Source organism: Blautia sp. BCRC 81119 (genome assembly GCF_003184505.1).
Lineage (GTDB): Bacteria > Bacillota > Clostridia > Lachnospirales > Lachnospiraceae > Blautia_A > Blautia_A fusiformis.
This window is the reverse complement of the sequence record NZ_QJHD01000016.1, coordinates 1-57671: the sequence shown is the minus strand read 5'-3', so window position 1 is coordinate 57671 and position 57671 is coordinate 1. Positions and strand designations below refer to the sequence as shown.

The window sequence follows — 57671 nt, the reverse complement described above, 5'->3', positions numbered from 1 at the left end:
TATTGTGATCGTGAGAATGGTTTATGGAAATTCCATGAATGGTCTCCTTCCGCTTCTTACCCTTTATGCAGCATTGGGATGTATCCTCGGCCACAATTTTCCGATTTCTATGGAATTTCGCGGTGGAAAGGGAATTGCTGCTTCTGTAGGCATGATCATTGCTTTTGACTGGCGGATATTTATTGTATGTGCAGTTGTCTTTTTTGCACTGTTCTTTACAACTCATTATGTATCGCTTTGCTCTCTCAGTGCATATGCGGTGGCTTTTATCCTGGTCCTGGTTTTTGGACATATGGGAAAATATGGGATGGATCAGGCGCATACTGTTGAGCTTTATATCGTGATGGCAGTTCTTACAGCAATGGCGTTCTACAGACACAGGGCAAACATTGTAAGACTGTTTCATGGAACAGAGAATAAGGTGTTTTTAAGCAGTAAGAATAAAAAATAAGAGGTAAGATTTATGGCAAAAATCAGCGTACTGGGTTCGGGGAGCTGGGGATTAGCCCTGGCACTCCTGTTGCATAATAATGGCCATGAAGTCCTTCTTTGGTCAGCAAGACCGGAGAATGCCCGAAAACTCCGGGAAAAAAGAGAAAATCCTGACAGGCTTCCGGGGGTACGGCTTCCGGATGAAATCGATGTCCTGACAGATTTGGAGCGTGCGCTTAAGGATGTGGATGTAACAGTTCTGGCAGTAGCTTCCCCGTATATCCGGAGTACTGCACACAAGATGGCATCGTTTGTGTGCAGGGACCAGAAGATCGTCAATGTTGCTAAAGGTATTGAGGAAAAGACACTGAAAACACTCAGCGAGGTGATTGAAGAAGAAATCCCGCAGGGTAATGTAGCTGTACTTTCCGGTCCAAGCCATGCGGAAGAAGTAGGACGCGGACTTCCTACAACCTGTGTGATCAGCGCACATACACAGGAAACTGCGGAATACCTTCAGAGCATTTTTATGAGCCCTGTGTTCCGCGTGTATACAACACCGGATATCCTTGGGGTGGAACTTGGCGGAGCACTGAAAAATGTAATCGCACTGGCAGCAGGTACTGCCGACGGCCTTGGATATGGAGATAATACCAAGGCGGCACTGATTACCAGGGGAATCACGGAAATAGGAAGACTTGGTAAAAAAATGGGGGCGCAGATGGAAACCTTTTACGGCCTGTCCGGGATCGGCGACCTGATCGTGACTTGTGCAAGTAAGCATAGCCGTAATCGAAAGGCTGGATATCTGATCGGCCAGGGATATACGATGGAAGAAGCTATGAAAGAAGTGCAGATGGTTGTGGAAGGTGTTTATTCTGCAAGAGCTGCAAGAGAACTTGCGGAGAAATATGAGGTGGAGATGCCTATCATAACGGAAGTGAACCGCGTACTGTTTGAAGGAAAATCAGCAGCGGAAGCAGTAATGGACCTGATGCTGCGTGATAAAAAAGTGGAAACGCCCATGCTCCCGTGGGAGAATGCGTGAGCGGATCAGTTAAATATTTCCGGGTTTCAGATATGTGAAATGCTAAGCAGGGAATAACAGGATCGCCGTATCAACTGAAAAGAAAAAATAAAAAGATATCTGCCAGAAGATCACTTATGCTCTGACAGATATCTTTTTTGCATTATTATGGAAATTAAAACTGAATATCACGGAGATCTTCTGGAACATGAGAAGTATGCAGATCTTCGTTCAGTGTATCAATGATCGCCATATCTTCATCCTCGATGTTGAAGTCAAAGATGTTTCCATTACTGCGGATTCGTTCCGGGTTGATGGATTTCGGAATGACAGAAATTCCCTTCTGTATTGCCCAGCGAAGCCCGATCTGTGCAGGAGTCCTGGCATATTTGGTCCCCAGAACACACATTACATCATTATCAAAATATGCACCTCTTGCCAGAGGAGCATAAGCCTGTACCTGAATACCGAAAGCCTTGCAGTATTCGATCAGTTCAGCAGGGTAACACAAAGGATGGCACTCGATCTGGTTTACAGCAGGAATAACCCCGGATATTTTACGAAGCTCTTCCAGATGCCGGATATCAAAATTACTGACGCCGATACTTAAAGCACGTCCAGATTCCAGAATGGATTCCAGCTCTTTCCAGGTGCTCAAATAGCAGCCGGGAACCGGCCAGTGTATCAGATAGAGATCTACATAACTGACTTTCAGACGGTCGAGACTACGGGAAAAAGCTCCCTGGACATCGCCGAGACGCTGCGCATTGTTCCAGATTTTGCTGGTGATGAAAAGATCCTTTCTGGGAACTCCGCATTTGGCAATGGCACGTCCAACGCTTTCTTCATTTTTATAAACAGAAGCGGTATCGATCATGCGGTAGCCGGCGGAAATAGCAGAAGTGACTGCTGCTTCGGCCTGTACATCATCGGGCAACTTGTATACGCCAAGCCCCAGAAGAGGCATTTCTCTGTCGTTGTTCAGAAAAACAGTTTCTTTCAAAATAATTCCTCCTTGTATGTTCTGCTTTCCATGCTTTTGCTATTATAGCACAAAAATATGAAAGAATCACATCAATTATATTACAAAAGTGATAAAGCTTAGAGTTGGACAGACGTGCAGACTGGGTAATAAGTTGTGGTTTGAAAAGACTAACTTCGTTAAAAATGAAACAATCGAGTTAATTTACTGTCAAAGTTTTTGGAAAAATAGGAAAAACAGCATATAATTTTGGCTATATTTTATAATTATTTTCTTGATAATAACAGTGAAAAGATGTATAATGAATTTAATTGATAAATTCTTGTCATGAGAGTGTCCGCCCAGCGGATACAGGAAAGGGGTATTTATGCATTTAATCAAAGATGAGAATGGCAATCTTGTTCAGCATGGACATGCAGACAGCCATGAACATACACATGAGCACACCCATGAGGACGGTGTGACTCACAGCCATACACACAGCCATGCGGAAGGAGATAACCATTGTCATACACACGGTGATGGACACTGCGGTTCCTGCGAGAACGGTGACTGCAAGAATGAGACTGTAGCACTTCTTACCTACATGCTGCAGCATAACGAGCATCATGCCGCAGAACTTGATCAGATGGCTGACAATCTTAAGAAGCTTAACATGGATGCAGCTGCGAAGACGATCAAAGAGGCAGTTGCAGATTTTCAGAAAGGCAATATGAGACTTGGACTTGCTCTTACACTTGTTAAGGAAGAGTTGAAATAAAAACCGACAGAATAGTTTTGACAGCATAGTGGTTAAATGATGCCACTTATTTGGAGGAATGATTATGTGTCTTGCAACAGTATATAAGGAAGAAGATAATTCTGTGATCTTTAAGAATGTAAGCCGGATCGATGTGGACGGAAATAAATTGATCCTTCGAGATATCATGGGAGATGAGCGCGTGGTAGAAGGCAGTATCCTTATGGTGGATCTTGCAAACAGCATCGTGAAACTGCAGTGTGACTGATACAAATACGTGGAGGACGATCAATGAAATTATCTGAAGCAATGAGAGAAAAAATGCTGCTTTCCTTTGAACTTTTTCCGCCAAAGACAGAAAAAGGTATGGCAAACCTGCCGGGAACCATTGAACATCTCATGAAGTATAGACCGGAGTATATTTCCTGTACATACGGTGCCGGCGGCGGAAATGTCGGTGCCAACAGGGAAGTATGCCAGATGATCAGGAATGCAGGAACTGTTCCTGTAACACACTTCACAGTGATCAAGAACACAAAAGAAGGAATCAGACAGCAGTTGGAACAGTATCTGGCAGATGGCGTTGACCATATGCTGGCACTTCGCGGAGATATTCCACTTGGTGAGACAACAACCTGCGGAGACTTCAATTATGCGACAGACCTTGTTAAATTTGTCCGTGATGAATTTGGCGATAAGTTCGAGATCGCAGTAGCCGGTTCACCGGAAGGCCATATCGCATGCAGAAGCTTGGATGCTGATATTGCTGTTTTGAGACAGAAACAGGACAATGGTGCTGATTATATCATGACCCAGCTCTGCTGGGATATGGAACAGTTTAAATACTGGCTGGACGCTATCCGCGAGGCTGGAGTGACAATGCCTGTAGATGTTGGTGTAATGCCGATCCTGGATCAGGCAGCTACCATTAATATGGCTCTTTCACGTAACGGCTGTGTAATGGACAGTGAGCTTTGTAGGCTGATCTCCAGAAACTGGCTGTTCCCGAATCCGTTTAACGCTAAAGATGCTGATGGTAAACCATTTGACATGTTCTATGAGGACAAGGTTAAACGATTCAAAGAAGAAGGAATCGAATACACAATCAGACAGATCGATGAGTATCGCGCTCTTGGTGTTGACGGTATCCATCTTTATGCATTAAACAAATGGAAAGACGTATCCGAGATCATTGACAGATCCGGACTTCGTACACTTATCTAATCATCAACGAAATAAATAAGAATTCCGGCACGATGCGGAGGTGCCAGAACAGTATCAGGCACCTCCCTTATGCGCCGGCATAACAGATATAAAATCAGGAGGTGCCCGTTTTATGGCACATGTTATTGCAGTCGCCGGAAAAGGCGGCGTTGGAAAAACTACATTATGCGGAATGCTGATCCAGTATCTCTGCGAAAAGAAAAAAGGACCTGTACTGGCGGTAGATGCAGATGCCAATTCAAATCTGAACGAGGTTCTTGGCGTAGAAGTAGATACAACTCTTGGCGATGTACGTGAGGAGATCGCACATGCTGAGATGACAGAGAAAAGCCCGATCCCCAAAGGAATGTCCAAGGCAGATTATGCAGAGGTACGTTTCGAGGATGCTCTTGCTGAGGAAGATGATTACGATCTTCTTGTAATGGGAAGAACCCAGGGAAAAGGATGCTATTGCTTTGTAAACGGTCTGCTTCAGGCACAGCTTGCCAAATACCAGAAGAATTATCCATATATTGTTGTGGACAATGAAGCAGGAATGGAACATATCAGCAGAGGAATCCTTCCAAGTATGGAGACAGCAATCCTTGTAAGTGACTGTTCCAGAAGAGGAGTACAGGCAGTTGGAAGAATAGCAGAACTTATTAAGGAATGTGATATGAAGCCTTCCAGAGTGGGTCTTATTATCAATCGCGCACCAAAAGCAGAACTGAATTCCGGAATTCTTGAGGAAATCCGGAATCAGGGACTCGATCTGATCGGTGTGGTACCACAGGATGAAGCAGTTTATGAATATGACTGTGACGGGAAACCGACTGTTACTCTTCCTGAGGATAATCCGATGAGAAAAGCAGCTTTTGAAATTTTTGATAAATTAGGTTTATAATTAATATAAACCTTTTTTTAAAAAAGAGAATAACCCATGGGTGGGGATGGGTTCCTGCTCTGGGCTTATTATAAAAAGAAAAATAAAAATAGATGTGCTATTAAAGGAGGTCTATAATGAGTGAATTCAAATTAACTACAGTGGAGGAATTTGAAGCCGCTACAGCCCGTCTTCTCGAGACAGGTGCAAAGGTAGGAGCAGATGCATGGCAGATCCGTGCAAAGAACCAGACTCCGCACTGTAAATTCGGTGAGCAGGGTATTTGCTGCCGTATCTGTGCAATGGGACCGTGTCGTATTACACCGAAGGCTCCAAGAGGAATCTGCGGATGTGATGCTCATGGTATCGTAGGAAGAAACTTCCTTAAATTTACAGCCGGTGGTGCAGCTACTCACTCCGATCATGGTCGTGAGATCTGCCATACACTGTACTGTGCAAAAGAGGGCGGAAATTATCAGGTAAAAGATCCTGAGAAACTGCTTCGCATCGCTAAAGAGTGGGGCGTGGAAACAGAAGGCAAGGATATCTATGATCTGGCTCATGAGATGGCTGAGATCGGTCTTATGGAATATGGTAAACCGTTCGGATATCAGAGATTCCTTGACAGAATGCCTGCAGGACAGAAAGAAAAACTGATCGAGAACGAAATTGCACCACGTGCTATCGACCGTGAGGTTGCAAGCTCCCTGCATATGTCTCATATGGGATGTTCATCTCTTCCGGAAGCACTTGTAAAACAGTCTATTCGCTGCGGTCTGGCTGATGGATGGGGCGGTTCCATGATGGGAACAGAGTTCTCTGATGTATTATTCGGAACTCCGAAGCCACTTGATACAGAGGCTAACCTTGGAGTAATGGTTGAAGAGAACGTAAACATTGTTGTACACGGACATGATCCGAGTCTTTCTGAGATGATCTGTGAGTATGCAGACAGCAAAGAAATGATCGATTATGCAAAATCTGTAGGAGCAAAAGGAATCACCGTTTCCGGTGTGTGCTGTACTTCTAACGAGGTAGCTATGCGTCGTGGTGTTCCGATGGCTGGTAACTTCCTGCAGCAGGAGAACGTAGTACTGACAGGTGCCTGCGAGGCGATCGTAGTTGATGTTCAGTGTATCTTCCCTGCATTAGGACCTCTGAGCAAATGTTTCCATACTAAATTTGTTACAACTTCTCCGATCGCTCAGATGCCGGATTCTGAATTTATCAGATTCAACGCTGAGACAGCAGGAGAAAATGCAAAAGCAATCGTTAAGATGGCTATCGATAACTTCAAGAACAGAAAACCTGAGCTTGTACATATCCCGCAGCTGAAACAGAAAGCTACTGTTGGTTACTCAGTAGAAGCAATCGTCAAAGTTCTTGATGGTGTTACAAACTCTCAGGTTGACGTAACAGGAACAACCAAACCATTACTTGAGTGCATCACTTCCGGTGTTATCCGTGGTGCTGTTGCTATGGTTGGATGTAACAATCCTAAGATCCGTCCTGACTATGCACATATCGAACTGATGAAGAAGTGTATTGCAAATGATATCATTATCATCGCTTCCGGATGTTCCGCACAGGCAGCTGCTAAAGCTGGTCTGATGGACAAATCCGCAAGAGATCTCTGCGGTGCAGGTCTGAAACGTGTCTGTGAGCTGGCTGATATCCCACCAGTACTTCATATGGGATCCTGCGTAGATATCTCCCGTATGATGATCCTGGCTGCTGAACTTGCAAAAGATGCAGGACTTCAGATCAATCAGCTTCCTGTAGTAGGATGTGCTCCTGAGTGGATGTCTGAAAAAGCTGTATCCATCGGTAACTACGTAGTTGGTACTGGTATTGATACATTCCTTGGCGTTGATCCATATGTTTCCGGTTCTTCAGAAATGTGCGAACTTCTTACAGAGGGAACAAGAAAATGGACAGGTGCTGCTTACACAGTAGAGACAGACATCGAGAAATTAGTTGATCTTATGATCGAGAGAATTGAAGAGAAGAGAACAGCATTAGGAATCTAATCCGTTGCGATCTTTAAAATGTTATAAAAGGTGGAAGACGTAAAATGAAAATAGCAGTAACCGGTAAAGGCGGAGTAGGAAAGACAACTTTCGCAGCAACACTTGCAAGACTATACGCAGATGAGGGAAAAAAAGTCCTTGCGGCGGATGTGGATCCGGATGCGAACCTGGGTCTTGCCCTTGGATTTGACGAGGAAACCTTGGATTCTATTGTTCCAATCTCAAAAATGCGTAAGCTCATAGAAGAACGCACCGGAGCCAACAGCCAGAATCAGTTTTATAAACTGAACCCAAAGGTAGACGATATTCCGGATACTTATGGAAAAACCTGTAATGGCGTAAAGCTGCTTGTCCTTGGAACTGTGGAAACAGGTGGAGGCGGATGCGTCTGTCCTGAACATGTGATGCTTAAAAGAGTGATCAATAACCTTGTGATCCACAGAGATGATGTGGTGATCATGGATATGGAGGCCGGCCTGGAACATCTGGGCCGGGGCACCACGGAGAGCATGGATGAATTTATTGTAGTGATCGAACCAGGGGCAAGAAGTGTACAGACATATAAGAATGTCAAACGTCTTGCAAAGGATCTGGGAGTTTCTCAGGTTAAGGTCGTGGCCAATAAGGTAAGAAATCCGGAGGATGAGGAATTTATCCGGAGTAAGATCCCGGCAGAGGATCTGCTTGGAATGATCCACTACAATACAGAAGTTATAGATGCTGATCGTCAGGGAAAATCTCCCTACGATTTCAGTGAAACTGTAACAGCTGAAATCAGAAAAATCAAAGACAAAATTGATCAGAATTCAATTCTGTAAAAATAGGAGGTATTACAGTGACTTTATTTGATAGAGTATTCGGCGGAAACGATGCTGTATATGGTTTAACAGAGGGTGCTATTGACGGCGCGATCGCTCAGTATGGCGAAGACAAAGCTGTCAGCTTCCCGAATACCGCTTACAGCCTTCCTTGCTACTATGCTGTAACAGGAACAAAAGTTACAACATTAAAAGAATTAAAAGAAGCTCTTGGCGTTGTAAAAACACTTATGACAAGAGAGAAAAGACTGAACGATGCATTCATGTCCGGTGTTGCTACAGCACTCTGCGCAGAGTTCATCGAGGTTCTGAAATATATCGACGGAGCAACTCCTTACGAAGAGCCATGCTATGGACATCTTGGTGATGCTGTTATCCGTGAGCTCGGTGTACCGCTTGTAACAGGTGATATCCCAGGCGTTGCTGTTATCCTTGGTGCTGCTCCTACTACAGAAGAGGGTGTTGCTCTTGTAAAGAGCTATCAGGCACAGGGTATCCTGGTAACACTTGTTGGCGGAATCATTGATCAGGTTGCAGAAGCCGGAATGAAGACAGGTGCCAACGTTCGTGTTATTCCTCTTGGAAAAGATGTTACATCTGTTGTTCATGTAGTTTCCGTTGCGATCCGTGCAGCTCTGATCTTCGGTAACGTAACACCTGGAGATGCAGGAACACTTATGAAATACACAATGGATCGTGTACCGGCATTTGTTAACGCATTCAAACCTCTGGATGATGTGATCGTAGCATGCGGTGCAGGCGCTATCGCACTTGGATTCCCGGTTGTTACAAATGAGACAGAGAATATCTTCCGTGTACCGAAGAGCCTTATCGTTCAGGAGGACGTAAGCAAATTCAACGCTACTTCCCTTGAGGCACGTGACATTAAGATCAAAATTACAAATATCGATATTCCGGTTGCTTTCGCATCTGCATTCGAGGGTGAGATCATCCGTCGTAAAGATATGCAGGTTGAGTTCGATGGTTCCCGTGTAGACTGTGCAGAGCTTGTACAGACCTGCGATGCTTCTGAGATCGAGGATCACAAGATCACAGTAATCGGACCTGAAGTAGATGAGATGGAATTCGGCAGCAAGAACAGCATTGCATATGTTGTTAAAGTTGCAGGTAAGAATATGCAGTCTGACTTTGAGCCGGTTATCGAGCGTAAATTCCACAACTACATCAACTGTATCGAGGGTGTATACCATACAGGACAGCGTGATATGCAGCGTATCCGTATCAGCATTGAGGCATTTAATGCAGGCTTCAGAATCAAACATATCGGTGAGGTTCTTTATGCATCTGTTAAGAATGAGTTCGATGCGGTTGTTGATAAATGTGAGGTTGTTATCTATACAGATCCTGCTGAGTGTACAAGAATCCGTCATGAGGTTGCAATTCCGATCTTTGACAAACGTGATGAGCGTCTTGATACTCTGACAGATGAGTCTGTTGACGTATATTACAGCTGTATCCTTTGCCAGGCATTCGCACCAAGCCACGTATGTGTAGTAACACCTGAGAGACTTGGTCTTTGCGGTGCGGTTTCATGGCTGGATGCAAAAGCTACACATCAGCTTGACCCAGCTGGTCCTTGCCAGATCATCACAAAAGAGCGTCCGATCGATGAGAATCTTGGTTCTTATGAGGACGTTGATGAGGCAGTTCAGAAATTCTCCCAGGGTGCTCTGGAGCACGTTACACTGTACTCCATCATGCAGGATCCGATGACTTCCTGCGGATGCTTCGAGTGTATCTGTGGTATCGAGCCATTCTCCAACGGTGTTGTTATTGCTAACCGTGAGTATGCAGGCATGACACCACTTGGAATGACATTCCCTGAGATGGCATCCATGACAGGTGGTGGAGTTCAGACACCTGGATTCATGGGACATGGTAAACATTTCATTTCCTCCAAGAAGTTCATGAAGGCTGAGGGCGGTATCGAGCGTATCGTATGGATGCCGAAAGAACTGAAAGAATTCGTAGCTGACAGACTTAATAAGACTGCAAAAGAGCTTTACGGAATCGATAACTTTACAGACATGATCGGTGATGAGACGATCGCAGAAGATCCAGAGACACTGGTTGCATTCCTTACAGAAAAAGGACATCCGGCTCTCGGACTTGATCCGATGATGTAATTTATCCGGGAGAAAGGATGTGCGGACATCCTTTCTCCTGTAAACTGTTAAAAAGTTTGTTGATTTTTTAACAGAAATATAGTGCTGCATCTTGCCAATAACTGGTGCTATGTAGTATAATATAAGAAGCTCTGTAGTTTTTAATTATTATTTTTAAGGAGGCTAACGAAAAATGCCGTTTAATCAGAAACCACAAAAGTTCAATGCAAAGATTAATGCTGTCACAATCGGAAGCGGAGATAAGACTGTGACAATTGGTGGGGATTGTACATTCCCATTTTATTCCTTTGACGCAGAGTCAGAGAACTGCCCGAAGATCGGTGTAGAGATCTCTGATATGGGTCTTGAGGGCGTATCTGAAGGTATCAAAGCTTACTATGAAGGCGCTACTACAATGGCTGACATTGCTAAGAAAGCTGCAGCTATGGAGGGTGCTGACTTTGTTGCACTTATTCTTGAGGGCGGTGACCCGAACGGTGTTAACAAATCTATCGATGAGCTGATCGCAGTTGTTAAAGAAGTTGCAGATGCAGTTGACTGTCCACTGGTTGTAGAGGGCTGCAAGAATGTTGAGAAGGATGCAGAGCTCCTTCCGAAGGTTGCAGAGGCTCTTCAGGGCAGAAATGCACTGATCCTTTCCGAGAAAGAGGAGAACTACAAAGCAATCGGTGCAGCAGCAGGTCTTGCTTACAATCAGATCGTAGGCGCTGAGTCTGCCGTTGATATCAACCTTGCTAAACAGCTTAACGTTGTTACTACACAGCTTGGTGTAGATGCTAAGAAGATCGTTATGAATATCGGTAGTGCAGCAGTTGGTTATGGATATGAGTACGTAGTATCTACTATGGACCGTATCAAAGGTGCCGCTTTAGGGCAGAATGATAACATGCTGCAGATGCCTATTATTACACCTGTATCCGCTGAGACATGGAATGTTAAAGAGGCAATGGCTTCTGAAGCAGACATGCCGGCATGGGGACCACAGGACGAGCGTGGAATCGACATGGAAGTTGAGACAGCAGCAGCTGATCTTGCAGCTGGTTCTGATGCAGTTATCTTAAGACATCCGGAATCTGTTAAGACAATTTCCAAGCTGATCAAAGCACTTGCGTAATAAATAGGAGGATAAAGAGCTATGGCACTGAATGGTATTCAGATCTTTAAATTAACACCAAAGAAAAACTGTAAGGAATGTGGATGCCCTACATGTATGGCTTTCTCTATGAAAGTTGCACAGGGCGCTATGAAAATTGAGCAGTGTCCTCATATGTCCGAGGATGCATTAGCATCTCTTTCTGAGGCAACTGCACCGCCAATGAAAACTATCAAGATCGGAACAGGCGATGGAGAGTTTACACTTGGTGGAGAGACTGTTCTTTTCAGACATGAGAAGACATTTGTAAGCAAAACAAGATATGCCGTATCACTTTGCACATGCATGAGTGATGAAGAAGTAGAAGCAAAACTTGCAGAGATCCCACACGTTGACTATGATCGTATCGGTGAGAGAATGCATGTAGAGCTTGTGTATGTAAACTGCGATGGGAATGCAGATGCTGCAAAATTTACAGCACTTGTAGAGAAGGCTAAAGGTCTTGGAAGAACACTGATCCTTGGCTGTACAGATCCTGAGATCGCAAAAGCTGCCCTTGAAGTATGTAAGGACGGCAAACCGGTTCTTAACGGAGCAAACGCTTCCAACTACGAGGCAATGAGCAAGGTTGCTACAGATGCAGGCGTAGTTCTCGGTGTATCCGGTAAGGACATCAATGAGTTATATGATACTACAGCAGCTATTGAGAAACTTGGCAACAAGAATCTTGTACTTGATACAACAGGAGCTGACATCAAAGAGACCTTTGCAAATACTGTACAGGTTCGTCGTGCAGCTCTTAAGAATCAGGACAGAACATTTGGTTATCCTTCTATCGTTAACCTTGTTAAACTTGCGAAGGGTGACAAACATTTACAGGCAGCACTTGCTTCCATGTTTACTATGAAATATGGTTCTATCATCGTTATGGAGCAGATGACATATGCAGAGGCACTTCCGCTGTTCGGTCTTCGTCAGAACGTATTTACAGACCCGCAGAAGCCAATGAAGGTAGAACCGGGCATTTATCCTCTGAACGGAGCAGACGAGAATTCTCTCGTTGTAACAACAGTAGACTTTGCTCTTACATATTTCGTAGTATCTGGCGAGCTGGAGCGTTCCGGTGTTCCGCTTAACCTGGTGATCAATGATGCAGGCGGACTTTCCGTACTTACATCCTGGGCAGCAGGTAAATTCTCCGGAAACAGCATCTCCGAGTATATCAAAGAGAATGTTGAGCCGAAGGTTAAATGCAGAAGACTGGTTATTCCTGGTAAAGTAGCAGTTCTTAAGGGCGATCTTGAGGCTAAGCTTCCTGGATGGGAGATCATCGTAGGACCAAGAGAAGCAGTACAGCTTGTGAAATTCTTAAAAGACCTTGATGCATAAACTTAAGGTTTAAGAAATCAGCTGTCCGGCAATATCGCCGGCAGTTATAAACGGCTGTGCAGGTTTGCTGCACAGCCATATCCTACTAATATGTAAAGGAGAACACGAGTATGGCAAAATTTGTAACAATTGGGGAGAGACTTTCAACAACAGCACCGGCAGTAAATAAAGCATTTACTGAGAGAGATCCTGAGCCGATCATCAAAAGAGCAAAACAGCAGCTTGATGCGGGCGCTACATATCTTGATGTAAACATCGGACCGGCTGAGAACGATGGCGAGGACCTTATGAAATGGGCAGTACAGCTCCTTCAGTCTGAGTTTGACAATGTTCCGCTTGCTCTGGATACTACAAATCAGAAAGCTATTGAGGCTGGTATTTCCGTATACAACAGAAGCAAAGGTAAACCGATCGTAAACTCTGCAGATGCTGGAGACAGAATTTCCAATATCGACCTTGCAGCAGCTAACGATGCGATCTGTATCGCACTTTGCTCTTCCGGTATGGTTGCATCAGACAATGACGAGCGTATGATGCATTGCCAGAACATGCTTGAGAGAGGTCTTGGCCTTGGTATGGAAGCAGAGGATCTCTGGTTTGATCCGCTTTTCCTTGTTGTAAAAGGAATGCAGGACAAACAGATGGAAGTTCTTGAGGCAATCAAGATGTTCTCCGAGATGGGTCTGAACTCCACTGGCGGTCTTTCCAACAACAGTAACGGTATGCCAAAACATATCCGTCCGATCATGGACTCTGCTCTTGTAGCTATGGCTATGATGAATGGTCTTACATCTGCAATCGTTAACCCTAACGACCTTCGTCTTATGGAGACAATCAAATCCTGTGACGTATTCAAGGGTAACACACTTTACGCAGATTCTTACCTTGAGATCTAATTTGGCGTGTGAACAAAACAGGAGCGCTGTTTCAGAGGCTGGGGGCTTCGGCCTTCAGCCTCTTTTTTACTAATATAGTTTAGTCTAACTCCCAACGCCACAGGTGGAAGACGAATAACTTTTACGAGGCGAGAAAGGTGGTTGCCGAATGTTTAAGGTGACTTTTGCTTTTGAAAATGGCAGTACGGTAGAAGCATTTGCCAATGCGGGGGATAATTTACTGGAGGTTGCTCGTAGTGCCAATGTGGCTATCGATGCACCATGTTCCGGAAACGGAGCCTGTGGAAAATGTCGGGTACAGTTAAAAAGCGGAGAACTGGACTCAAAGAAAACTCTTCATATTTCGGATGAAGAATATGGCGCAGGCTGGCGTCTGGCCTGTATGAGCAAGATCAGTGCAGATGTGGAGGTTCTTGTTCCGGATATTGCATCCGCATATAAGAGCCGAATGAAAGTGGCTGATTTGAGCTCAAAAGAAGAAATCGCTATTTTTGAAAATGCCAAGCATGAAGTTGAGATGGCTGGCATAGAACTTACAAACAGTCTTGATGTTGTGGAACTTCAGATGGATATTCCATCACTGGATGATACCATGCCGGATAATGAAAGGCTGACCCGTGCACTTCAGAAGTTTATGAACCTGAAGCGTGTCAGAATTCCGTATGCGGTGCTTAAGAAGCTTCCAGATGTACTTCGTGAGAGTAAATTCTCTGTGAAGTGCGTGGTTCGTACAGCACCAAATGACATGTATGTTTATGATATTTTTGACAGTAAGAAAGATGTTGTGATCGGTGGTCTTGCTGTAGATATCGGTACCACAACCGTTTCGGCAGTCCTGATCAATATGGAAACAGGAGAGATCCTGGCCAAGAGTTCTTCCGGAAACGGACAGATCCGTTTTGGTGCGGATGTTATCAACCGTATCATCGAATCTCAGAAACCTGGCGGAAAAAAGAAACTTCAGGACGCGGTGATCAAAGAGACCATTAACCCGATGATCCATGAGATGTGCAGAAGCATTCATTTCCCGGAGAAACAGATCTACCGGATGTGTGTTGCTTCTAATACAACCATGAATCATCTGTTTGCAGGGATCAATGCGGATCCGCTTCGTATGGAACCGTATATTCCTACGTTTTTCAAAACAAATTCCTTGTTTGCATCGGATGTGGGAATTGAGATCAATCCGGATGCACATATTATCATGGCTCCGAATATCGGAAGCTATGTAGGTGGAGATATCACTGCCGGTACACTGGTAAGTATGATCTGGAACAGACCGGAATTTTCTCTGTTTATCGACCTTGGTACTAACGGAGAGCTTGTGTTCGGTAATTCCGATTTCATGATGAGCTGTGCATGTTCCGCTGGTCCTGCCTTTGAGGGTGGAGATATCAGCTGCGGTATGCGTGCTACAGACGGTGCTATTGAGGCATGTACCATTGATAAAGAAACTATGGAGCCGACATATAAGGTTGTAGGTGAACCTGGAACCAAACCGGTAGGACTTTGCGGTTCCGGTATCATTGATGTGATCAGTGAACTCTTTATGACAGGAATCATCAATCCGAAAGGCAAATTTGTCCGCGAGGGCAAGAGAGTCCGTCACGATCAGTATGGCATGGGAAGCTATGTGATCGCATTTGAGGATGAAGCAGGCTCTGTTAAGGATGTAGAGATCACAGAGGTAGATATTGATAACTTTATCCGTGCAAAAGGTGCTATTTTTTCAGCAATCCGTACCATGTTGAATTCTCTTGACTTCGATGTTTCCATGATCGACGATGTATACGTTGCCGGTGGAATCGGAAGTGGAATCAATATGGCTAATGCAGTGCATATCGGAATGTTCCCGGATATTCCTCTTGAGAAGTTCCATTACATTGGAAACTCTTCTCTTACAGGTGCTTATCTGATGCTTCATTCCACATCAGCAGAGAAGAAAACTTATGAGCTGGCTTCCAATATGACTTATCTGGAACTTTCCACAGTTCCTACGTATATGGACGAGTTTGTAGGTGCATGCTTTATTCCGCATACGGACACAAATCTGTTTCCGTCTGTTATGGAAGAACAGCAGAAGAGATAAAGCAGACTAAAACAGCAGAGGTAAAACATGGCTTTTAGTATAAATGACTTGAATTATGAAAAAGACAGCAAAGAAAGAATGCCCTGGGAGCATTATACAGAGGAGTTCGCTAAGGCAGACCCGGCAGAAATTGCCGGACGTCTTTCACTTCCTTATGACGAAGAGAAGAAAGAACTGACTCTGAAATTCCTGGGAAGCGTTTATTATATTTCCTGGCCGGATTTTCAGGTAACTCATGAGGAAGATGATGCGGGATTTTATCCTCTTGAGGAAATGCATTATGCAAAGATCCTTGCTATCCGTTTTCTGCTGAACGGGAATGTATCTCAGGGAAGCGGAAGGTTTAAAACATACAGGGAAATGCCCTGGGGAGAGGTTTATCTCCGTCAGTTTGATGGCAGGTGCATCAAACGCCTGGCTTTCACATACGGAAACAGACTTAAGGATTTCAAGGAAATCATGGAACACATCCATGCGGTTCCCGTGGATCATGGAGATATTGCATACCAGGTGGAGATCTTTCCGGGATATGTAGTTCAGATGATCCTCTGGGAGGGGGATGATGAATTTCCGCCGTCCTCACAGATCTTGTTTTCCGATAATTTTCCGGTTTCCTTTGCGGCTGAGGATATGGCCGTTATGGGAGACGTTATCATTGGGTCTTTAAAGGCATTTCTGAAATGTCTTTAAAAATGAAAAATAGTTAAGAACAGGATGGGACCTGTTTTTATAGAGATGCAGTTTTAAGGGATTAAAAACTGTAAAAATACCTAAAGGGAGGTAACATTATGGGATTTAAAAGTGACATCGAAATTGCACAGGAGTGCGAAATGCTTCCAATTACACAGATTGCAGAGAAGGCAGGTATTGACGACAAATATTTGGAGCAGTACGGTAAGTACAAAGCAAAAATTGATTACAATCTGTTAAAAGAGAGTGACAAGAAAGATGGTAAGCTGATCCTCGTAACAGCTATCAACCCGACACCTGCAGGAGAGGGAAAAACAACAACAACCGTTGGTCTTGCAGATGCAATGCAGAAAATGGGCAAAAAAGTAATGGTAGCTCTTCGTGAGCCATCCCTCGGACCGGTATTCGGTGTAAAAGGTGGTGCAGCAGGCGGCGGTTATGCACAGGTAGTTCCGATGGAGGATATCAACCTTCACTTTACCGGTGACTTCCATGCGATCGGTGCGGCAAACAACCTTCTTGCAGCAATGATCGACAACCATATCTTCCAGGGTAATGACCTGAACATTGACCCGAGAAAGATCACATGGAGACGTTGCGTGGACATGAACGACCGTCAGCTTCGTAATGTAGTAGATGGTCTTGGCGGAAGAACAAACGGTATGCCGCGTGAGGATGGATATGATATCACAGTTGCATCCGAGATCATGGCAGTTCTCTGTCTTGCAAGCGACATCAAAGACCTGAAAGAGAGACTTTCCAGAATCATCATCGGATATACCTATGGTAAAGTTTCCGAGCAGAAACCGGTAACAGCTGGTGATCTTCATGCAGAGGGTGCTATGACAGCACTTCTGAAAGATGCCCTGAAACCAAACCTTGTACAGACACTGGAGCATGTTCCTGCAATCGTACACGGCGGACCATTCGCAAACATCGCTCATGGATGTAACTCCGTAACAGCTACAAAGATGGCTATGAAACTTGCAGATTATGCTATCACAGAGGCTGGATTCGGTGCTGACCTTGGTGCAGAGAAATTCCTTGACATCAAGTGTCGTATGGCAGGCCTTCATCCAAGCGCAGTTGTTATCGTAGCTACTGTTCGTGCACTGAAATACAACGGTGGTGTTCCGAAGGCAGATCTGAACAACGAGAACCTTGAGGCTCTTGAGAAAGGTCTTCCAAACCTTCTGAAACATGTAAGCAATATCAAGAATGTATACAAACTTCCATGTGTAGTTGCTATCAATGCATTCCCGACCGATACCAAGGCAGAGCTTGACCTGGTTGAGGCAAAATGTAAAGAGCTTGGCGTTAACGTTGCACTTTCCGAGGTATGGGCAAAAGGCGGCGAAGGCGGCATGAAGCTTGCTGAGGAAGTAATCCGTCTTGTTGAGGAGCCGAATGACTTCACATATGCTTATGAGCTTGAGGGATCCATCGAGGATAAACTGAATAACATCGTACAGAAAGTTTACGGTGGTAAGAAAGTTGTTCTTACAGCAAATGCTCAGAAACAGGCAAAACAGCTGGAAGCACTTGGATTTGGCAACTGCCCGATCTGTGTTGCTAAGACACAGTACAGTCTGACTGATGATCAGACAAAACTTGGTGCACCGACAGACTTTGAGGTAACAGTACGTAACCTGAAGATTTCCGCAGGTGCAGGATTCATCGTTGCTCTGACAGGTGAGATCATGACTATGCCAGGTCTCCCGAAAGTTCCGGCAGCAACCAAGATCGATGTAGATGAGACAGGTAAGATCACAGGTCTCTTCTAATCGGAACATAAGATCAAAAACAACCGGAGGGGGCTTTTTATAAAGCCCCCAATGGGCTCTAAAGAGTGCTAAAATAAGAATATAAGGAGGAGAGTCCTATGGGATTTTCTACAAGTACTTGTACTGAATTTGTCGAGGTATTAAGCTCCAAGGCACCGGTTCCAGGCGGCGGCGGCGCTTCGGCTCTTGTAGGTGCGGTTGGTACAGCTCTTGGAAACATGGTTGGAAGCCTTACTGTCGGTAAGAAAAAATATGCAGATGTAGAAGATGAAATGTGGGAGCTGAAAAAGAAATGTGATCAGCTTCAGAAAGATTTCCTTCATCTGATCGAGAGAGATGCGGAAGTTTTTGAGCCTCTTTCCAAGGCTTACGGAATGCCGAGAGAGACAGAAGAAGAGAAGGCTGAGAAGGCTCGAGTAATGGAAGCTGCCCTCAAGGAAGCATGCTCTGTTCCTATGGAGATCATGGAGAAATGCTGCGAGGCTATTGAACTTATCGTTGAGTTCGGAGCAAAAGGTTCTAAGCTTGCAATCAGTGATGCTGGTGTAGGTGCTGCATTCTGCAAAGCAGCTCTTAAGGGAGCAAGCCTGAATGTGTACATTAACACAAAATCTATGGCTGACCGTGCATATGCAGAGGAATTAAACAAAAAAGCAGACGCTATGCTTGAGAAATATACGAAGATCGCAGACGAGACATTTGACAGTGTTCTCGGAAGACTGAAATAGGAGGAACCAGACAAATGGCAAAGCAGTTATTAGGTAAAGAAGTAACAGCGGCTCTCAATGAAAAGATCAAAGCGAACGTTGCAGAGCTTCAGGCAAAAGGTGTAGATCCTACACTTTGCATTATCCGTGTTGGTGAGAATCCAAGCGATATTTCCTATGAGAGAGGTGCTACAAAGCGCTGTGAGACTCTTGGTGTTGCATGTGAGAAAATCCTTCTTCCGGAGGATGTTTCCCAGGATGAGCTTCTTGCAACCATCGATAAAGTAAACAAAGATGACAAGATCCATGGAGTTCTTCTGTTCCGTCCGCTGCCAAAACATCTGGATCAGGCAGTGATCGAGAATGCACTTGCAGCAGAGAAGGATGTTGACTGTATGACAGATCTTTCCATGTCTGGTGTATTTACAGGCAAGAAGATCGGATTCCCGCCATGTACACCGCAGGCATGCATGGAGATCCTTGATCACTATGGAATCGACTGCACAGGCAAAAAAGCGGTTGTTATCGGAAGAAGTCTTGTAGTTGGTAAACCGGCTGCCATGATGCTTGTTAAGAAAAATGCGACAGTAACGATCTGCCATACAAGAACCGTTGATATGCCGTCTGTTGCAAAAGAGGCGGATATCGTCATCGTTGCAGCTGGTCGTGCTGGTGTTGTCGGCGCTGATTATGTCAGAGAGGGACAGACTATTATCGATGTTGGTATCAATGTCAATGCAGAGGGCAAGCTTTGTGGTGATGTTGATTATGCGGCAGTTGAGCCAATCGTTGATGCGATCACACCGGTTCCTGGCGGAGTAGGAAGTGTTACAACTTCTGTTCTTGTAGGTCATGTGGTTGAAGCTGCGATGAGAAAAGCGCAGTAATAAAGGATTGATTATTGATATATGTACAGATTCCGAAATAGTTTTTGTTTACGGATGATGATGCTTGCAGGCGTTCTGGTGATCGGAACGCCTGTGGGTGTTTTTGCAGAAGAAGTGGATCATTCCATGGAGGGACAGATCTCCAAGCCGCAGTCATCCGGAGAGAGTGATATAGATAGTTTTGTGGATGATTCCACAGATAATACTTACGGATATTATACGATCATGGGGTGTACCACAGTGGATGTGGAGGATATGGTGGCGCAGTATGAGGCGCAGAATGTGGAGTATCCTTCCGGTATCCTGACAGAGGGCGGTGCACCGGACATTGATACGTTTTGCACAATTGTGATAGAGGAAGCGGATACGGAGGGTGTCCGTGGTGAAGTTGTTTATGAACAGGCGATGCTTGAGACCGGATGGCTTCAGTTTGGTGGGGATGCCAGTGCAGGGCAGTTTAATTTTTCGGGGCTGGGGACTACCGGTGGTGGTGTTGCCGGTAATTCTTTTCCGGATGTAAGGACGGGGATCCGGGCGCAGGTGCAGCATCTGAAGGCTTATGCTTCTTCGGAGGAGTTGAACCAGGCTTGTGTGGATAACCGTTTTCAGTATGTGACCCGGGAGAGTGCACCTTATGTGGAGTGGCTTGGGATCCAGGAGAATCCTTATGGGGGCGGATGGGCCGCCGGGAGAAGTTATGGATATAAGCTTAGGAGTCTTCTGGCGGAGTTGAAGGGGGAGGAGTATACCTGGCCGGAGAGTACGGAGACGGTGGAGAAGTAGTGGTGGTGGCGAACGGGACGGTAGTGGCGAACGGGACGGCCCGGAAGGGAGTGCGGTTCTGTCTGCGGCCGGGCTTCGTCGGCGGCTGGATCTAAGGCGCCGGGATTCTGCTAAAACCATTTTCCAAAAGCCAGAACTCGCGGCTTTTTGCCGCTCAGACAGCTGGCTTTTGAAAAATAACGCAGAAGTCCCGCCGCCTAAGATCCAGCACACCTCCTGCAGAGTCGTCCGCAGACAGTACCGCACTCCCTTCCGGGCCTGTGCGTTGGCGGTGTTAGGTTGTCTGGCTATGGGGAAGGATGTGGATGAGGGATGGAGGCGGGCTTTGCCCTGTCCTGGTTGATAAAATAATGGAGATGCAACCTTGAAGATTAAAGATCTAGGTTGCATCTCCGTTTTTTATTCAATCAAATTGAAATATTTGGGGAATTATATAGTGGAATATTTTGAGGTAGTTAGTTCAACTCCAGGTTTTCCAGTTCCTGTGAGGGGAGTTTTGGTTCTGAGCTGTCTACGTATTTTTTGAGGGCCTTGGAGGTTTTTGCGAAGCCGGCGTTGGTTCCGGCGCCTCCGATGCAGCCTCCGGGGCAGGCCATTCCTTCGATCATGCAGTTTTTGATCTTGCCGGCTTTTGCCAGAGTGAGGACTTTTTTGCATTCGGCAAGGCTTTCTGCGTGTTCGATGTGGACTGGTACATCGGGATAGTATTCCTTCAGACAGTTTTCGATGGCTCCGGCTACGCCGCCTGCAATGGCGTAGCCTCGTCCTGCTGCGGTTGCGGCCTGGGTTTCTTCCGGGAGCTCTTCGCAGGTGGATGGGGTGATGCTTTTGGCGTCGAACAGGCCCCAGAGTTCCTCGAAGGTGATCACGAAGTCTACATCACTTCTTACGGAATGACGCATGGCTTCCAGTTTCTTGGAGGCGCATGGTCCGATGAAGACTACTTTCGCATGGGGGTGCTCTTTTTTTACGATCCGGGCAGTTGCCACCATCGGGGTCAGCTCCTGGGAGATGTTGTCGATCATAGCCGGGAAGTATTTTTTTGCCATGACTGACCAGGATGGGCAGCAGGAGGTGAGGAGGAACGGGAGGTGGCCGGTTGCTACTTCTTTGGCGTAGTGGTGTGCTTCAGAGATGCAGCCGATGTCTGCGCCCAGTGCTACCTCATAAATGTTTGAGAAGCCCAGCTGTTTGAGAGCGGAGCGGAATTGGCCCGGGGTGACGTATTCGCCGAACTGATTGATGTAGGCGGGGGCGATTTCTGCAATGATCTCAGTTCCTTCTCGGAGGGCATGTGCCAGCTGGAAAATCTGGGATTTGTCGGAGATAGCTCCGAATGGACAGCTGACCATGCACATGCCGCAGGATACGCATTTATCCTGGTTGATGGAGGCGCGTCCCTGTTCATCGCTCTCGATGGCTTTTACACCGCAGGCACGTTCGCAGGGGCGTTCTTTATGGGCGATGGCATCGTAAGGACAGACAGCTTTGCATCTTCCGCAATGGATACATTTGTCCTGGTCGATGAAGGATTTTCCGTTTACCATGGAAATGGCGCCTTTGGGGCAGGTGAGTAAACAGGGATGTGCGACACAGCCGCGGCACATGTTGCTGACTTCGTATTTGTTGGATTCGCATGCGGAACATGCGGAAGGGATCACCTGCATAAGAGGTGGTTCATAATATTTCTCGTCAATGTTGCTGGCCTTCACGCCATCGGTAAGGTGGACGGAACGATTTTCCGGGCGGAGGGAAAGTCCCATGGCCAGACGGACACGTTCGCTTGCAACAGCTCTTTCACGATAGATGCTTTCGCGGTATTTCGCGCGTTCCTCTACAATATTGTAGGGAATGGATTCGATATCATGGATCATTGATTCGTCCGTGGATTCAAATCCGATCTTAGCAATTTCGGTAAAAATCTTTCGCCGGATCTGTTTTACTGGTGTGTCAAGATTTCGCATAGATGTTCTCCTTTACAAAATAAATTAATTAAATGTTTTCCACGCACTTTTTATCTATCTTAAAGTAATTGAGAAATAAAATCAATAACCGGCTTTAATGTTTTGGGGCAGAAACAAAGAGCAGATTTGTATCTTTATTATCAAGGTTGTTAAAAATTGAACATATTTTATGGAAAATAGATACAAAATCAGTAAGTCACTGTAAACATTTCGATATATTCTGAAAAAAGCAAAAAAATCGCTTGTGAAAAATGACCATATAAGTTATAATTAAAGGCATGAAATAGTGCAAAATAATGATTTGCATAAATGCGCGGCACTGACAGAGTGTTAAAGCATTAACCTGTAGTGGAACAGGTTGATCAAGTGGAAAATCTATGAGAAACAAGGAGGGAACCGAATGTTAGACCAGACGTATTACAGAAAAACGGACGAGATCATCGAGCACTACGGCCGGAAAGCTGCATCACTGATTCCAATCATGCAGGATATTCAGGCTGAGTACCGTTATCTTCCGGGAGAGCTTCTTACTTATGTTGCGGAACAGATTGGTGTAAAAGAAGCGAAGGCGTACAGTGTAGCTACTTTCTATGAAAACTTTTCCTTTGAGCCGAAAGGCAAGTACATCATCAAGGTATGTGACGGTACTGCCTGTCATGTACGTAAGTCCATGCCTGTAAAGGAAGCAATGCTGAAGGAACTTGGACTGAGTCATAAGAAGCATACTACAGATGATATGATGTTTACCGTTGAGACAGTTTCCTGTCTTGGTGCCTGCGGACTTGCACCGACACTGACTGTAAATGATGAAGTTCACCCGAAGATGACTCCTGAGAAGGCTGTTGAGCTTTTAAATGAATTGAGAGGTGAGAGCGTATGAGTATAACCAGTATGGAAGATCTGAAAAACAAACAGGCTGAGGTTAAGAAGAATCTTGATGGCTATACCTGCCGTGTTCTCGTCTGTTCCGGTACCGGATGTATTGCTTCCGGTGCTCAGAAGATTTATGAAGAAATGTCAAGACTCTGTGAGGGAATCGAGGGTGTTGCGGTTGAGATGCAGAAGGATGTTCCTCATGTAGGAATCGTTAAGACCGGATGCCAGGGCTTATGTGAACTTGGTCCTCTTATGAGAATTGAGCCCTATGATTATCAGTATGTACATGTTCAGGTAGACGACTGTCGCGAGATCGTAGAGAAGACCGTGATCTGCGGACTGCCTGTTGAGCGTCTGTTTTATCGTCATAATGATGAGGCCTGTCCACATCCCAGTGACATTCCGTTCCTGAACCAGCAGACAAGGATCGTTCTTGAGAACTGTGGCAAGATCGATGCAGAGTCCATTGATGAATATATTTCCGTAGGCGGATTTTCCGCTATGGCGAAGGCTTTCTTTGAGATGACCCCACAGGGTGTTATCGACGAGATCTCGAAGTCTGGTCTCCGCGGCCGTGGCGGTGCAGGCTTCCCTGCAGGCAAGAAATGGTCACAGGTTGCACGCCAGCCGGAAAAAGTCCGTTATGTAGTATGTAACGGTGATGAGGGTGACCCGGGAGCATTTATGGATGGTTCCGTAATGGAAGGTGATCCTTACAAGATGATCGAGGGTATGGTGATCGCTGCCTATGCAGTAGGTGCAGAAGATGGTTATATTTATGTGCGTGCCGAGTATCCTCTTTCTGTACAGAGACTTCGAATGGCTATTGAGCAGGCAGAGTCCTATGGCCTTCTTGGTGATAATATCCTTGGTTCCGGTATTAATTTCCACTTACATATCAATCGCGGTGCCGGAGCGTTCGTATGTGGTGAAGGTTCTGCCCTGACTGCTTCTATCGAAGGCAACAGAGGTATGCCTCGAGTAAAACCTCCGAGAACGGTTGAGCAGGGCCTGTGGGGTAAACCTACGGTTCTGAATAACGTAGAGACTTATGCCAACGTACCGAAGATTATCCTTCAGGGAGCAGACTGGTTCCACACCATCGGTACAGAGGGAAGCCCTGGAACCAAGACTTTCTCACTTACCGGTTCCATTGAGAACACCGGTCTTATCGAGGTTCCAATGGGAACAAGCCTCCGTCATATCATTTATGACATTGGCGGCGGTCTTAAGAGCGGTGCTGCATTTAAGGGTGTACAGATCGGCGGTCCTTCCGGTGGATGTCTGATCGACGATCAGATCGATCATCCGCTTGATTTTGATTCTGTTAAGAAGCTGGATGCCATCATGGGCTCCGGCGGACTGGTTGTTATGGATGAGAATACCTGTATGGTAGAGGTTGCGCGTTTCTTCATGAGCTTTACACAGCGTGAGAGCTGTGGTAAATGTGTTCCTTGCCGTGAGGGTACCAAACGTATGCTTGAGATCCTGGAGAGAATCGTCGCAGGTAAGGGTGAGCTTTCCGATCTGGATGAGCTGGAAGAGCTTGCAAACATGGTTCAGAGCATGGCCCTGTGCGGACTCGGTAAGAGTGCACCGCTTCCGGTCATCAGTACTCTGAAGCGTTTCCGTGACGAATATGTAGAGCATATCGTAGATAAAAAATGTCGTGCGAAGGTCTGCACGGCGCTCCGTCAATTCCATATCAATCCTGAGTTCTGTATCGGCTGCGGCAAGTGTGCAAAGAACTGTCCGGCTGGTGCGATTTCAGGAAAGATCAAGCATCCACATGTAATCAACAACGACGTATGTATCAAATGCGGATCCTGTAAGGATAACTGTAACTTTGATGCGATTTATGTGGAAGCATAGAAGGGAGGATATCTTATGGGTACAATGACAATTGACGGAAGAAAAGTAGAATTCACCGACGAAAAAAATGTCCTGACAGTCATCAGGAATGCCGGTATCAATATCCCCACACTGTGCTATCATTCAGAGGTTTCCACCTTTGGTGCCTGTCGTCTCTGTACAGTTGAGGATGACAGAGGCAAAACATTTGCCTCCTGTTCCGAGCAGCCGAGAGACGGAATGGTTATCTATACCAACTCCGGTCGTATTAAGAAATATCGTAAACTGATCGTGGAGCTGCTTCTTGCAGCACATTGCCGTGACTGTACAACCTGTGTAAAGAGCGGCGAATGTATCCTGCAGGAGCTGGCACATCGCCTTGGCGTGCGGGATATCCGTTTTGAAAATACAAGAGAACAGCACGAGATCGATGACAGTTCACCGTCCATCATCCGTGATCCGAACAAATGTATCCTCTGCGGCAACTGTGTACGTGCCTGCGAGGAACTTCAGGGAATCGGAGCTCTTGGATTCGCATTCCGTGGAACAGAGGCCATGGTCATGCCTGCATTCAATAAAAAGATTGCTGAGACACAGTGTGTAAACTGTGGTCAGTGCCGTGTTTACTGTCCGACAGGTGCGATCTCCATCCGTACACATATGGATGAAGTATGGGATGCACTGGCTGATAAGAATACTCGTGTTGTTGCACAGGTTGCACCGGCAGTTCGTGTTGCAGTTGGTGATCATTACGGACTTGCCAAAGGCAGAAGTGTTATGGGTAAAATCGTTAACGCGCTTCACAGAATGGGCTTTGACGAAGTATACGATACCACATTCAGTGCCGACCTTACCATCATGGAAGAGACCAAGGAGTTCCTAAACAGAGTGGAGAAGGGTGAGAATCTTCCGCTTCTGACTTCCTGCTGTCCTGCATGGGTGAAGTTCATCACAGATCAGTATAAGGAATATGTTCCGAACATTTCTACCTGCCGTTCCCCACAGGGAATGATGTCTGCGGTTATCAAGGAATACTTCCGTGATCCGGAGCATGCAGCAGGCAAGAAGACCGTTATGGTTTCCATTATGCCATGTACAGCCAAGAAGGCAGAGGCAATCCGCCCCAACAGTTTTACCGATGGCGAGCAGGATACCGATATCGTTATCACAACCACAGAGCTTCTCCGCATGATCGATAACTTTGGTCTTGATTTTGCAACACTGGATCCGGAAGCATGCGATATGCCGTTTGGATTTGGTTCCGGCGGTGGCGTTATCTTCGGTGTTACCGGTGGTGTTACCGAGGCAGTTCTTCGAAGACTGAGCCCGGATCACAGCAAGGAAGCCATGCATGAGATTGCAGAGTGCGGTGTTCGTGGTGAAGAGGGAATCAAGGAATTTACCGTACCGTACAAGGGAATGGATATCAATGTATGCGTAGCCAGTGGCCTTGCAAATGCAAGAACCGTTATGGAACGTGTAAAGAACGGCGAGGCAAACTATCATCTGATCGAGGTTATGGCATGCCGCCGTGGATGTATCATGGGTGGAGGTCAGCCGACCAGATCCGGTGACAGAACCAAGGCAGCCAGAGCAAGAGGTTTGTACAATGCAGACAATACCATGATCATCAAGAAATCCGATGAGAACCCACTGGTTCTGGAGCTTTATGAGGGACTCCTCAAAGGCAAAGAGCATCATCTGCTTCACAATGAGTTCTATATCAAAGACTGATATGAGGAATACAAAGGGCTGCTGTTCCCGGTGAACAGCAGCATATAAGAAGCCTTCCGGGCATATACTGTGGTATGCGGGAACTGTCTTTTTTAAGACGTTTCCCGGAACTTACAGGCCAGTATATGCAGGGAGGCTTTTTTATATGGAAAACTTTCAGGTTTACCGTGATATCCAGGCGCGGACGGGCGGGGATATCTACATAGGGGTTGTGGGACCGGTCCGTACAGGAAAATCCACATTCATCCGGAGATTTATGGAGCTGATAGCACTGCCATCGATCAGCGAGGGAAAAAGAGCAGAACTTCAGGATGAACTGCCATTAAGCGGTGCCGGAAAAATGATCACCACCGTAGAACCCAAATTTATTCCAAAAGAAGCAGTGGAAGTATCCATAGGGGAAAACCAGAAAATCCGGGTAAAACTCATTGACTGTGTAGGCTTTCTGGTAAAAGATGCATCCGGAAATGTGGAAGAAGGCAGGGAGCGGATGGTCAAAACTCCCTGGCAGGAAAAAGCAATCCCGTTCCATGATGCAGCCCGCATTGGAACGGAAAAAGTGATCAGCCAGCATTCCACCATTGGGATTGTAGTCACAACAGACGGAAGTTTCGGGGAGATTCCCAGAGAAAATTTTATCCCGGCAGAGGAACAGACCATAAAAGAACTGAAAGTCCAGGGAAAACCCTTTCTGATCCTGGTAAACTCCCAGACTCCCTACAGTGAGGAAACCGGAAAAACTGTAAAACATCTGGAAGAGAAATTTGGAGTATCCGTTCTGGCAGTCAACTGTGAACAGCTTCGAAAAGAGGATGTGACCAGAATCCTGGAGAAGATCCTTTATGAATTCCCGGTCAGTGAGATAGAGCTTTTTGTTCCCAGATGGGTGGAGATGCTTTCTCCGGAACATGAGGTAAAGGCGGCTCTGTTAAATGAGATTCGGGAAAAGATGACCAGACTTACTCATGTGCGTGATGTAAGCAGAGAATCAGTATATCTGGAAAGTCCATATGTGGAAGATACATTGCTTGAGCAGGTCAGTCTTTCCGATGGAAAAGTCCGTATCCGGATCGCAGTAAAAGACATTTATTATTATCAGATGCTCAGTGAAATGAGCGGGATATCCATGGAAAGCGAATATGAACTGATCCAGACCATAAAAGAGCTTGCCGGTATGAAAGAACAATTTGTAAAAGTCCAGGCTGCCCTGGAAGCGGTAAAAGGAACAGGGTATGGGGTTGTGGTGCCTGAGCTTTCCGAGATCACTATTGAGGAACCTGAGGTGATCCGTCAGGGAAATAAATTCGGAGTAAAGATCCGGTCAAAAAGTCCGTCCATTCATATGATCCGGGCGGGAATCGAAACGGAGATCGCTCCGATCGTTGGTACAGAACAGCAGGCGGAGGACCTGATAAAGTATATCAGAGAAAGCCCGGAGCGAGGGGAAAGTATCTGGGAGACCAATATTTTCGGAAAATCCATCCAGCAGCTGGTGGAAGACGGAATCCGGAACAAGCTGGCCATGATCAGCGAAGAAAGTCAGGTGAAGCTTCAGGATACTATGAAGAAGATCGTAAATGACAGCAAAGGCGGACTGGTGTGTATCATCATATGAATGGAGAATAGAATTGCAAAGCAAAAAGGACGTTCTTCAGCAGACGTCCTTTTTTTGATGTTGTTTTTTCCATTCTGCGATAAACTGAAGCTGTTCCTGGTCAGATAGTTCCTGGGAAGCGGCGTCATTTCCTGCAGCGGCACAGCAGAAAAGAACAAAGATCTGGAGTCCGAAGAATACAAGAAAAAAGAGAAGCATAGAAAAACCTCCTTTATTTTTCAGATATGTTAAGTATTGGAGGAGATAATGTATTTTATACATTATATTGCAAGAAAATCAGAGCAATGCTATAATTATCACCGGGTATGAAGATTTTTAAAACAGGAGGAAAAGAAACCATGAAAAAGAGAAGATTCGCACAGCTTGTTCTCATGATCACAATGCTGTTTTGCCTGACATTTGGCACAGTGTGTGCGCAGGCGGCAACAACAGCAACCACAACAACCGCAAAAGCAGCTGTTAAAAATGGCTGGAAAAAAGAGGGCGGTCAGTATTATTACTACATCAAAGGTAAAAAAGTTACTAACAAATTAAAAAAGATCAATGGTGCGATATATTATTTAGGCTCGAATGGTGCAAGAAAGACCGGATGGTATACAGTAAAATCCGGAAATACCTACAAAACCATGCAGTTTGCTTCCAACGGAAAATACACTGGGAAATCCAAAAAAGCAAATGCAGAACTGATCAAGATGACAGATTCAGTGCTTCGCAGCCAGAAGATTTCTGCAAGTCTGACTACAACTGCGCAGAAAAAAACGGCTCTTCAGAAATTGTTTAACTGTTCCAAAAAATACGGATATATGAGAATGAAGGGCTTTGACGGAAAACCTTTGCAGTTTACAAAAGGTAAAAGCCAGATGTTTGCATATCTGACCATGGGAATGAAAAAAGGAAACTGCTACGGTGTTGCATCAGCCTTTGCAGTACAGGCTAAACGTGCAACAGGACTTCCGGTCCGTGTATGCTGGGGAAAAAGTAATGTATTTAATAAAAATAAATGGCAGCCACATGGATGGACAGAGATCAAGATCGGAAATACCTGGTATACATTTGATGCAAATGCAGCAGGAAACAAATCCAGAAAAGATGTTAAATATTATATGCAGAAATCTTCATCCATGAAAAAATACTATAAAACTGAAGGAAGAGAAGATATCGTTCTCTAAAGAATAGGAGCAGATCATGAAAAAGTGGACAAAGAAGATCCTGGTAGCAGTACTTTGTCTGATGATGCTCCAGATGCCGGCAGCTGAACCACTTATTGCGGTTCAGACTGTACAGGCAGCATCTACAGCCAAGGCAGCCAAGGTAAAAAACGGTCTCAAAAAAGAGGGCGGACAATACTACTATTATGTGAAGGGAAAAAAAGTAAAGAATACATGGAAAACCGTGACTGTCGCTAATAAGACTACCGGCAAAAAAATGACATACAGATACTATTTTTCCAACACCGGAAAGGCTTATAAAGGTGGAACATTCTTCGGGGAGAACTATCTCCTTGTAAAAAAGATCGGCGGGAAATACTATGGATTTAACCGGTATGCACAGATGGTAAAAGGCGTTTATTATTCCGCATATGGACAGTCCAGAGCCGGATTTTATGCTTTTAATACAAAAACCGGTGTATACGATGCCAGAACATCTTCAAGATTAAGGAAAGCATTTGTAAGAGAAAAGAGTTCTGCAGCACTGCGGAAAGCCCTTGGCAGACCTCTTCGTACCAGAAAGACAGATGGCTGTTATGGTGACGGACAGGAATATCTGTTGGAATACACAAGATTCTGGGTCAATACATACAAAGACAAAAAAGGGAAGGAAATCGTACTGGACGTGATCAGCAAATAAGATTCGCCAGACCGATAAATAAATATAATTATGGTTTTCAGTTCAATGGTATTTCTGTGTGTATTTCTTCCGGCTGCTTTTTGTCTGCATCTCCTTTTACCTGGGATGCGGGCCAAAAATTTTTTGCTTGTAGTGGCAAGTCTGGTCTTTTATGCATACGGAGAACCGATTTATGTAATATTACTGGTTGCTTCATCGGCGGGCAACTATATTTTAGCGCGCCTGACAGGGGAATGTCCGAAGATCCGTAAGCTCACAATGACATTGGCTGTGGTGATAAATCTCGGTCTTCTTGTGATCTTTAAATATTCCGGATTTCTGGTGGATACATTTAATTCTGTTACCGGTGCCGGAATTCCGGTTCCGCAGGTCCGGATGCCGATCGGAATATCGTTTTTTACTTTTCAGGCACTTTCCTACGTGATCGATGTTTATCGGGGAGATGCTTCGGTTCAGAAGAATTTCGGAAAGGTGCTTCTGTATATCTCATTTTTCCCACAGCTGATCGCGGGACCTATCGTCAAGTATCATGATGTGGAGGCGGAGATCAATAATCGTAAGCAGACGCCGGAGGAAATCGGAAAAGGAATCCGGCGTTTCATTGCAGGTTTGAGCAAAAAGGTTCTTATCGCCAATACAATGGGACTTGTGGCGGATAATCTCTTTGGTGCGGCAGCAACCGGAATCACCGGTCCGGGTGCTTGGCTGGGCGCAGTTTCCTATATGCTGCAGATCTATTTTGATTTCAGCGGCTACAGTGATATGGCGCTGGGACTCGGAATGATGTTTGGATTTCATTTCCATGAGAATTTTGATTATCCTTATATTTCTGCCAGTATCCGTGAATTCTGGAGAAGATGGCATATGTCTCTTTCAGGATGGTTTAAGGAATATCTGTATATTCCGTTAGGGGGAAACCGCAGAGGGAAATTCCGTACAGTGGTCAATAAAATGATCGTTTTTGTGTGTACAGGTATCTGGCATGGTGCCTCCTTTAATTTTCTGTTCTGGGGAATTTATCATGGCTTTTTCCTGATGCTGGAAGAGTATATCCCATTTATCGGGAAAAAGGGCGGAAAACTCAAGAGCTTTTTTCAGCATGTCTATGCACTTCTGGTAGTTTGTGTTGGCTTTGTATTTTTCCGTGCGGACACTATGAAGCAGGGATGTTTCTGGATCAGAGAAATGTTTACGGATTTTGGATGGAAGGCTTCTGCAATGAGCCTTACACTGCAGCAGCTGACACCGGTATATCTTGTAACGCTGGCAGCAGCACTGGTCGCAGCAGTTCCGGTAAACAGCATGCTGAAAAAGTATAAATGGTATGAAGGCTTTACCTATGTATTAAGTCTGGCTGGTTTTGCGCTTTGTGTATTGAGCCTTGCCGGCGGAACCTATAATCCGTTCATCTATTTTCGATTTTAAGAGGAGGCAGAAAACATGAAAAAATTGCAGGTGCTTTATATTACTGCATTTTTTGCAGCTTGTCTTGTGCCATCTCTGGGGATGGCGGTGACAAAGCAGGAAGCATCGTCTGAAAACCGAAGACTGGCTGAGTTTCCTGAACTGAAAAAAGAAAACGAGATCAATACCCGTTGGCTGCCGGAAGCAGGCGAATATTTTCAGGAACATTTTGCGTTTCGAAATGAGCTGGTAACGGCAAATGCCCTTCTGAACGGGAAGATTTTCGGAGTATCTACTGCAGATGGTGTGATCCAGGGAACCGATAACTGGCTTTATTATAAGGATTCGCTGGAGGATTATCTTGGAGAGGAGCTTCTTTCCGAGAGAAGCCTTTTTAATATTGCACATACATTGGCCATGATGCAGGAGACATTGAATGAAAAAGGTGTGCAGTTTCTTTTTACTGTGGCACCTAATAAAAACTCACTCTATGGAGAGAACATGCCGTACTATGACAGCCTGAAGGTATCATCGGACAAAAACCTTGTTAATCTTCAGAAATATCTCAGGCAGGAGCAGGTTTCTTACGGAGATCTGTATGAGACTCTTTCAGAAGAGAAAGAAGTTCTTTATCACAAAAGAGATTCACACTGGAACAACAAGGGTGCTGCAGTTGCGGCGGAAACATTGCTGTCTTCTCTGAAAAAGGAGCATGTTTCCTATAAGGAGGAACCCTATACTATAAAAACAGATTTCACAGGAGATCTGGATGAGATGCTGTATCCTCTTGCAACGACACCGGAAGAGGAAGTTTATTATGACAGACAGACAACATTTGCCTATGTGGGAGAAGTGGTAAGTAATTTTGATCCGAAGATCACAACGGTAAATCCTGTGAAGGAAGGAAGTCTGGTCATGTTCCGTGATTCTTTTGGTAATGCACTGCTTCCGTTTATGGCAGATGCTTATTCCAGTGCGTATTTTTCCAGAGGAGTACCTTACCAGATGAGTGAAGTGGATGAGAAGAATGCAGATACTGTGATCGTGGAACGGGCAGAGCGTTTTCTCCCGGAAATGGCACAGTCACCGCCGATCATGGAAGGACCGGAGTGTCAGGTGAATGTTACGGAAGAAGATACGGTTCCTGCCGGTGCCGGAGCAGTTCAGTGCGAGATCCAGGGAAATCTGGAAAAGATCACAGGTTGTATTGAAGAAAAATATCTGGATATAGACAGCAGGATTTATATAAGATTGAACCATGATAAGATTTATGAAGCATTTCCGATGGATGTTTCCACAGAAGATGGAAAAACGGACAGCAGCGGTTTTTGCTTATATCTGGACCGTTCACTTCTTGCAGCAGACGGAAATCAGATCGAAATTCTTACAGGCAACAAAGATTCAGCCCGTATAATAGGCGGACTGACACTATAAAGGAGGATATAAGAAATGAGAAAAAAAACAGTACAGGTGCTTTTAGGGGCAGCATTGATCGCAGCGATGTGTCTGGGGGCACCGACAGCTGCTTTTGCAGACGAGACAACGACAAAGGAGGAAACCGCAGAGAAAACTGGCGATAAAGATTCCGCAGAAGAAAAAGAGACCGCAGAGGATTTTCAGATCGGAGAGCTTACAGTAAAAAATCAGAGCGGACTTGAGGTGAAATCCGCAGAGCTTCAGGATGCAAAAGAGGATGACAGCAAAAAGAAAGACTCCAAGGATGCGGCAGGTCAGGATCTAGTGATCACCATGAAAGATGGTACAGAGCATACCTTCCGGAATGTGACACCGGATGACTGGAAAGAACCTGTTTTTTATAATGAGTATGAGATCCTTTATATTTCCTATACAGATGAAAAAGGAAAATCTCAGGAAGCGCTGGAAGATGCGAAGGAGACTGAGCTGGAAGAAGCTGCCACTACCTATGCAAAATCCAATGTAAATATCCGTGAAAAAGCGGATACAAAATCAAAATCCCTGAAAGTAACATCTCTTGGAACCGAGTTCAAGGTAACCGGTGTATGCCCTGGATGGCTGAAGGTTGAAGGAGATGGTGTTAAGGGATATGCGGCACATACATACTTCACTTCCAATAAAGATGAGATCGACAAGCTGGTAGCAGAGCAGAAAGCAGCTGAAGAGAAAAAAGTGGCAGAGGCAAAAGCGGCATCAGAGGCACAGGCAGCAGCAGACGCGCAGGCAGCGGCAGACGCGCAGGCAGCAGCGGACGCACAGGCAGCGGCAGACGCACAAGCAGCGGCAGACGCACAGGCAGCGGCAGAGGCACAGGCAGCAGCAGAGGCACAGGCAGCAGCAGAGGCAGCAGCATCAGAACCTACCGAAGTTAGCCGTCAGGCCTATGATGACTGTGACGGAAGTGGTCATGGCTACTATGAGATCACCTATTCTGACGGAAGTGTGAGATACGAAGAGTATTGATTAGAATGAACGATAAGGAAAGATACGTATGAAAAGATTAAAATTGTTTTTTATGGCGATGGTCATGCTTTTTGCGGTGCAGATCTGCACGGTTTCCGTAACCTGTGAGACGCAGGCAGCAACTACTACGGCAACTGTAAAGAAGAAAACCGGTCTCTACAGAGAAAAAGGAAAATATTACTACTACACCAAGGGCAGAAAGATCAGAAACCAATGGAAGACCGTAAAGGGAAAACGGTATTATTTCGGGCCTAAATATTATGCGTTAACTTACCATAACAAGATCGGTTCCAGGATCTATGTGTTTGATACTGCAGGACGCCTTTTGAACGGAAAGACGTCACGTATCGTAAATGTAGGAAAATATTCCTATTACGTAAATAAATATGGAAATCCTTCAAAGGGTTGGCTGTGCCTTCCGGATAGAAATCTTTACTATGCGGATTCCTGGGGACGTTTTTACAAAAACCGTACTCTGGAGGGAATCCGGTTTAACGGAAAGGGGCAGGCTGTAAAAAATGATATGCGCAGCCTGAAGCTGCATTGTATAGGCGTGGTCCAAAATATTACAAGAAGTGGAATGTCCAAAAGCCAGAAGCTGCAGGCGTGCTGGAGTTATGTGATAAATAATACCTATTATTCATCTGCCTATTATCCGAATTTAAATCAGAATGACTGGTGGAGAATGACTGCGTGGAGAACGCTTGCTACAGGAAAGGGAAACTGTTATGGCTATGCCTGTGCATTTGCCGCACTGGCAAGAGAGATCGGATATGATCCATATGTGGTATGCGGTCGTGTTCCGGGAACCAGAGATGGAGCTGGAGATGGTTTTACAAGACATAGCTGGGTGATCATAAACGGACTTCATTATGACCCGGAAGGACAGGCTAAGGGCTGGCATACCGGAGTTTATGGAAGCTACAGCTACGGAATGGACAATCAGATCCAGAAAACAGTTAATTTCCGTACAGGAAGAGGAAACTAAATAAAATATACAGCAAAGATCCCGGGGATTCAGATGTAAGATCCCGGGGTCTTTTTATATAAAACGAGTAGCGGGAAAGATGTCCGCAGAATAAGCTAAAGAAAGGTCAGATGTCCGGCGGGAGAGCTTTGGAAAGGTATAAAAGGATGTATACAGGAAAAGGGATAGGCGTGGCGGTTCTGGATACCGGTATTTTTCCTCATATAGATTTTGGCAGCCGTATTTCCGTGTTTCGTGATTTTACAGGAGTCAGACGCAGCCCATATGATGATAACGGACATGGGACTCATGTCAGCGGGATCCTTGCAGGGGACGGAACTGCATCAGGTGGAAAATATAAAGGGGCTGCACCTGGCTGCAGTATCGCTGCTCTGAAGGTTCTGGATCGTTTCGGGAACGGAAGCAGGGAGGATGTGATGCGGGCATTTCGGTGGATCATGGAGTTTGGAAGCATTTATCATATCCGTATCGTTAATATTTCAGTGGGAACAACATCCCGGGATCATAAGGAACAGACAGATCTTCTTGAAGGAGTGGAAAAACTTTGGGATCTGGGATTTGTGGTGGTAGCTGCAGCAGGAAATCAGGGACCGGGGGCCGGCACGGTAACAGCACCGGGAAGCAGCCGGAAAATCATTACCGTAGGCTCCAGTGATATGCTGAATGGCAGAAAGGCAGTTTCCGGAAGAGGCCCTACTTTTGACTGTGTGTGCAAACCGGATCTGGTAGCGCCGGGAAGCCAGGTCATTGCCTGTGCACCGGGACTGCCGTACTCATATGGGCTCAAAAGCGGAACCTCCATGTCGACGCCTCTGGTGTCAGGAGGGATCGCCTGCCTTCTGGAAAAAGATCCCCGGCTTTCTAATGTAGAGGTAAAGATGTTGTTAAGAGAAAATGCAGAAGATATGGGACTTCCCAGAAATCAGCAGGGATGGGGAAAATTTAACTGTGAAAAACTGTTGGCAGGCTGAATTATTATACAATTCTTATAAACATAGTGTGGTAAAGCACAAAAGCGTTGACGGAACCGGAAAATATGAGTACAATGTACAGTAAAAGTGCTGAAGAAAGATTCTAAAGGAAAGAGCACCTGGAATCCGAACAGGAGAATAAACCTCAAAAGGAGAAAATAATATGGAAAAAATCAAAATGCAGACACCTTTAGTTGAGATGGACGGAGACGAGATGACACGTATCCTGTGGCAGATCATCAAGGATGAACTTCTCACACCGTATCTGGAACTGAATACAGAATATTATGATCTTGGTCTTGAGCACAGAAATGAGACAGATGATCAGGTTACCATTGATGCAGCAGAAGCAACCAAGAAATACGGAGTAGCCGTAAAATGTGCCACGATCACGCCAAACGCAGCCAGAATGGAAGAGTATGACCTGAAAAAAATGTACAAGAGTCCAAACGGAACGATCCGTGCCATTCTTGATGGAACTGTATTCCGTGCGCCGATCGTTGTAAAGGGAATCGAGCCATGTGTAAAGAATTGGGTGAAACCGATCACACTTGCACGTCATGCATATGGAGATATCTATAAGAATACAGAATTTTATATTGACAAGCCGGGAGATGCATATCTTGTATTTGAGGGCGAAGACGGAGAAGAGCGTAAGGAGCTGATCCAGCATTTTGATGGAGCAGGTGTTCTCCGTGGCATGCATAATCTTGATGATTCCGTAAAGAGCTTTGCGAGAAGCTGCTTTAATTATGCACTGGACACAAAGCAGGATGTATGGTTCGGAAGCAAGGATACCATTTCCAAAACATACGATGGAAGATTTAAAGAGATTTTCCAGCAGATCTTTGATGCAGAGTTTAAGGATAAATTTGAGGAAGCCGGCCTGACCTATTTCTACAGTCTGATCGATGATATCGTAGCCCGTGTTATGAAGTCAGATGGCGGTTTTATCTGGGCATGCAAGAACTATGACGGAGATGTTATGAGCGACATGGTATCTTCCGCATTTGGCTCTCTTGCCATGATGACCTCTGTACTGGTATCCCCGAAGGGATATTTTGAGTATGAGGCTGCCCATGGAACAGTTCAGAGACACTATTATCGTCATCTTGAGGGAAAAGAAACATCCACAAACTCCGTTGCAACGATCTTTGCATGGACAGGAGCTCTCCGCAAGAGAGGCGAGCTGGACGGAAATGAAGCACTTGCTGATTTTGCAGGAAAACTGGAAAAAGCAACACTGGATACCATTGAAAGCGGAAAGATGACCAAGGATCTTGCACTGATCACTTCCCTGAAAGAGGTACAGGTATTGAACAGCAAAGAGTTTATCCTTGCTGTAAAGACAAAACTGGATGAACTGATGGCATAAATAACAGGAATTTCAGAATTTCAAGTAATTTCATAAAAAATAAAAAACTGCACCGGAAGATCCAGGGATGGATCACGGTGCATTTTTTTTATGAGGGATATATATGGATCATCTGATCTCTGTCAGATCGAAGCGTTCATGGCCTGCTGTACATGTTCCACAAGGATCTGCCGGACCTGGGGATATTCGCCAAGTCCCTTCAGTACAGGGGTGACTTCATATCCTTCGGAAGAAAGACGGTTCATCCAGGAGTCCGGATCTGCACCGGCCAGATCGTTCTGTGCATGGTCGCCGGCTACGATCATGAAAGGCGCCAGCACGATCTTTTTCGGATGAAAGCTGTCGGCAGCCCGGAGAAGGGAGTCCAGGGCCGGATAGGCTTCTACAGTTCCAAGAAAAATATTTTTATGTCCGGTATCTTTAAAACGGTAATCCAAAGCAGCGTAAACCGTGTTTGCGTAGTGTTCTGTTCCATGTCCCATCAGTACAAGTGCAGTGTCCGGATCCATGTCCCGGAATTCATCTGCAACTACCCGGACGATCGCCTGGTTATCTTCTTCTGTTGTGAGAAGAGGATTTCCGAAAACAATACTGGAAAAACGGTCACGAAAAGAAAGCGCATCGGCTTTCATCTGATCATTTTCGATACCGTTGATCACATGAGTCGGCTGTACGATCACATCGGTGATACCATCCAGAAGCATCTGTTCCAGAGCCTCCTTTACCGTGTGGATCGTAAGACCGTCCCGCTTTTTCAGTTTGGCAATGATCATTTTGCTTGTCCATGCACGGTAGGTGGGACAGGCCGGGAATGCATCGGCAATATCGTGCTCGATGGCCTCGATGGTAAGCTTACGGGTGTTTTCATAGCTTGTGCCGAAACTTACTACTAGGATCGCTTTTTTTGAAGCTGAGTTCATACGGGGATTTCCTCCATCCTGATAATTATGGTGATTATGATAAACTCTTTATATTTCTCCGCTGGAATATAAAGATGATCCGCAATTTCTACCATAAGATATTATAAAAGGGAGGGCTGACATTGTCAATCGTAGTTGACTTTCCTTACGGAAATGTTTATCATTATAAAAGATTGTGGAAACAAAGGAGAAACGTAGGACATGAGTATATTCATGATTGGAATCGATCATAATATGGCACCTGTAGATGTCAGAGCGCAGTTTGCTTTTACCCGTAAAAATACCGGAGAGGCGTTGCGCAGGCTGAAAGAAGAAGCTGGGATCTGCGGGTGTATTATTCTGTCGACCTGTAACCGGCTGGAACTGTGGGTAAGTACTGCAGATGAGGAGAAGCCGGACCTGTATCAGTGGCTCTGCTCGTTGAAAGGTGTGCAGGGAGAACAATACCAGAAGTATTTTACCAGCAGAGAAAACGAAGAGGCGGTGGAACACCTGTTTTATCTTACCAGCGGACTGAAATCCCAGATCCTGGGGGAAGATCAGATCCTGACCCAGGTAAAAGATGCGTTGAGTATGTCAAGGGATGAGTTTACCACAGACAGTGTTCTGGAGGTGCTTTTCCGTATGGCGGTAACTGCAGGCAAGAAGATCAAAACGGAAGTGCCGTTTTCCCATGGAAATCCTTCTGTGATCCATCAGGCCATCCGTTTTCTGGAAGAGGGCGGTTATCATGTTCGCAATAAAGTCTGTATGGTGATCGGAAACGGTGAGATGGGGAAGATGGCTGCCCAGACACTGCGTGAAGCAGGAGCGGATGTGACGGTTACGATCCGTCAGTACAGAAGTGGTGTTGTGAGCATTCCTGTTGGATGCAGCAGGATCAATTATGGTGAGAGAATGGATTATCTGCCGGAGTGTGACCTGGTGGTCAGCGCAACAGCAAGCCCCAATTATACACTGACGGAAGAATTGTTTGAGGATGTACGTGTGGAACGACCTATGATCCTTATCGATCTGGCAGTTCCAAGAGATATTGATCCGGAGATCCGAAAAAAAGATAACATCACACTTTATGATATGGACAGCTTCCGAACCGGCGAGACACCGAAGGAACTTGCAGATAACCTAGAAGCAGCAGGAGCCATTGTGAAGGCCCAGATGAACGAATTTTTCCAGTGGCTGGAAGGTCGTGATATCATCCCGCGCATCCAGGAGATCAAAGCGGATGCTGTGGAAGATCTGAACCTGAGGATCGAAAAAATCTTCCGGAAAACTCCTATGGAGGATTCAGACAGAGAAAACCTGAAAAAAGCAGTGGATACTGCAGCTGGAAAGGTTGTGAACAAGCTGATCTTCGGGCTTCGGGACAGCCTGAACCAGGATGCTTTTCTGGAATGTGTGGAAGGACTGGAGAAACTTTATGAAGAATAAACCTTATTTCCCCATGTTTATAGACCTGTCCGATAAAAATATCGTTGTGGCAGGTGGTGGTAATATTGCTACCAGAAGAATAAAGACTCTTCTGAAATTTACAAGAGATATCACGGTAGTGGCTACAAAAGTGACCCAGGAGCTTATGGATCTTGGAAAAGCAGGAACTGTAACTTTATATATCCGTCCCGTGAAACGTTCAGACTTTGCCAACGCATATATGGTGATCGCAGCCACCAATGACTGGAAGCTGAATGATGAGATCCACCGTGTCTGTAAGGAGGAGGGCATTTATGTTAATGTAGCCTCCGACCGGGAAGCCTGTGATTTTTATTTCCCAGGCGTATATATGCGGGATGAAATGGTAGTTGGAGTTACAGCCAGTGGACTGGATCACAAAAAAGCAAAGCGTGTAAGGGAAGAGATCCAGAATGCGCTGGAAAAAGTATTGGGAGAGCAGGATGAAGATGAAGAGAGATAAGATCGTGATCGGCAGCAGAGAGAGTAAGCTTGCAGTGCTGCAGAGCGAAATGGTCCGTGACTACATAAAAGAAAAAAATCCGGATCTGGAAGTGGAAATCCTCACTATGAAAACTACCGGGGATATCATTCTGGACCGTACACTGGATAAGGTTGGCGGAAAAGGGCTTTTTGTAAAGGAGCTGGATAAAGCACTGATAGATGGAAGAAGTATTCTTTCTGTACACAGCCTGAAAGATATGCCTATGGAGGTTCCGGAGGAGTTGCCGCTTCTGGCTTTTTCCAAAAGAGAAGATCCGAGAGACGTACTGGTTCTTCCTGAGGGAGCTTCTGAACTTGATAAAAGCAAGCCCCTTGGATGCTCCAGCTTAAGGAGAACCTTACAGCTTAAAAAACTGTATCCGGATATGGATGTCAGAAGTATCCGCGGAAATCTTCAGACAAGACTCCGGAAGCTGGATGAAGGACAGTACAGTGCATTGATCCTGGCTGCTGCCGGCCTTAAGAGACTTGGACTGGAATCCAGGATCAACCGGTATTTTACAGCAGATGAGATCATTCCGGCTGCTGGTCAGGGAATCCTTGCTGTACAGGGAAGAAAAGGGGAAGCTTATGATTTCCTGGAGGGCTACTGTGATAAGGATGCCTGGACCGCGGGAAGTGCGGAGCGTGCTTTTGTAAAGCTCCTGGATGGAGGGTGCTCTTCTCCGGTGGCTGCCCATGCGGAAATTCTCGGGGATGAGATCTATCTCAGAGGGCTTTATTATAATGAAAAAGACGGTTCCTATGTAACAGGAACACTGCGTGGCAATAAGGCAGATGCGGAAAGCTTAGGCAGGGAACTGGCAGAAACTCTTCGGAAAAAAGGAGAAAACAGATGAAAACAGGAAAAGTATGGCTGGTAGGAGCGGGTCCTGGCGATATCGGCCTTTTTACATTAAAAGGCCTCAAAGTGCTGGAACAGGCAGATGTGGTCGTCTATGACAGTCTGGTAGGTCAGGGAGTTCTGTCAAGAATCCCGGAAAATGCCAGGCTGATCAATGTAGGCAAACGTGCCAGTCACCATATCATGCGTCAGGAAAATATCAATCAGGTACTTCTTGAGGAGGCACAGCGGGGTCTTCGTGTGGTGCGCCTGAAAGGCGGAGATCCATTCCTCTTTGGAAGAGGAGGAGAGGAGCTGGAGCTTCTTCGGGAGAATGGGATCCCTTATGAGGTTGTTCCGGGTGTTACTTCCTCCATTGCAGTACCGGCATATAACGGGGTTCCGGTAACACACAGGGATTTCTGTTCTTCAGTCCACATCATTACAGGACACAAGAAAGCCGGAGAAGAATATGATATAGACTTCCGGGCACTTGTTGATACAAAGGGAACGCTTGTATTTCTGATGGGCGTGTCCGCACTTCCGGATATCTGCGAGGGTCTGATAGGTGCAGGAATGGAAAAGGACATGCCTGCGGCGATCCTGCAGAAGGGAACTACAGCAGGTCAGAAACGGATCGTAGCAACAGTTTCTACCCTGGAAGAAGAGGTGAAACGCCAGGGGATCGAGACACCGGCGATCATTGTGGTGGGTAAGGTATGTACACTGGCAGAGAAGTTTGGCTGGTATGAAGAACTGCCGCTTTCAGGATGGAAGGTCCTTGTCACAAGACCGAAAGAGCTTGTTTCCAGAACTGCGGACATGCTTCGTGAAAAAGGCGCGGAGGTTCTGGAGCTTCCGGCGATCCGTACTGTCCCCATGGAAGACCAGAGCCGTCTCTATAAAGCGCTGGATCACCTGGAGGAATATCAGTGGCTTGTATTTACCAGCCCTACAGGTGTAAGGGTATTTTTTGAAGAACTGATCCGCCATGGAAAAGATATCCGTGCCATGGGAAATGCCCGTCTGGCCGTGATCGGGGAAGGAACAAAAAAGGCCCTGAAGGAAAGAGGTCTGCTGGCAGATTTTGTGCCGTCGGTATATGACGGGGATACTCTTGGAAAGGAACTTTCAGAGCTTCTTTCCGGTGGAGAAAAGATACTTATCCCGCGGGCAGAAAAGGGTAATGAAAAGCTCACCGCATTTCTTGCACAGGCAGGCGCTGTGGTCGAGGATGTTCCGACTTATCAGACTCTTTACGAAAAGAGCCAGCTCATCGATGAGAAGAAGGAATTTGAAACAGGACAGATCAGCTGTGCGGTGTTTACAAGTGCCTCCACTGTGAAGGGATTTGTAGAGGGAACAAAAGGACTGGATTATTCAAAGGTTAAGGCGGCCTGCATCGGCAGACAGACGAAGGCGGCTGCTGAGAGCTTTGGAATGAAAGCATATATGTCAGAAAAAGCCACCATTGACAGTCTTGTCAAGCTGGTGGAGGATATGAAAAGGAGCGAATGATCATGGAACTGACAAAAAGACCAAGAAGATTAAGAGGTAGCGAAAACCTTCGTAAGATGGTACGTGAGACAAGAATGGATAAATCTTCTCTTATGTATCCTATGTTCGTAATGGAAGGAGAAAATAAGGAAGAAGAAATTCCGTCCATGACCGGGCAGTACCGTTACAGCCTGGACCGTCTTCCGTATAAACTGGAACAGCTTTCCAAAGCCGGTGTAGGCAGTGTGATGTTTTTTGGTATTCCTGACCATAAGGATGAAGTGGGCAGCGGTGCCTATGATCCGGAGGGGATCGTTCAGAGAGCTCTTCGCATTGCAAAAGAGAAATTTCCGGAGCTTTATTATGTAACAGATGTATGTATGTGTGAGTACACTTCCCATGGCCATTGCGGCGTTCTCTGCGGTCATGATGTGGACAATGACAAGACGCTGGAGCTTCTTGCAAAAACAGCACTTTCCCACGTGGAGGCAGGTGCAGATATGGTTGCTCCGTCTGATATGATGGATGGTCGTGTTGCAGCGATCCGTCAGTGTCTGGACAAGGCCGGACATTATACAACACCGATCATGTCCTATGCAGTAAAATATGCTTCTGCATTTTATGGCCCGTTCCGTGAGGCAGCAGATTCTGCTCCGTCTTTTGGGGACAGAAAGAGTTACCAGATGGACCCACACAACAGCAGAGAAGGTCTGAAAGAAGCCCTTACAGATGTTGAGGAAGGTGCGGACATCATCATGGTAAAACCGGCTCTTGCATATCAGGATATGATCTGGCAGGTAAAGGAAGCTACCAATGTACCAGTTGCGGCATACAGTGTCAGCGGTGAATATGCAATGGTAAAAGCAGCAGCTGCAAACGGCTGGATCGACGAAGAAAGGATCGTTGGTGAGATGGCTACAGGAGCATTCCGTTCCGGTGCGCAGATCTATCTTACCTATTATGCGGAGCTTCTGGCAAGACTTATGGATGAAGGGAGAATCGGCTGATGACAAGATCAGAACAGTTATTTGAGCGTGCGGTAAAAAGAATCCCGGGAGGCGTAAACAGCCCGGTAAGATCTTACGGAGCCATCGGTGAGGCACCTCGTTTTATTGAAAAAGCAGATAAATGCTACATCTATGATGTAGATGGAAACCGTTATGTGGATTACATTGATTCCTGGGGCCCGATGATCCTGGGACATAATTTCCCGGAGATCCGCGAGAGTGTGATCAAGGCCTGCGAAAATGGCCTGAGCTTTGGCTGTGCTACAGGAATCGAAGTAGAGATCGCAGAATTTATCTGTGAACATATTCCACATGTAGATATGATCCGTATGGTAAACTCAGGAACAGAAGCTGTTATGAGTGCCATCCGTGCAGCAAGAGGTTTTACCGGAAAAGACAAGATCATCAAATTTGCAGGTTGCTATCACGGACACAGTGACTGCCTTCTGGTAAGTGCCGGCTCCGGTGTCATGGCAAGTGGTATTCCGGACAGCGCCGGTGTTCCGAAGGGCTGTACACAGGATACCATGACGGCTACCTACAATGATGCCGCCAGTGTGGAAGCACTTCTCAAACAGGAAGAGGGAAATGTGGCAGCCGTGATCGTGGAGGCAGTAGGAGCAAACATGGGTGTGGTTCCTCCGAAACCAGGTTTCTTAAAGCGGCTTCGTGAGCTTTGCGATGAGCACAATTGTCTGCTGATCTTTGATGAAGTGATCACAGGCTTCCGACTTGCCTTTGGCGGAGCAGCAGAGTATTTTGGTATCCGTCCGGATCTTGTCACCTACGGGAAAATAATCGGCGCAGGAATGCCGGTAGGCGCTTATGGCGGACGTAAGGAGATCATGGATCTGATCTCACCGTGTGGTCCTGTATACCAGGCAGGTACCTTAAGCGGAAACCCGGTTGCCATGGCTGCAGGTTTCACACAGCTGAAATATCTCTATGAGCATCAGGAAATCTATAAAGATCTGGCTGCCAAAGGTGAGAAGCTTTACGGCGGCTTGAAGAAGATCGTGGAGGAAAAAGGTCTTCCATATCAGGTAAACTATGATTCTTCTCTGGCAAGTATTTTCTTTACAGACCAGGAGGTAAAAGACTATGTTTCTGCAAAAACATCCAACCTGGAGCTTTTTGCAAAATATTTCAAGGGAATGCTGAAACGAGGCATTCATCTTGCACCTTCCCAGTTTGAGGCGATGTTCCTTTCCACAGCGCATACAGATGAAGTAATTGATGAAACTCTGGAAGCAATGAGAGGCGCTTTGGGAGATCTGTAAAGAGGCGTAATGGATGCGCAGGAGCCGATCCATTTGCGTGGATCATGTGTGAACGCCATAGTGAACGGCAGCTTTGCATAAAAAATTGCACAAAAGATAACAGGATGGTAACTTGTTCTTGCAGAAGCTTTGTGATAAAATAAACACAAAAATACGTAACCAATGTAAAAAGCAGGAGGCCAGAACTTATGGGAAAAAAGAAGTACGTGGCTTACGTGGGAACATATACCCATGGAACCAGTAAGGGAATTCAGGTATACGATGTAGATGTAGAAAAAGGAACACTCACAGAACGAAGCGAAGTGGAAGTTAGCAATGCTTCTCATCTGGCAGTATCAAAAAACGGTAAATATCTGTATTCCATTGAGGATGAGGGTGTAGCTGTATTTGAAAGAGACAAGAACGGTGATCTTACCCGCCTCAACAGTGTGGATATCAACGGAATGCGAGGCTGCTATCTTGCAACAGATGTGGACGGAAGATATCTTTATGTGGCAGGGTACCATGATGGTAAGGTAACGGTTGTACATACACATAAAGACGGCCGTCTGGGAAGTGTTATGGACGGCGTTTTCCACAAGGGACTTGGAAGCGTGGCAGAGCGCAACTTCCGTCCGCATGTTAATTGTGTACGTCCGACACCGGATAATAAGTATCTCTGTGCGGTAGATAATGGTATCGACCAGGTTAAGATCTATCGTATCAATAAGAAGAAAGACAAACTGGAGCTGGTTGACATTCTTCGCTGCCCGAGAGAGAGCGGCCCTCGTATCATCCGTTTCAGTGATGACGGAAGATTTGCATATCTTCTTTTTGAGCTCAGCAATGAGGTGAAGGTATACAGCTATGACGGAAGCGGTAAGAATCCGGAGTTCCAGCTGCTTCAGAGCATTACCACTCTTGGAAAAGAGGATTCCAATGATGCGCTCCATAACGCAGCTTCCGGTATGTCTCTTTCTGCGGACGGTAAATATCTTTTCTGTACAACAGCAGGGGAAAATACTGTGACTATGTATGCAGTAGACCAGGAAACAGGTCTTCTGACCAAGAAATTTACACTTCCGATCAGTGGTGATTACCCGAAGGATCTTATGATCTTCCCGGATAACAAGCATATTGCTGTTGCCAATCATGCCAGCAACAGTATTACCGTTTTCACTGTGGATTATGAAAAGAATATCATCATGATGAACGAAAAACCAAGAAAGATCGAGACACCGAACTGTATCCATATCTGGCCGGTACCGGATACATGGGAGCAGTTGGATTAAGAACAGGATTGATCAAAGTAAGTCTTGTACAGGCAGACAAAAACAGACTCAGGGACGAGTAGGAACTTTCCCTGAGTCTGTTTTTTTGCGCATTTATAATTTTTTATCTGACAGGTCAAAATGTGAAATTACCGCTGATAAAATTCGTGGATACGATCCATCCGTGCACTCATATTGTTAAAAAGTGCATCTGTAATGGTAAGTGCTGCCATAGCTTCCACAACGACTACTGCACGCGGTACGATCACCGGATCATGCCGGCCCTTGATCTCAAGCTCCAGGTTTTCTCCGGTGTTGGTCACAGTAGACTGAGACTGACTGATGGAAGGAGTAGGTTTGATATGTGCACGGAGAATGATATCGCTGCCATCACTCATACCGCCCATAATACCACCTGCGTGGTTGGAAGTTTTGGAAATAATGCCGTTTTTCTGTACAAAACCGTCGTTGTCTTCGGAACCGGTAAGACGTGTCACGTTGATGCCGTCACCGATCTCAACAGCTTTTACAGCACCAATGGACATGATCGCATGAGCGAGGGTAGCATCCAGCTTGTCAAAAACCGTATCGCCCAGACCGGCAGGAACGTTTTTGATGCGGCATTCGATCACACCGCCGGCACTGTCCTGACTGTTCAGACATTGTTCGAGATAGGCAGATGCCTTTGCGGCTGCGTCGGCATCTGGCATGCAGAGTGCATTATTTCGGATCTCTTCTTCTGAGAAGGACCGGATCTCTACAGGACCGATGGATTTTGCGTAGGTAGTAAATGTAATGCCAAGTTCGTTTAACAGCTTGATGGCAATGGCACCGGCTGCCACACGTCCGGCGGTTTCTCTTCCGGAGGAGCGTCCACCTCCACGGTAATCACGGAATCCGTATTTCTGGTCAAAGGTAAAGTCTGCGTGACCGGGACGATAGGAGTATGCGATATTTCCGTAATCTCTGGAACGCTGATCTGTATTGCGGATCAGAAGAGAAATTGGAGTACCGGTAGTCTTTCCTTCAAAAACTCCGGAAAGGATTTCCACCAGATCTCCTTCCTTACGGGCAGTTGTATAACGGCTCTGACCGGGCTTTCTCCGGTCAAGAAAAACCTGGATATCTTCTTCGCAGAGAGAAAGACCTGCGGGACAGCCGTCGAGAACGGCACCGATAGCCTTGCCGTGAGATTCTCCCCAGGTGGTAACCACGAATTTTTTTCCGAATGATGACTGACTCATTTGTATAACTTCCTTTCGTTGGAATTCTGGAATCATTATATAGGAAGCCGGAAAAAATGTAAAGAACGTGGAAGGCAGAATGAATTTTTATGTAAAGATCATGTGAAATTATTTAAAAGCTCTTTTAAAAAGAAAAGGTATGAATTGACAAAGCTATTTTGACTATTTATAATAAAAAAGAATTTTGCCCTGGCAAAAGAAAAGCAAGAGAAGGGAAGTGGGAATCGTGGTAAGGATTTACAAGACAATAGACGGAGCCATCCACCAGATACAGGAACCGGAGGAAGGCTGCTGGATTGCGCTGACGAATCCGACGGCAACAGAGATTTTTGAATTTTCCGAGAAGTTTGATATAGAGGTTGACGATTTACGATCCCCTTTGGATGAGGAAGAACGGTCACGTATCGAAGTTGAGGATAATTATACACTGATCCTGGTTGATGTTCCTATGATCGAGGAACGTAATGACAAGGACTGGTATGGGACAATACCGCTTGGCATCATTGTGACGGGGTCTATGATCTTTACCATCTGTCTGGAGGACACACCGGTTCTTACCAGATTTATGGAGGGAAGAGTCCGGAGCTTTTTTACCTATATGAAGACCCGTTTTATCTTTCAGATCCTTTACAGAAATGCGAGCATGTACCTGCGTTATCTGCGTATCATTGACAAAAAAAGTGAGCAGGTGGAAGAAAAACTGCATCTTTCCACAAGAAATGAAGAGCTGATCGAGCTTCTGGAGCTGCAGAAATCCCTGACTTATTTTATCACATCACTTCGGTCTAACGAGGTTGTGCTGGAGAAGCTTCTGAAGATAGACAGCATCAAGAAATATCCGGAGGACACCGATCTTCTGGAGGATGTCATCACTGAGAATAAGCAGGCGATCGAAATGGCCAATGTGTACAGCGGTATCCTGAACGGAACTATGGATGCTTTTGCATCGATCATCTCCAATAATATGAATATCGTTATGAAGGTACTGGCGATCATTACTATTGTCATGAGTATTCCGACTATTGTGTTCAGTGCTTACGGAATGAATGTGGCTGGTTCCGGTATGCCCTTATCAAGGAGTCCATTGGGATTTCTGATCATTATCCTGATTTCTGTGGCGATCAGTGTTGTGGCAGCGATCATTCTTTCCAAGAAGCGATTTTTCTGATTTTCAAAAGTTTTCTGAAAGGAGATTTTAATGAAATTTATCGACAAACTGGAACGTAAATTCGGAAGATTCGGGGTTCCGAATCTGACTGTTTACATCATCGGATGTTATGTGTTGGGGTATTTTCTGGCTATGTTTGCTCCGGGAGTTTTGAACATGCTGAGTCTTGATATGTCCATGGTCATGAAGGGACAGATCTGGAGACTGGTGACATGGGTGATCTATCCGCCGTCCAGTGTGGGAGGAACCGGCAATCTTGTGATGTTCCTTCTCGCAATCTTTTTTTTCTATTATCCGATTGGTACTTCACTGGAACGTACCTGGGGAACTTTCCGGTACACATTGTATATTTTTTCAGGTGTTTTGTTTACTGTGATCGCAGCAGTGCTTTTACATGTATTTACAGGTGGTTATGTGGTGATGAACGGGATCGCCTATTCTCTTGGCGGAAATATTTTTACCACATATTATATCAGTCTTTCTATTTTCCTTGCCTATGCAGTCACATATCCGGATCTTCAGCTGCTTCTTATGTTTGTGATCCCGATCAGGATGAAATGGATGGCCTTTGTATACGGACTGTTCATTGCGTGGGATATCGTATCTTATCTTCGAGTCGGGCTTTGGGTAGGTGTAGTACCGATTGTAGCATCACTTTTAAACTTTGTGATCTTTTATTTCAGTACCCGTGATATGAACCGATACAATCCGAAGGAGATCCACAGGAGGCAGCAGTTTAAGAAGGCTGTGGCTCCTTCCAGAACAGGGTTCGGTCCGGATGGGATCGCCAAGCATAAATGTGCGATCTGCGGACGTACCGAAAAGGATGACCCAAACCTGGAGTTCCGTTTCTGCTCAAAGTGCAACGGAAATTATGAATATTGTCAGGATCATTTATTTACACATAAACACGTACAGTAAAACGTACAAACGAAGGAGAACATTATTATGAAAAAAACTAAGATTATCTGTACACTTGGACCTGCCAGCAATAACAGGGAAACTCTGAAGGCTCTTATGGAGAATGGAATGGATATTGCCAGATTCAACTTTTCTCACGGAGACCACGAGGAGCAGAAGGGCCGTGTGGATATGATCAAGGAGCTTCGTGAGGAGCTTGATATGCCTATTGCCATGCTTCTTGACACAAAGGGCCCGGAGATCCGTACCAGACTTTTAAAGGACGGACAGAAGGTTAAGCTGGAAGTGGGAAAACAGTTTGTACTTGGAATTGGCGATTTTGAAGGCGACAGCACAAAGGTTGCTATCACATATGAGACACTTTACAAGGATGTAAAACCGGGAAACAGGATCCTCATTGATGATGGTCTGATCGAGTTGGAGGTTAAGGCAATCAAGGGAACCGATATTGTCTGTGATATCTTAAACGGTGGTGAGCTGGGAGAGAAGAAGGGTGTAAATGTTCCCTATGTAAAAGTAAATCTTCCGGGAATCACAGAGCAGGATAAGAAGGATATTATCTTTGGTATCGAGCAGAAATTTGATTTCATCGCGGCATCTTTTGTTCGTTCCGCAGAGGTGATCCGTGAGATCCGTAAGCTTCTGAATGATAATGGTGGAAAGGATATCGGTATTATCGCGAAGATCGAGAATGCAGAGGGTGTTGAGAATATTGATTCCATCATTGAAGCATCTGACGGTATCATGGTTGCCAGAGGAGATCTCGGTGTGGAAATTCCTGCAAGCCAGGTACCTCACATCCAGAAGGAGATCATCCGTAAGTGTAATGAACATTATACACCGGTTATCACAGCAACACAGATGCTTGATTCCATGATCCGTAATCCGCGTCCTACACGTGCAGAGGTAGCTGATGTTGCCAATGCGATCTACGACGGAACCGATGCGATCATGCTTTCCGGAGAGACAGCAGCTGGTAAATATCCGGTTGATGCTCTTAAGATGATGGCAGATATCGCAGAGATGACAGAGCCGCATCTGGATTATAAAGTGTTTATTGAACATCGTTCCATGGACGGAAGAGAGAAGATCTCCAGTGCAGTGGCACTTGCAACGGTGCGTACTGCAAAGAACCTGAAGGCGAACGCTATCGTAACACCGACAATGAGTGGAAATACAGCCAGACTGATCTCCAATTTCCGCCCGAAGGTTCCAATCTATGCGATCACACCAAACTCAACCATCCAGCATAAACTTCAGCTGATCTGGGGTGTAACACCTCTGAAAGGATATCAGAGAGATACCACGGACCATATCATGTCTCAGGCTATGAATGTTGTCCGTAGCCGTCATCTGATACATAAAGGAGACCTTGTTGTATTTACAGCAGGAGACCCTGCGACCAACATGACAAACGGTCGTGGTGCAGTGACAAATATGATGCACGTGATCGAGGCAGAATAAGACTGAGTTTTCTTCGGGAACAGCAGTCGGAAAAACAGGAGATGCAGTTATTATGAAAAAAGAACCATTTGTGACACTTGAGAAACTTAACGAAATTACTGAAAAGTTTCCGACACCCTTCCATCTCTATGATGAGAAGGGAATCCGTGAGAATGCAAAAGCCCTGAAAGAGGCCTTTGCATGGAACAAAGGATTCAAGGAATTTTTTGCGGTAAAGGCAACACCGAATCCATATCTGATCAATATTCTGCAGGAGTATGGTTGTGGCTGCGACTGCTCCTCAGAAACAGAGCTTATGATGGCCAAGGCAGTAGGCTGCAAAAAGGGCGATATCATGTTTTCTTCCAATGACACACCGGAGAAAGAGTTCAGATATGCAGATGAGATCGGTGGGATCATCAACCTTGATGACATTACACATATTGAGAGCGTAGAGAAAGCTCTCGGAAAAATCCCGGAAGTGATCAGCTGCCGTTACAATCCAGGTGGAGTATTTAAGATCAGTAACGGTATCATGGATAATCCCGGAGATGCAAAATACGGAATGACTACCGAGCAGATCTTTGACGCATTCCGTATCCTGAAATCCAAAGGTGCCAAAGAGTTTGGAATCCATGCATTCCTTGCAAGCAACACAGTGACCAATGATTATTATCCAATGCTTGCAAAGGTTATGTTTGAGCTTGCCGTGAAGCTTCAGAAGGAGACAGGTGCACACATTAAATTCATCAACCTTTCCGGTGGTATCGGAATTCCTTATAAACCGGATCAGGAGCCAAATGATATCCGTGTGATCGGTGAGGGTGTCCGCAAGGTTTATGAAGAAGTACTTGTTCCGGAAGGAATGGGTGATGTTGCGATCTATACAGAGCTTGGCCGTTTCATGATGGGACCGTATGGCTGCCTTGTCACAAAAGCAATCCATGAGAAGCATACACATAAAGAGTATATCGGCGTAGATGCCTGTGCAGTAAATCTGATGCGTCCGGCTATGTATGGTGCTTATCATCACATTACGGTTATGGGTAAGGAGAACGAGCCGTGCGATCATAAATATGATGTGACAGGTTCCCTCTGTGAGAATAATGATAAATTTGCCATTGACCGTATGCTTCCGAAAATCGACAAGGGAGATCTTCTTGTGATCCATGATACAGGTGCTCATGGTTTTGCAATGGGTTATAACTACAATGGTAAACTGAAATCTGCAGAGATCCTTCTTCATGAGGACGGCAGCTTTGAGATGATCCGTCGTGCCGAGACACCGAGAGATTATTTTGCAACCTTTGACTGCTTCCCTGTTTTTGAGAAACTTCTTCAGGATGAAGACGAACTGAAATAAAATAGCGGAAATATATAAAAACAGCCCTCTATGCATCTTGGTAATGATGCATAGAGGGCTGTTTTATGTTTAAGTATCTGGTAGGCATAAGATCGCGAGCAGGGCGGAAGGTGGTCAAATGCAGGGTTACAGCTTCCGGCTGCCGGAGATTTCTGCCAGGGCTTTTCTAAACTCAAAGAAAAACAGGATGGCAGTAAATGTAACGGCCAAGATATCCGCAACCGGCTCGGCCATATAAACTGCATTTGTCCGGTCAGCACGGAAAATATTGGGCAGGATATAGATCAGCGGGATGACCAGAATAAATTTCCGGACAATAGCCACAATGATGGAATCTTTGGCTCTGCCAAGGGAGATAAAGGTCATCTGGCAGGCAATCTGGATACCAAAGATAAACACAACTGCCATATAGATCCGGAGCGCTGTTTTTGTGAAAGCAAGTAATGTACTGTCCGAAGTAAACATTCCGGCAAAGATCTGCGGGAAGATCATAATGATCAGCCACAGGATCACGGAATAAGAAACACTTGTTTTTATAAGAAGCTTAAATGTAGAACGTACACGTTTTTCGTTACGTGCACCATAGTTGTAGCTGATGATAGGCTGTGCACCCTGACCAAGTCCCTGAAGAGGAAGCATGGCAAACTGCATGACGCTGGTAAGGATAGTCATGGCTCCTACTGCAACATCCCCGCCGTATTTTAAGAGTGAGGAGTTGTAGCAGACAGAGATAACGCTTTCACTGAGCTGCATGACAAAGAGAGAAGAGCCAAGAGCCATACAGGGCAGAATGATATCGGCTTTCAGTTTCATGGTGCTTTTCCGAAGCTTCAGGAAGGTCTTTTTTCCAAAGAGGAAGGAGAGGACCCAGATGCAGGAAAATGCCTGGGAGATCACTGTTGCCAGAGCAGCGCCCCGGACACCCATGTGGAATCCGAAAATAAAAACCGGATCCAGAATAATGTTGGAGATCGCACCGATCAATACGGAGAGCATTCCGGTTTTTGCGAATCCCTGGGCTGTGATGAAATTATTCATGCCAAGAGTCAGCTGTACAAAGATAGTTCCTACTGCATAGATATTCATGTAACCCACCGCATAGTCGATGGTGTTTGCACTGGCGCCGAATGCAAGGAGAAGGCTGCGGTTTCCGAGAAACAGGATAACAGTCAGGATCAGGGAGATGATGATCTGCATGGTGAAGCAGTTTCCGAGAGTCTGTTCGGCTTTCGACGTGTCATTTTTACCCATAAAGATGCTGGCTCTGGGAGCGCCTCCGTTTCCGACAAGAGCAGCGAAGGCAGATACGACCATAATAAGCGGCATACATACACCTACACCGGTAAGGGCAAGAGCACCCTCTCCGGGAATATGACCAATATAGATACGATCGACGATATTGTAGAGCATATTGATGAGCTGTGCGGCAACGGTAGGAAGTGCAAGCTGCAGAAGAAGCTTTCCGACAGACTCGGTTCCTAAAAAGCTTTTGTCTTTTTCCATTTTTTTATTCCTTTCGTGTTTTTTGATAGTATATAATAAAGACCTGACAGATTTCTCCGTCAGGTCTTTTATGCGAATGCCGCTGGCCGGACTCGAACCGGCACGGATCGCTCCGCTTGATTTTGAGTCAAGTGCGTCTGCCAATTCCGCCACAGCGGCATAACCATTTATTATAATAGCACAGTATCAGGTGGCTTGCAAGGATTTTTTCAGAATAAAGGTATTATTTGGAAATATTTTTAATTCTAAAAAGTTTATGAAATCGGATGAGGCATCCTTGAAATTGACTGAAAAAAGTGGTAGAGTGTACTACAAGGCTGTACCACTTGATATAGCACTGTGGATATAGCAATATACTATAAGATAACGGAGGAGACTGCATGAATCTGAATTCAAAAAAACCAGAGAAGCGGCCGCTGTATGTATATTACATTATTGCGGTCGTAATTATTGTTTTGCTGAATGTTTTTGCTCTTCCTGCTCTTTCTGAGAGAAGTGTAAAAGAGACCGATTACACCACCTTCCTGAAAGCTGTAGACAGAGGAAAAGTATATGAAGCAACTATTAATTCTGATTATATCTATTATACGATGAAGGTAGATGGAAATGATGTCTATTGTAAGACGGTATCTGTAGAGGATCAGGATCTTGTATCCCATCTTTACGATGCGGGCGTAAGTATAGAGGGTACTGCACCGCAGAGACAGTCCCTGCTTTTATCTCTGATCCTGGGATATGTACTCCCGATCGCAATTTTTATTCTCCTGGGACGCTGGCTCAGCAAGAAGATGATGAGTTCCATGGGAAACGGAGGACCGGGAGGAATGATGTCCTTTGGCAAAAGCAATGCCAAGGTTTATGTGAAATCCTCTACGGGAATCAAATTTTCAGATGTTGCCGGTGAGGATGAAGCCAAGGAGCTTTTGACGGAAATTGTAGATTTCCTTCATAATCCGGAGAAATACAGAGAAATCGGTGCTTCCATGCCGAAGGGTGCCCTTCTTGTAGGCCCTCCCGGAACCGGTAAAACTCTTCTTGCCAAGGCAGTTGCCGGTGAGGCGGAGGTTCCGTTTTTCTCAATTTCCGGTTCGGAATTTGTGGAGATGTTTGTGGGTATGGGTGCTGCCAAGGTCCGTGATCTTTTTAAACAGGCCAATGAGAAGGCACCATGTATCGTATTTATTGATGAGATCGATACGATCGGCAAGAAACGTGACGGCTCCGGAATGGGCGGCGGAAACGATGAGCGTGAGCAGACACTGAACCAGCTTTTGACAGAGATGGACGGTTTTGACGGTTCCAAGGGTGTTGTGATCCTGGCAGCTACCAACCGACCGGATTCCCTTGATCCTGCACTTCTTCGTCCGGGACGTTTTGACAGAAGGATCCCGGTTGAGCTTCCGGATCTTCAGGGGCGTGAGGAAATCCTGAAGGTTCATGCCAAGAAGATCAAAATTGCGGATACAGTCCGGTTTGATGAAATTGCCAAGGCGGCAGTCGGTGCCTCCGGTGCGGAGCTTGCCAATATTGTCAACGAGGCAGCTCTCCGTGCAGTCCGCGACGGACGGAAATTTGCCACACAGGCGGATTTTGAAGAAAGCATCGAAGTTGTTATTGCCGGATATCAGAAAAAGAACCGTGTACTTTCTAATAAGGAAAAGCTGATCGTTTCCTATCATGAGGTTGGTCATGCACTGGTTGCTGCCAAGCAGACAGATTCTGCACCGGTCCATAAGATCACGATCATTCCACGTACCTCCGGTGCACTGGGATATACCATGCAGGTAGATGAGCAGGAACATTTCCTGATGACTAAGGAAGAACTGGAGAATAAGATTGCTACATTTACAGGCGGCCGTGCAGCGGAAGAGCTGATCTTCCATTCCATTACTACCGGTGCCTCCAATGATATTGAGCAGGCGACCAAGATTGCCAGAGCGATGATCAGCAGGTATGGTATGAGTGATGATTTTGACATGGTTGCCATGGAAAATGTAAGCAATCAGTATCTTGGCGGAGATGCAAGTCTAACCTGTTCCTTTGAGACGCAGACGCTTTTGGACAAGAAGGTTGTGGAGCTTGTAAGACGGGAGCATGAAAAGGCTACGAAGATCCTGACAGATAATATCGGAAAGCTCCATGAGATTGCCAAGTATCTGTATGAGCATGAGACGATCACCGGTGAGGAGTTTATGAAGATCTTGAATGAAGCGCCGGTGGAGATTGAGAATACACAGGAAAATTAAATATGTTGGCGGGAGGGACGCCGAAGGGAATACTTCTGTATGGTCTTCGGCTTCCGTTGGGCGTTAGTTCTAAGGCCCTGAAAATCTGCTAAAACCATTAAAAAAAGTTCGGAACTCGCGGCTTGTTGCCGCTCAGATAGCCGAACTTTTTTTAATAACGCAGATTTCCAGAACCTAAGGACTAGCAGCCCTCCTCCAGAGACAGAGCCATACAGAAGTATTCCCTCCGGCTGTGCTCTGGCCATGTGGATTGCTTCTGACTAGTCTTTACCATATTTCCGGGTGTACCTTGGAACAGGTGAGTGCCAGACTTCCGGGGCCGATGTGGCAGGAAACGCTCAGGGAGAGAGGGAAGATGTTGACTTCACCGATATTCGGGAAGGTGGTGAGGACTTCTTTTCGGAATTCTTCGGCTGCTTCCAGGTTGTGGGAGTGGATGACATCCAGGTTGATCTTTTCTCCAAAGCGGTCTGCAATGTCATCTTTGATGGCTTTAGTCATAGTGTTTTTTGCCTGGGTCATGGTGCGGGCCTTGGAGAAGGCGTCCAGCTTTTCGCCCTGGATCTGCAGAACCGGTTTCAGACGGAGCATGGTTCCGATGGCTGCAGCTGCAGGAGTGATGCGGCCGCCCTGTTTCAGGTACTTCAGAGTAGCTACAGTGATATAGATGCTGGAGTCGAAGCGGGTTTTTTCCAGCCAGGTTCCAATTTCATCGGCAGAGAGACCGTTTTTAGCCTGCTGGATAGCCTCAATGGCAGAGTAACGTAAGGTTCCGGAGATCCTCTGGTTGTTTACGACACGTACACGATCATCATAGTCTTCTGCAAGCATGCGGGCAGTCTGCATGGAACTGGAGAGACCGCTGGACATGGGGATATGTACGATTTCGTCGTAGTCTTTAAGCAGCTTGTCCCAGAGGGTAGTGACGGATTCCGGTGTGGGCTGGGATGTGGAAACTCTGCAGCTTGGATTTTGTTCAAGATGCTGAAAGAACTCTGATTGGTTCATGTCAATGTCTTCCAGATATTCCTTATCATCTATAAAAAACGGCATTGGAAGCATGTAGATGCCAAGGTCTTTTACTTGAGCGGGAGACATGCCGCAGTTACTGTCTGTAACGATTGCTATAGATTTCATAATGGTGATCCTCCTTGCCTGGATTTTCATATTTGGTCAGTTTTTCTGTTTTCTGACCGGGATATCTCAAGTATACCACAGGAAACCGCCCTTGTCATTCAACGTTTAATTCGTTATAATGATATAACATTCTGGGAAGTCGAGCGAATAAAGCTGAGAAACTTATCCGGGAACTGATACAGGAGGAAGTAGATGGTAAAAGCCATAAAAGCAATGTTGATACCAAACAATGTACAGAAAACTAAGATGTTTCAGTACGCAGGTGCTTCAAA

The 57671-nt window shown here is 45.7% G+C and carries 49 protein-coding genes, 1 tRNA gene and 1 pseudogene (1 of these 51 running past the window's edge); 43 read left to right on the top strand and 8 right to left on the bottom strand.

The features are described from left to right. A protein-coding gene (gene plsY / locus DMI82_RS10820) for a glycerol-3-phosphate 1-O-acyltransferase PlsY (protein WP_110103286.1) crosses the window boundary here: on the top strand, window positions 1–451 show its 3' portion. Its footprint begins 197 nt before the window's first position; only the last 451 of its 648 coding nucleotides appear in the window; its start codon lies beyond the left edge, outside the window; its stop codon occupies window positions 449–451. A 12-nt stretch (window positions 452–463) separates the two neighbouring features. Next, window positions 464–1480, top strand: a complete 1017-nt coding sequence (locus DMI82_RS10815) for an NAD(P)H-dependent glycerol-3-phosphate dehydrogenase (protein WP_059085933.1) — start codon at window positions 464–466, stop codon at window positions 1478–1480. Window positions 1481–1634: 154 nt separating this feature from the next. On the opposite strand, the gene DMI82_RS10810 is transcribed toward DMI82_RS10815, so the two are convergent. Then, window positions 1635–2462, bottom strand: a complete 828-nt coding sequence (locus DMI82_RS10810) for an aldo/keto reductase (RefSeq protein WP_022426672.1) — start codon at window positions 2460–2462, stop codon at window positions 1635–1637. A gap of 346 nt (window positions 2463–2808) precedes the next feature. Between DMI82_RS10810 and DMI82_RS10805 the strand changes: the two genes are divergently transcribed. The 16 genes from DMI82_RS10805 (at window position 2809) to DMI82_RS10730 (ending at window position 20579) form a co-directional block, all read left to right on the top strand. Next, window positions 2809–3201: a hypothetical protein gene (locus DMI82_RS10805; RefSeq protein WP_021650179.1), complete on the top strand. Its 393-nt coding sequence runs from the start codon at window positions 2809–2811 to the stop codon at window positions 3199–3201. A gap of 64 nt (window positions 3202–3265) precedes the next feature. Then, window positions 3266–3448: a CooT family nickel-binding protein gene (locus DMI82_RS10800; RefSeq protein WP_021975843.1), complete on the top strand. Its 183-nt coding sequence runs from the start codon at window positions 3266–3268 to the stop codon at window positions 3446–3448. A gap of 23 nt (window positions 3449–3471) precedes the next feature. Then, the gene (locus DMI82_RS10795) at window positions 3472–4404 is read left to right on the top strand and encodes a methylenetetrahydrofolate reductase (protein WP_059085931.1); all 933 of its coding nucleotides are present in this window, start codon (window positions 3472–3474) and stop codon (window positions 4402–4404) included. Between the two features lie 112 nt (window positions 4405–4516). Further along, the gene (locus DMI82_RS10790; protein WP_021975845.1) at window positions 4517–5287 is read left to right on the top strand and encodes an ATP-binding protein; all 771 of its coding nucleotides are present in this window, start codon (window positions 4517–4519) and stop codon (window positions 5285–5287) included. A 116-nt stretch (window positions 5288–5403) separates the two neighbouring features. Next, window positions 5404–7296, top strand: coding sequence for an anaerobic carbon-monoxide dehydrogenase catalytic subunit (gene cooS, locus DMI82_RS10785; RefSeq protein ID WP_059085929.1), 1893 nt, complete (start codon window positions 5404–5406; stop codon window positions 7294–7296). A gap of 44 nt (window positions 7297–7340) precedes the next feature. Then, window positions 7341–8114: an ATP-binding protein gene (locus tag DMI82_RS10780; RefSeq protein ID WP_015525298.1), complete on the top strand. Its 774-nt coding sequence runs from the start codon at window positions 7341–7343 to the stop codon at window positions 8112–8114. Window positions 8115–8131: 17 nt separating this feature from the next. Continuing rightward, a complete protein-coding gene (gene acsB / locus DMI82_RS10775; RefSeq protein WP_059085928.1) occupies window positions 8132–10261 on the top strand; it encodes an acetyl-CoA decarbonylase/synthase complex subunit alpha/beta in 2130 nt (709 codons plus the stop codon). Window positions 10262–10433: 172 nt separating this feature from the next. After that, a complete protein-coding gene (acsD, locus tag DMI82_RS10770; protein WP_015525297.1) occupies window positions 10434–11375 on the top strand; it encodes an acetyl-CoA decarbonylase/synthase complex subunit delta in 942 nt (313 codons plus the stop codon). 21 nt (window positions 11376–11396) lie between these two features. After that, window positions 11397–12743 carry an acetyl-CoA decarbonylase/synthase complex subunit gamma gene (gene acsC / locus DMI82_RS10765; RefSeq protein ID WP_110103285.1) on the top strand — a complete coding sequence of 449 codons (1347 nt, stop codon included), beginning with the start codon at window positions 11397–11399 and terminating at the stop codon, window positions 12741–12743. Window positions 12744–12853: 110 nt separating this feature from the next. Further along, a complete protein-coding gene (gene acsE / locus DMI82_RS10760) occupies window positions 12854–13639 on the top strand; it encodes a carbon monoxide dehydrogenase/acetyl-CoA synthase methytransferase subunit (RefSeq protein WP_015525295.1) in 786 nt (261 codons plus the stop codon). A gap of 148 nt (window positions 13640–13787) precedes the next feature. Further along, window positions 13788–15728 carry a corrinoid activation/regeneration protein AcsV gene (gene acsV / locus DMI82_RS10755; RefSeq protein ID WP_110103284.1) on the top strand — a complete coding sequence of 647 codons (1941 nt, stop codon included), beginning with the start codon at window positions 13788–13790 and terminating at the stop codon, window positions 15726–15728. Between the two features lie 27 nt (window positions 15729–15755). Beyond that, on the top strand, window positions 15756–16418 hold the full coding sequence (locus DMI82_RS10750; RefSeq protein WP_022427073.1) for a DUF3786 domain-containing protein: 663 nt from the start codon (window positions 15756–15758) through the stop codon (window positions 16416–16418). A gap of 98 nt (window positions 16419–16516) precedes the next feature. Then, entirely contained in the window at window positions 16517–18202 is a 1686-nt protein-coding gene (locus DMI82_RS10745; RefSeq protein ID WP_015525292.1) for a formate--tetrahydrofolate ligase, read from the top strand. Between the two features lie 98 nt (window positions 18203–18300). Continuing rightward, entirely contained in the window at window positions 18301–18930 is a 630-nt protein-coding gene (locus DMI82_RS10740; protein WP_021977714.1) for a cyclodeaminase/cyclohydrolase family protein, read from the top strand. Between the two features lie 14 nt (window positions 18931–18944). After that, on the top strand, window positions 18945–19796 hold the full coding sequence (locus DMI82_RS10735) for a bifunctional 5,10-methylenetetrahydrofolate dehydrogenase/5,10-methenyltetrahydrofolate cyclohydrolase (RefSeq protein WP_015525289.1): 852 nt from the start codon (window positions 18945–18947) through the stop codon (window positions 19794–19796). 21 nt (window positions 19797–19817) lie between these two features. Then, on the top strand, window positions 19818–20579 hold the full coding sequence (locus tag DMI82_RS10730; protein ID WP_330409245.1) for a glucosaminidase domain-containing protein: 762 nt from the start codon (window positions 19818–19820) through the stop codon (window positions 20577–20579). A gap of 455 nt (window positions 20580–21034) precedes the next feature. On the opposite strand, the gene DMI82_RS10725 is transcribed toward DMI82_RS10730, so the two are convergent. Then, window positions 21035–22543, bottom strand: a complete 1509-nt coding sequence (locus DMI82_RS10725) for a 4Fe-4S dicluster domain-containing protein (protein ID WP_110103283.1) — start codon at window positions 22541–22543, stop codon at window positions 21035–21037. Between the two features lie 400 nt (window positions 22544–22943). On the opposite strand from DMI82_RS10725, the gene DMI82_RS10720 reads away from it, so the two are divergent. From DMI82_RS10720 to spoIVA, 4 genes are all read left to right on the top strand, one after another. After that, complete coding sequence (locus DMI82_RS10720) at window positions 22944–23423, top strand: complex I 24 kDa subunit family protein (RefSeq protein WP_015525285.1); 480 nt, start codon at window positions 22944–22946, stop codon at window positions 23421–23423. Further along, window positions 23420–25291, top strand: coding sequence for an NADH-quinone oxidoreductase subunit NuoF (locus tag DMI82_RS10715; RefSeq protein ID WP_059085925.1), 1872 nt, complete (start codon window positions 23420–23422; stop codon window positions 25289–25291). The genes DMI82_RS10720 and DMI82_RS10715 overlap by 4 nt, the downstream gene beginning before the upstream one ends. A gap of 15 nt (window positions 25292–25306) precedes the next feature. Beyond that, window positions 25307–27004, top strand: a complete 1698-nt coding sequence (locus DMI82_RS10710; protein WP_110103282.1) for a [FeFe] hydrogenase, group A — start codon at window positions 25307–25309, stop codon at window positions 27002–27004. Window positions 27005–27149: 145 nt separating this feature from the next. Beyond that, complete coding sequence (gene spoIVA / locus DMI82_RS10705) at window positions 27150–28619, top strand: stage IV sporulation protein A (protein ID WP_022426914.1); 1470 nt, start codon at window positions 27150–27152, stop codon at window positions 28617–28619. Window positions 28620–28655: 36 nt separating this feature from the next. Here spoIVA and DMI82_RS20085 read toward each other — a convergent pair whose 3' ends face one another. Then, on the bottom strand, window positions 28656–28817 hold the full coding sequence (locus tag DMI82_RS20085; RefSeq protein WP_015525281.1) for a hypothetical protein: 162 nt from the start codon (window positions 28815–28817) through the stop codon (window positions 28656–28658). Between the two features lie 140 nt (window positions 28818–28957). Between DMI82_RS20085 and DMI82_RS10700 the strand changes: the two genes are divergently transcribed. From DMI82_RS10700 to DMI82_RS10665, 8 genes are all read left to right on the top strand, one after another. Further along, window positions 28958–29788: a transglutaminase domain-containing protein gene (locus DMI82_RS10700; RefSeq protein ID WP_158526449.1), complete on the top strand. Its 831-nt coding sequence runs from the start codon at window positions 28958–28960 to the stop codon at window positions 29786–29788. A gap of 16 nt (window positions 29789–29804) precedes the next feature. After that, window positions 29805–30467 (top strand): hypothetical protein, encoded by a 663-nt coding sequence (locus tag DMI82_RS10695; protein WP_110103280.1) that lies wholly within the window; start codon window positions 29805–29807, stop codon window positions 30465–30467. Between the two features lie 132 nt (window positions 30468–30599). Then, on the top strand, window positions 30600–31892 hold the full coding sequence (locus DMI82_RS10690) for an MBOAT family O-acyltransferase (protein ID WP_330383065.1): 1293 nt from the start codon (window positions 30600–30602) through the stop codon (window positions 31890–31892). 15 nt (window positions 31893–31907) lie between these two features. After that, the gene (locus tag DMI82_RS10685; RefSeq protein ID WP_021653020.1) at window positions 31908–33305 is read left to right on the top strand and encodes an alginate O-acetyltransferase AlgX-related protein; all 1398 of its coding nucleotides are present in this window, start codon (window positions 31908–31910) and stop codon (window positions 33303–33305) included. A 15-nt stretch (window positions 33306–33320) separates the two neighbouring features. Beyond that, window positions 33321–34310: an SH3 domain-containing protein gene (locus DMI82_RS10680; RefSeq protein ID WP_110103279.1), complete on the top strand. Its 990-nt coding sequence runs from the start codon at window positions 33321–33323 to the stop codon at window positions 34308–34310. A 28-nt stretch (window positions 34311–34338) separates the two neighbouring features. Further along, the gene (locus DMI82_RS10675; protein ID WP_021653022.1) at window positions 34339–35298 is read left to right on the top strand and encodes a transglutaminase-like domain-containing protein; all 960 of its coding nucleotides are present in this window, start codon (window positions 34339–34341) and stop codon (window positions 35296–35298) included. Window positions 35299–35444: 146 nt separating this feature from the next. After that, window positions 35445–36269 carry a S8 family peptidase gene (locus tag DMI82_RS10670; protein ID WP_015525272.1) on the top strand — a complete coding sequence of 275 codons (825 nt, stop codon included), beginning with the start codon at window positions 35445–35447 and terminating at the stop codon, window positions 36267–36269. Window positions 36270–36432: 163 nt separating this feature from the next. After that, window positions 36433–37644 (top strand): NADP-dependent isocitrate dehydrogenase, encoded by a 1212-nt coding sequence (locus tag DMI82_RS10665; RefSeq protein WP_110103278.1) that lies wholly within the window; start codon window positions 36433–36435, stop codon window positions 37642–37644. 122 nt (window positions 37645–37766) lie between these two features. On the opposite strand, the gene DMI82_RS10660 is transcribed toward DMI82_RS10665, so the two are convergent. Then, window positions 37767–38564: a sirohydrochlorin cobaltochelatase gene (locus DMI82_RS10660; RefSeq protein WP_110103277.1), complete on the bottom strand. Its 798-nt coding sequence runs from the start codon at window positions 38562–38564 to the stop codon at window positions 37767–37769. 201 nt (window positions 38565–38765) lie between these two features. On the opposite strand from DMI82_RS10660, the gene hemA reads away from it, so the two are divergent. The 7 genes from hemA (at window position 38766) to DMI82_RS10625 (ending at window position 46395) form a co-directional block, all read left to right on the top strand. Further along, window positions 38766–39995: a glutamyl-tRNA reductase gene (hemA, locus tag DMI82_RS10655; protein WP_021653027.1), complete on the top strand. Its 1230-nt coding sequence runs from the start codon at window positions 38766–38768 to the stop codon at window positions 39993–39995. Next, entirely contained in the window at window positions 39985–40476 is a 492-nt protein-coding gene (locus tag DMI82_RS10650; protein ID WP_110103276.1) for a precorrin-2 dehydrogenase/sirohydrochlorin ferrochelatase family protein, read from the top strand. Before hemA ends, DMI82_RS10650 begins: the two co-directional genes overlap by 11 nt. Next, window positions 40463–41356, top strand: coding sequence for a hydroxymethylbilane synthase (hemC, locus tag DMI82_RS10645; RefSeq protein WP_022426910.1), 894 nt, complete (start codon window positions 40463–40465; stop codon window positions 41354–41356). Before DMI82_RS10650 ends, hemC begins: the two co-directional genes overlap by 14 nt. After that, complete coding sequence (gene cobA / locus DMI82_RS10640; protein ID WP_110103275.1) at window positions 41353–42858, top strand: uroporphyrinogen-III C-methyltransferase; 1506 nt, start codon at window positions 41353–41355, stop codon at window positions 42856–42858. The genes hemC and cobA overlap by 4 nt, the downstream gene beginning before the upstream one ends. 2 nt (window positions 42859–42860) lie before the next feature. Then, entirely contained in the window at window positions 42861–43844 is a 984-nt protein-coding gene (gene hemB, locus DMI82_RS10635) for a porphobilinogen synthase (RefSeq protein WP_110103274.1), read from the top strand. Then, a complete protein-coding gene (hemL, locus tag DMI82_RS10630; protein ID WP_015525262.1) occupies window positions 43844–45124 on the top strand; it encodes a glutamate-1-semialdehyde 2,1-aminomutase in 1281 nt (426 codons plus the stop codon). Before hemB ends, hemL begins: the two co-directional genes overlap by 1 nt. A 188-nt stretch (window positions 45125–45312) precedes the next feature. Continuing rightward, window positions 45313–46395: a lactonase family protein gene (locus DMI82_RS10625; protein WP_022426906.1), complete on the top strand. Its 1083-nt coding sequence runs from the start codon at window positions 45313–45315 to the stop codon at window positions 46393–46395. A gap of 128 nt (window positions 46396–46523) precedes the next feature. On the opposite strand, the gene aroC is transcribed toward DMI82_RS10625, so the two are convergent. Next, window positions 46524–47618, bottom strand: a complete 1095-nt coding sequence (aroC, locus tag DMI82_RS10620) for a chorismate synthase (protein ID WP_110103273.1) — start codon at window positions 47616–47618, stop codon at window positions 46524–46526. 226 nt (window positions 47619–47844) lie between these two features. Between aroC and DMI82_RS10615 the strand changes: the two genes are divergently transcribed. From DMI82_RS10615 to DMI82_RS10600, 4 genes are read left to right on the top strand one after another with little or no spacing between them, the layout of a single operon-like run. Further along, complete coding sequence (locus DMI82_RS10615) at window positions 47845–48786, top strand: magnesium transporter CorA family protein (RefSeq protein WP_022426904.1); 942 nt, start codon at window positions 47845–47847, stop codon at window positions 48784–48786. 30 nt (window positions 48787–48816) lie between these two features. Continuing rightward, window positions 48817–49707: a hypothetical protein gene (locus DMI82_RS10610; RefSeq protein ID WP_110103272.1), complete on the top strand. Its 891-nt coding sequence runs from the start codon at window positions 48817–48819 to the stop codon at window positions 49705–49707. 27 nt (window positions 49708–49734) lie between these two features. Continuing rightward, window positions 49735–51171, top strand: a complete 1437-nt coding sequence (gene pyk / locus DMI82_RS10605) for a pyruvate kinase (RefSeq protein WP_110103271.1) — start codon at window positions 49735–49737, stop codon at window positions 51169–51171. 52 nt (window positions 51172–51223) lie between these two features. Continuing rightward, window positions 51224–52513 (top strand): diaminopimelate decarboxylase, encoded by a 1290-nt coding sequence (locus DMI82_RS10600; protein WP_059085911.1) that lies wholly within the window; start codon window positions 51224–51226, stop codon window positions 52511–52513. A gap of 126 nt (window positions 52514–52639) precedes the next feature. On the opposite strand, the gene DMI82_RS10595 is transcribed toward DMI82_RS10600, so the two are convergent. Both DMI82_RS10595 and DMI82_RS10590 read right to left on the bottom strand, forming a co-directional pair. After that, window positions 52640–54016 (bottom strand): MATE family efflux transporter, encoded by a 1377-nt coding sequence (locus DMI82_RS10595; RefSeq protein ID WP_110103270.1) that lies wholly within the window; start codon window positions 54014–54016, stop codon window positions 52640–52642. A 77-nt stretch (window positions 54017–54093) separates the two neighbouring features. Then, window positions 54094–54175 (bottom strand) — tRNA-Leu (locus tag DMI82_RS10590). A gap of 221 nt (window positions 54176–54396) precedes the next feature. On the opposite strand from DMI82_RS10590, the gene ftsH reads away from it, so the two are divergent. Then, on the top strand, window positions 54397–56262 hold the full coding sequence (ftsH, locus tag DMI82_RS10585) for an ATP-dependent zinc metalloprotease FtsH (protein WP_015525255.1): 1866 nt from the start codon (window positions 54397–54399) through the stop codon (window positions 56260–56262). A gap of 267 nt (window positions 56263–56529) precedes the next feature. Here the strand turns inward: ftsH and DMI82_RS10575 are convergent, their stop codons facing one another. Then, on the bottom strand, window positions 56530–57399 hold the full coding sequence (locus DMI82_RS10575) for a DegV family protein (RefSeq protein ID WP_110103269.1): 870 nt from the start codon (window positions 57397–57399) through the stop codon (window positions 56530–56532). 134 nt (window positions 57400–57533) lie between these two features. Between DMI82_RS10575 and DMI82_RS20795 the strand changes: the two are divergent. Then, a pseudogene (locus DMI82_RS20795) lies at window positions 57534–57644 on the top strand (IS607 family transposase); the annotation flags it as partial. Between the last annotated feature and the right edge of the window lie 27 nt (window positions 57645–57671).

Bases quoted from the DNA above. Each gene is read 5' to 3' on its own strand.
- DMI82_RS10815 (WP_059085933.1), top strand. From the start codon at position 464: ATGGCAAAAATCAGCGTACTGGGTTCGGGGAGCTGGGGATTAGCCCTG.
- DMI82_RS10805 (WP_021650179.1), top strand. From the start codon at position 2,809: ATGCATTTAATCAAAGATGAGAATGGCAATCTTGTTCAGCATGGACAT.
- DMI82_RS10800 (WP_021975843.1), top strand. From the start codon at position 3,266: ATGTGTCTTGCAACAGTATATAAGGAAGAAGATAATTCTGTGATCTTT.
- DMI82_RS10795 (WP_059085931.1), top strand. From the start codon at position 3,472: ATGAAATTATCTGAAGCAATGAGAGAAAAAATGCTGCTTTCCTTTGAA.
- DMI82_RS10790 (WP_021975845.1), top strand. From the start codon at position 4,517: ATGGCACATGTTATTGCAGTCGCCGGAAAAGGCGGCGTTGGAAAAACT.
- cooS (WP_059085929.1), top strand. From the start codon at position 5,404: ATGAGTGAATTCAAATTAACTACAGTGGAGGAATTTGAAGCCGCTACA.
- DMI82_RS10780 (WP_015525298.1), top strand. From the start codon at position 7,341: ATGAAAATAGCAGTAACCGGTAAAGGCGGAGTAGGAAAGACAACTTTC.
- acsD (WP_015525297.1), top strand. From the start codon at position 10,434: ATGCCGTTTAATCAGAAACCACAAAAGTTCAATGCAAAGATTAATGCT.
- acsC (WP_110103285.1), top strand. From the start codon at position 11,397: ATGGCACTGAATGGTATTCAGATCTTTAAATTAACACCAAAGAAAAAC.
- acsE (WP_015525295.1), top strand. From the start codon at position 12,854: ATGGCAAAATTTGTAACAATTGGGGAGAGACTTTCAACAACAGCACCG.
- acsV (WP_110103284.1), top strand. From the start codon at position 13,788: ATGTTTAAGGTGACTTTTGCTTTTGAAAATGGCAGTACGGTAGAAGCA.
- DMI82_RS10750 (WP_022427073.1), top strand. From the start codon at position 15,756: ATGGCTTTTAGTATAAATGACTTGAATTATGAAAAAGACAGCAAAGAA.
- DMI82_RS10745 (WP_015525292.1), top strand. From the start codon at position 16,517: ATGGGATTTAAAAGTGACATCGAAATTGCACAGGAGTGCGAAATGCTT.
- DMI82_RS10740 (WP_021977714.1), top strand. From the start codon at position 18,301: ATGGGATTTTCTACAAGTACTTGTACTGAATTTGTCGAGGTATTAAGC.
- DMI82_RS10735 (WP_015525289.1), top strand. From the start codon at position 18,945: ATGGCAAAGCAGTTATTAGGTAAAGAAGTAACAGCGGCTCTCAATGAA.
- DMI82_RS10730 (WP_330409245.1), top strand. From the start codon at position 19,818: ATGTACAGATTCCGAAATAGTTTTTGTTTACGGATGATGATGCTTGCA.
- DMI82_RS10725 (WP_110103283.1), bottom strand. From the start codon at position 22,543: ATGCGAAATCTTGACACACCAGTAAAACAGATCCGGCGAAAGATTTTT.
- DMI82_RS10720 (WP_015525285.1), top strand. From the start codon at position 22,944: ATGTTAGACCAGACGTATTACAGAAAAACGGACGAGATCATCGAGCAC.
- DMI82_RS10715 (WP_059085925.1), top strand. From the start codon at position 23,420: ATGAGTATAACCAGTATGGAAGATCTGAAAAACAAACAGGCTGAGGTT.
- DMI82_RS10710 (WP_110103282.1), top strand. From the start codon at position 25,307: ATGGGTACAATGACAATTGACGGAAGAAAAGTAGAATTCACCGACGAA.
- spoIVA (WP_022426914.1), top strand. From the start codon at position 27,150: ATGGAAAACTTTCAGGTTTACCGTGATATCCAGGCGCGGACGGGCGGG.
- DMI82_RS20085 (WP_015525281.1), bottom strand. From the start codon at position 28,817: ATGCTTCTCTTTTTTCTTGTATTCTTCGGACTCCAGATCTTTGTTCTT.
- DMI82_RS10700 (WP_158526449.1), top strand. From the start codon at position 28,958: ATGAAAAAGAGAAGATTCGCACAGCTTGTTCTCATGATCACAATGCTG.
- DMI82_RS10695 (WP_110103280.1), top strand. From the start codon at position 29,805: ATGAAAAAGTGGACAAAGAAGATCCTGGTAGCAGTACTTTGTCTGATG.
- DMI82_RS10685 (WP_021653020.1), top strand. From the start codon at position 31,908: ATGAAAAAATTGCAGGTGCTTTATATTACTGCATTTTTTGCAGCTTGT.
- DMI82_RS10680 (WP_110103279.1), top strand. From the start codon at position 33,321: ATGAGAAAAAAAACAGTACAGGTGCTTTTAGGGGCAGCATTGATCGCA.
- DMI82_RS10675 (WP_021653022.1), top strand. From the start codon at position 34,339: ATGAAAAGATTAAAATTGTTTTTTATGGCGATGGTCATGCTTTTTGCG.
- DMI82_RS10670 (WP_015525272.1), top strand. From the start codon at position 35,445: ATGTATACAGGAAAAGGGATAGGCGTGGCGGTTCTGGATACCGGTATT.
- DMI82_RS10665 (WP_110103278.1), top strand. From the start codon at position 36,433: ATGGAAAAAATCAAAATGCAGACACCTTTAGTTGAGATGGACGGAGAC.
- DMI82_RS10660 (WP_110103277.1), bottom strand. From the start codon at position 38,564: ATGAACTCAGCTTCAAAAAAAGCGATCCTAGTAGTAAGTTTCGGCACA.
- hemA (WP_021653027.1), top strand. From the start codon at position 38,766: ATGAGTATATTCATGATTGGAATCGATCATAATATGGCACCTGTAGAT.
- DMI82_RS10650 (WP_110103276.1), top strand. From the start codon at position 39,985: ATGAAGAATAAACCTTATTTCCCCATGTTTATAGACCTGTCCGATAAA.
- hemC (WP_022426910.1), top strand. From the start codon at position 40,463: ATGAAGAGAGATAAGATCGTGATCGGCAGCAGAGAGAGTAAGCTTGCA.
- cobA (WP_110103275.1), top strand. From the start codon at position 41,353: ATGAAAACAGGAAAAGTATGGCTGGTAGGAGCGGGTCCTGGCGATATC.
- hemB (WP_110103274.1), top strand. From the start codon at position 42,861: ATGGAACTGACAAAAAGACCAAGAAGATTAAGAGGTAGCGAAAACCTT.
- hemL (WP_015525262.1), top strand. From the start codon at position 43,844: ATGACAAGATCAGAACAGTTATTTGAGCGTGCGGTAAAAAGAATCCCG.
- DMI82_RS10625 (WP_022426906.1), top strand. From the start codon at position 45,313: ATGGGAAAAAAGAAGTACGTGGCTTACGTGGGAACATATACCCATGGA.
- aroC (WP_110103273.1), bottom strand. From the start codon at position 47,618: ATGAGTCAGTCATCATTCGGAAAAAAATTCGTGGTTACCACCTGGGGA.
- DMI82_RS10610 (WP_110103272.1), top strand. From the start codon at position 48,817: ATGAAATTTATCGACAAACTGGAACGTAAATTCGGAAGATTCGGGGTT.
- pyk (WP_110103271.1), top strand. From the start codon at position 49,735: ATGAAAAAAACTAAGATTATCTGTACACTTGGACCTGCCAGCAATAAC.
- DMI82_RS10600 (WP_059085911.1), top strand. From the start codon at position 51,224: ATGAAAAAAGAACCATTTGTGACACTTGAGAAACTTAACGAAATTACT.
- DMI82_RS10595 (WP_110103270.1), bottom strand. From the start codon at position 54,016: ATGGAAAAAGACAAAAGCTTTTTAGGAACCGAGTCTGTCGGAAAGCTT.
- ftsH (WP_015525255.1), top strand. From the start codon at position 54,397: ATGAATCTGAATTCAAAAAAACCAGAGAAGCGGCCGCTGTATGTATAT.
- DMI82_RS10575 (WP_110103269.1), bottom strand. From the start codon at position 57,399: ATGAAATCTATAGCAATCGTTACAGACAGTAACTGCGGCATGTCTCCC.